Consider the following 47,229-nt stretch of genomic DNA (forward strand, 5'->3'; position numbering starts at 1 on the left):
GACTGACACGCCATTCCCTATCAGCTCCAAGGCACGTATTCGTATGTTTTGACTATAAGCGATCGCCATAGCTAGTAGACCTGATGAGAAGTTGTACATTCTTTATTCTAACTTGTAACTAGACCAGCGCGAAGCGCTATAATATATTTTCTTTAATGTTAATGTATTATGTCATTATTTTTACCCTAAATGTTGGAAGACTTGAGTGAATTTTCGTAGGGTCACACTCTTTTTTTATAGAGTGTTCTGTGTCTAATCCAACAAATGGCAGATCATCTCAGAAAATGTCGGTAAAATCATTGCCCTAGGTCATCCTCTTTTTGCTTCACCACTTATGCCAAACCTCTAGGGTTTGCTGACAATCTGCCTTCAATCGCATCCAGCAGGTTGATCACGTTAAGCTGTGCATATCCCACAATTGGGTCAGATGTTTCTTCTAGTATAGAAAGAATCGCTTTGAGTTGATCTTCTAGACTATCTGAACCTTTTAGTAAATACAATCGATCTCTGACGCGGGTAAGAATTAGGCGAATTTGCAGCGTCTTCAGTTCATCCGATACCTGTTCTTTGACTAAAGCATGGCTCCTAAGTAGACCCAGTTTACTTAAGGATTTTGTTTGGCAAACGGTTAAAATTTGCTGGCAAACCTGCTCGATAAATTGATTGGTGGCATATTTCAACAGAGCCGGCTGAATGGTGAAAATCACTTCATTGGCTTCGGTATTGGGTTCTTTTTCCAAAAGCGATCGGCGTTTGAGTGATTCCAAAGCGGCAAGGAGTTTTGATAAGGATGTTACCGAAAACTTCATCGCCTCTTTTAATTCTGAGATAGAAAGGGGCTGATTTTCCAGCGCTAACCAATAAATAATTTCCTGTTCTAACGGAGATAAACGCTGGAATTGCTGATTAAAAACATTCGGCAGAATATCGCCTATAATTAATGTGCTTTGCTCTAAAAATTCAGAGATATTTCCGTCAAATATTTCTTGGATTGTTGTCCCCATAATTTTCAGGGCTAACGGATTGCCTCGATAAAGCTGAATCAGGGCATCGGCGCTTGACTTTAAGGATGAAAATCCTTTGGTTTCTAAGATTCGTTTAGCATCCTCGGCACTTAAGCCTTTGAGTTTCAGTTCTCGAACGGGAAGTTTTTCACCAGCTAATGAGGCTATTTCTATGGGTTTTTCCCGACTAATTAGCAGCAAACAACTTTGATGACGTTCTTCAGCCATGCGCCGAATCAGTTCCCCATAGTCTTGATACCCTTCTCGATAATGTCCGGCTAACTTGCCACTACTCATGATAGTTTCCACATCATCAAGGAGTAACAAACAGCGATGGCGTTGCCCGAAGTCCATCAGTCGCGAAATTTGACCGTTGACTGTCTCGGGTAACTCTCCTTCCTTACCCTCCGATAAAAAGTCGATCACCTCAGCCAGAAGATCACTAAGGGGTGAAGCATGACGTAGCGATCGCCAGATAACATATTCAAAGGAAGATTGAATCTTCTCGGCTAACTTCGCCGCTAGGGATGTTTTACCAATTCCCCCCATTCCTAAGAGTGCCACGATGCGACAGCGTTCTTTCAAAACCCATTGGTCTAGCTGTTCTAGTTCCGCCGTGCGACCGTAAAAGATGGAGATGTCAATCGTTTCTCCCCAATCTTGACGACTATGGGAGGGTGTAGTATTTGCTTGAGCGACAATTTCTTCCCAGTTGAGTCCTAAAACGTGGCAGTATGCTTTAAAGGCATGAGCGCTAATGGGTTGTCTTCCGGCTAAAAACCGCTTCCATGTACCTTGGGAGAGTCCATTTGCATAAGGTCCCCCAGAATGCCACGGTTTATCCGGTTCTAGTATTCGACTAGCCTCAAGCAAGCAGGTGTCGTCATCATCAAGACTCCAACTCCACCCCTTTTCATTTCTGGCTTGCTTGATTTGAGCGAGTCCCCATTGAGAGGCTTTAAGAGTCGGCACTTTTTTACCCTACTTTTGCCATTTGTCAAGATCAATTTTAGCTTATTTGGCGATAGGTTTCCTACGCCCTACTCGCAGGTAGACGTGGGATAAATCGCGCCTTGTGAAGAAACTCGTTTCTATTCTACCCTGATCGGGTTATCCTACTATGATTGAACAAAAATCTTGGCATTCCCCACCGGTCTACACGGTGGGGATGGATAAGAACCCCTCGTCATGCAAGTGAGGGAGTGTCAATAACAAGGGTAAGGAATTCCATTTTTCCTCGCCTCTCTGGTCTTTCCTATACCCGAAGCCTCCCCACCCCCGCACCGGGAGCCTCTTCTCTAGTAGCAATTTTAGGTCTGGGTCTAAACTGGATGATTGTGCCAGCACTTGAGCGAGTTAGACGGTTGCTCCAAATTTAATGTGAATTTTTGTAACAAAACCGGATATTTGGACGCGGATGGTTTCTTTGGCATCTTCGCGGGTTGGCAGGTGTAGGCAAAATTTCCCCCTAGTGCGGCGGGCATGGAAATACTTGAGCAGCTTCGTAGATACGATGAAGCAGAGGGAGCAGGGGGAGCAGGGGGAGCAGAGGGAGCAGAGGGAGCAGAGGGAGCAGAGGGAGCAGGGGGAGCAGAGGGAGCAGAGGGAGCAGAGGGAGATGTTAGCTGTTGGCGTTATTTTTGCCTTCTTGCACTAGGACAAAATAATGAAATACCAACCTCGATGGGCTTTCAGCCAAACTTTGACGAAATAAGGCTTTCGTCAAATTGTATCACTTTTGTCTCAAAAAACTTTCGGTCAAAAAATCCCTCCCCTCAATTGACTGGACTTTGGACAACAATCGCGCCAAAATTAATATCGACTATTTCCTCAGCTCCTGACGCAGACACCTGAATTAAGGACAAGTGGGTATCAACTGTTCCTTTTAAATACATATCTCCTGATGATTCACCGCCAATATCAATTGAACCGAAAATTTTTTGATTTATCGTATTAAGATTAAATTGGAAATAATCCCCCATTAATACACCATTGCTAATATTATCGTAGTCAATTATATTCTGATTTGATGGATCATAAAAAGAAACCGTGAACTTATCTAACCCTTTAGTTTCACTCCCTCCTTTTTCTGATATTATATCGGCAGCCTTTTTTTCATCATAATGGAATGTTCCAGTCGCCGAATATCCCTGATTTCCCTGCCAGCTAAAATTAACAGTAATTGCTTGAGCCGGAACGATGCTAGTCAGTGTGAAGCTTAAGGCTAAACTCGTAACTACAACAAGTTGGGCAAAAATACGTTTCATGCTCATGTATTTGAACGAAAACACAATCCCATGGTAATGAACAGTTCAGAACAAATTCAAGCCGCCGCAAAAGCACTCCGTCCAATTTTTGAAGACATTGACATAACGGTCAAGCAAAATCTGAAAAAAGTCCTGAATGCCTTTTGCCATTATCGGGTTGGTGTGCATCACTTTACTGGGGTGAGTGGTTATGGTCATGATGACTTAGGTCGCCAAACCTTAGACCAAGTATTTGCTAAAGTCATGGGTGCTGAGGCGGCGGCGGTGCGAGTCCAATTCGTTTCCGGAACTCATGCGATCGCCTGTTGCTTGTTTGGGGTATTGCGTCCCGGTGACGAGATGGTATCGGTGGTGGGTGCGCCTTACGATACCTTAGAAGAAGTGATTGGTGTCCGGGGTCAAGGTCAGGGATCGTTACAGGAGTTTGGGGTTGATTATCGTCAGTTAGACTTAACCGCAGCAGGAACAATTGATTGGCAAGCTTTAAAAGAATCCATCGGACAACGCACACGCTTAGTCTTAATTCAGCGGTCTTGTGGTTATTCCTGGCGTCCCAGTCTCTCAATAGCGGATATCGAAAAAATTGTCCAGTACGTTAAACAGCAAAATCCGGATACGATTTGTTTTGTCGATAACTGTTACGGCGAGTTTATTGAAGATAAAGAACCCCCAGCCGTTGGTGCGGATTTAGTGGCGGGATCTTTGATTAAAAATCCCGGTGGCACCATTGTCACGGCGGGGGGATATGTTGCCGGAAAAGCCGAGTTGGTTGAAGCCGCAACCTGTCGATTAACCGCACCCGGAATTGGCAGTTCTGGCGGGGCGACATTTGACCAGAATCGGTTATTATTTCAAGGACTTTTTCTCGCACCGCAAATGGTGGGAGAGGCGATGAAAGGAAATCATTTAACCGCTTATATCTTTGATCAGTTAGGCTATCCCGTAAATCCTAAACCCATGACACCTCGCCGGGATGTAATTCAGGCAATTCAGTTAGGTTCACCGGAAAAATTAATCACCTTTTGTCGGGTAATTCAGCAATATTCTCCGATTGGTTCCTATCTCGATCCCGTACCCGCCCAAATGCCGGGATATGAGAGTCAGTTAGTCATGGCTGGAGGAACGTTTATTGATGGGAGTACCTCGGAGTTTTCCGCTGATGGACCGTTGCGAGAACCTTATATCGTATTTTGCCAAGGGGGAACCCATTGGACTCATGTCGCGATCGCACTAGAAGCGGCGATAGAAGCAATATAGGGTGGGGGAAATTCGTCAACTTACAGCCCTCACCCCCAGCCCCTCTCCCTCTTCTTGGGAGAGGGGAGTAAGAGGGAATTCGGGAAAGTAATGATTTGGCACACCTTATTTTATGAATTACAATTCCATCCAGAAATTGTAGGGGCGCATGGCGTGCGCCCAATCCGATCGGTCAATTAGACAAAGGTAAACGCCCTGCCAAAAGTGCTTTCGTGGCAGATTCTCCAGCTAGGCGCAACTGTCGCGTCAACTGCCAATTTAACCCACCCAAGATAATCACTTGAATTAGAAAGGCTTACAAAACCAGTCCAACTGATGCAAACCCTATATTAGTGATAGCTTCCCTAAAAACATTGTTTTGAAAGCCTTGCCCCACAAAGTTTCCAAGAATAATCAGGTTTGCTTATCACCCTAGGTAAGGGAAAGCCGAATAATGTTTGTAGTTTTAACCCAAAGTGGTTGGTGAGACTTCAGCGCACTTTCGCTGAATTAGGCAAAGCATTATGATTGGCAAATAGCGGTTTTGATGCCGATTCACCGACACGTTTTAACTGACGAGTTAATTGCACAATTAATCCTGCGATTATCGCCCATTGACCCAATACACTAAACAAGACGGTGAAGGCGGATGTTTGTGCTAAAATGATCCAAGGTGCACCAAATACTGACGCAAGCCATAATCCTGGCAATTGTACTCCTGAAGTTAATTCCGTTTGTATGATGGATAAAATAAATAAAGGGACAAAAATCGCCAGACTCAAGGTACTTCCCGCCCAAATCAACGGTTTTTTGCGTCGGATTATCAACATCAATTGAATGAGAAGGGCGTAGAAACCGATTAAATTAGCACAAAGTAACAATCCCGCGATCGCTTTCACTTTGTCATCAACACCGATGGGAAACAGCAGTAACCAAGGGAACCAGACAATTGCTGTAATCCCTAAATTCACCGCGATCGCGACGGATGAAGGACTCTTTTCACCCCAAAGCCAATCCTGCCATGATACTGGCACATTGTTAACAGTTGCATGTTGACGTTGGGATTGCCCATACCTTGCCCAATCCAGCAAAGCTTGTCGTTGCGGCGAAATCGCAAAAATAACTCCTAACAAGAAAAATAGGCTAAACAGAGAAATCCCAAACAAGTAACCAAATAGCTGTTCTTGGCGGGCTACAGACTGATGGGGAAGTGACCACAATAATCCCAATAGCCAAATCTGAACGCCTCCCACTAACCAGTAACTCTGTTGTTTACTTAACAGCGTACCGTTGGGATTGCGGAACATACGATTAGTCGCTTGCCAAACCCAGTATACGCTAACGCTAATTGTGATTAGCGTCCACAACGTTAGCGGCAAAGGTTCATGACCCAGATTCCAAATAAACCAAGACCAATCCCCTAAATCTTTATAGACCAAATTTTGCCAATCAAAAGACCAATCTAATAAACCAGTGAACGTACTGCCCAACCAAACTCCAACTAAACTAGCCGCCAACCCTTGATAAGAGGCTTGAGTTAAACAAGAATTCAGCAATCCTAAATTATAGAACAACCGACAAGTGACCATCATTAGAGCATAAAAACTGATCGTCCAGGCTAAGGGTACACCTGCAGCAATTCCTGCACCCCAATGTAGAGGGACAGCCAAACTTAATCCTAGGTAAACTAATATTGGTACACCCAGCATTTTTCCCCATAAAATACTCTGGCTGGATTGGGGTGTGAGGCGAATAAAATTGAGCGTACCCCGCCGCTGTTCTTTCATCCAATCGGAAATCAGCAAGTAGACGCCGATAGAAAATAAAGACAAGGGTAGAATCCAATTGAGTGTTCTAAAAATCATCAGCCAGTCAAATTCCCAGACGAATTCGACACAGCGATTATTAACATGACTCGTACAGTTTTGGCTAGAAAACGATAACAAAATTAATGTTTGAATGATTAAAGACGTTGCCACAACTATTAATCCGTTGCGGCGCTGCAAACGTCCTCTGAGTTCTCGCATCAACTGAGGATTCCAGTCCCCCAGTCGGTTGATCGGTGTGGAAAACATGGGAAATATCTCCAAATTAAATGTTCGTAGTTGCGCTGTCTTCGCCCTAAAAACTTGAGTCCTCACAACCAACACTGAAATTATACTCTCAAGTTGAACGGGTTTCCTATCAGATCCCCGCCTTTTTCAAGAGTTGGGGATCTAAATTCAAGTGTTATCTAACGACGAATTGAGGGATGTCCCGCTAATAAAGCTTGAGTGGCTGACTCACCAGCTTTGCGTAATTGCCGTGTTAGCTGAGACGTTAATAGTCCCCAGATTAGGCATTCGGTAAGGAGTGCAAAACCGACAGTTGAGATAGCCGCATGTTCAATTCCTGCCCAAGGAAAGGAGGAAAATAGCCATAGAATAGGATTGTCGGAAGGTTCAATTCCCAATACAGCTAGCATAATCAGTGGCAAGCTAAGAACAGCCACAATAGAACCCGTTGCCCACAGCGCCCGCTTGGGTATTTTCATCATTAACATTAGCTGTGCGAGGGTGGCACAAATTAGAGTCATGCAGATGAAGAAAGCAACAGCTAACAAAGCTTTGAGTGTGTCGAATTCTGGCTCATTCCACAGTGCAATCCAAACGAAAAAAGGAGTTGTTGCAATCACTAAATTAATGCAAATGGCGACAATAGCTGGACTTTTTTCTCCCCGAATTAAATCTTGAATAATTCCCCACTGTTTGCGATTTGTCCCTTGTTGCTGACGATAACGCGCCCAATCCTGTAACACTTGGCGATGAGAGGAAAGTGCGGCAATTAAACCCAGGAATAGCACAGCATTAAAGTAGGCAATGACAAAGATGTGTTCACTAATTAAAGAGCCATTCGGCTTGTCTTGCACGGCAAATCCTAACAGCAATACTTGAACACAAGCAACTAGCCAATAACTTTGTCGTTTATTCAGGATAGTCGCGTTGGAATTTTGAAAACGTCGCTTCAGAGCTTGCCAAATCCAACCAGTCCATAAAGCGTAATTCACCAGGGCAAACCCGACGAGACTAAATCCGGCTAAACCCACAGGACTATGGAACCATTGCAATGTTTGTATTTGGTTTTCTGAGAAGGGAAAGGCTCGATGATGAAATTCGGTTTGATTATAAAGATAGGGCAAAGCTAAAGCCGGAGAAAACAAATTTATCCAGTCAACTGGACTGTTAGAGATCCGATTGTTTTGGGCTATCAGTAAGAAGGTAAAAACTGTGCCACCTCCTAACCATGATTGGAAGCCGTTTAACCAAGAACTCATTAACCCAAACAGCAGTGCTGCACTGTAGAAGCAGGCACAACCTGCTCCCAAAACAGCATAGAAGCTGAAAATCTCTCCCAGGGGAATTTGGGCAGATACGCCTAACCCCAGATGCAAGGGAATTATCAGAATGGCGGCGAAATAGAGTAAGATAGGAACGCCTAAGAGTTTTCCTAATAAAATACTCTGGGCAGACTGGGGACTGACTCGAATAAAGTTAAGTGTGCCGCGACGTTCTTCTCCAGCTAAGTCAGCGATTAGCATATACGTCCCCACGATTAGCAGGATGAATATGACAATTACACTCAGCCATGCAAACATTTGTCCATGTTGATATTGCCACCACAGGGGAATATCGATGGCATCTTTTGGACATTTGTAACTTGTCTGTATATGGGTGATTTTTGCCTGAACGTCCGCTATACTGCCTTTGAGTTGATTAATTTTTTCCAAATCAAAGGATTCTGCACTGCTATAGCGAAAGAATTGGTCTTGAAGTAGACGATATTGTTTCTGTAGTTGAGGCAGTTTGTCCTGATCTGCGAGGTAACTATCTCGTAGTTTACAGAATATCTCGGTGCTGTTAATGTAGGGGTAATCATCAGGAGCACTCAAGCGAGTAAATTGATTCAATCCATAGAGGAACATCCCTAGATAGCCAAGTACCGATGCGCCAAGTGCGATCGCGACATTCCGCCCCTTCAGCCTTCCTTTCAGTTCCCGCAAGAGCTGCGGGTTCCACTCACCCAGTCTGTCTATTCCTTTGAGTAGCATGAGAACAGTCTCCTAAATTTGTTATTTGTCCTTAGTCATTTGTTATTCGTGAAAAAATCTTGGTCGGGGCGGGTTTAGTGACATCGGGATGATGTCAAAAACGATAATCGTAAAACCCGCCCCTACAGTCTTGAAAACGTTTTAAGATACTTGCTGATGTCCTAGCTTTAAGAATATAGTTTCTAAGTCCTCTTGTGTACAGTGGAACTCAGTTAGAGGAATTCCCGCTTCAACTAGCGATCGCAACAACATCGCACTCTCTTCTGGATTCCCGGAAAAATCAACCTGTACCTGGTTTTTTCCCGGAATCCGTTCGATCTCTTGAACTAAGGGATAATTTTTCAGTTCAGCCGCCAATACGTCCATATCTCCTAAACTGGAGAGAATAATCTTTTGACGGCTAAAGCGGCGATAAAGTTCAGCTAAAGGCGCACTTTCCACCAGATAGCCGAGTTCCATAATCCCTACCGAGGTACAGAGTTCGGCTAAATCACTCAAGACGTGGGACGAAATCAGAATCGTCATCCCCGCTTCTTGCAAGGTTTTGATAATTTCCCGAAACTGCATCCGGGCGATGGGATCTAATCCGGAAACGGGTTCATCAAGTAACAGTAGAATCGGTTCGTGAATAATTGTTCTCGCCAAACTTAGGCGCTGTTTCATCCCCCGCGATAGGGTAGCAATTAAGCTTTTGCGCTTACTGGTAAGCTGTACCAGTTCCAACACCTCCCGCAGGCGTTGGGTACGCCGGGGTTCTCGCAAGCGATAGAGTCGGGAAAAATAGTCAAGATAGTCCCAAACCGTTAAATCCTCGTAGACAGGGAAATCATCGGGGAGATAACCAATACGCTGCTTGAGTTTGGGGTTGCTTTGATCCCGCAAAAAGCGATCGCCATTAATATAAATTTCACCCGTCGTCGGTTCCTCTGCGGCGGCTAACATACGGATTAACGTGGTTTTTCCAGCGCCATTGGGACCAATCAATCCATAGACTTCACCCGCCGCGACTTGTAAATCGATATCGTTTACGGCGATATGTCGGTCAAATTGCTTGGTCAGTCCATGGGTGGAAATAGCTAGATCTTGGGCTAAGAGTGTCGGGGATGGGAGAAATGTTCCTGCTTCCATAGTTTGTGCTGATGGGATCTAATGTCCGCCAGTTTAACCTCTCTGAAGCAGAGATATCTCTCATCCGGTGACACTTATGCACTTTGGATTGGGGAAGAGGTGATTGGGGAACAGGAAATGTGTCCCATTTGGACAAACTTTATCTGTAAAACCCGCCCCTACAATTGACCCTTCACCAGCTTCGAGGGTATGCTTATGACTTTATCAACTGATATCGCGCCCAATATAAATAATATCTTGTTCGTCTTCTAGTTCGCCCTCAATTCTAGAACAGGAAAACGCCACCAAAATCTTTTCTCCTGTCTTAGTCTGACAAACAACCTCACTCGGATTCGTGCTATTTGGACAAGAGCCATTTTTGTGTAAAACTAAATTATTCAACTGCAGCTCGTCAATAATTAGGGATAAAGGTTTACCAATTAATTCCAAATCGCTATAACCAAATAAGGCATTAGCTGCTTTATTCACAATTTTTATGATCGTTAATTCATTGGTGACGAATAGAGCATCTCCCATATATTGAACAATTTTATCAAGGTATTGACTTGATGCTGCCCAAGCATCTAGTAGTAGGCTTGTTTCATTCGATCGTTGAACTAATGTTTGTTCTAAAGTCATTCTTTCGGTGGTATTCTCACATAAAATAATTAACTTATTTCCGGTATTACAGTTTTCACTATCATTGATAATATACATATCAAAATAGAGAAGGTTGCCTCGTCCAGTAAACCGTCCAATTCCTTTTAAATCAAAGTTTAACTGTTGCCCTTGAAGGATATTGATTAAAATCTCTTCCATCCCGACAATTTCAGGAAAACTCAGACGGACATCCTTACCTCGACTCACATCCTGAGGACGATCAGCAAACTGAGCGATTTTATCGGATAGTTCTACTATATTGAATGATTCATCCACGGCTAAGTATTCTATATGCCGAGAAAGTAATAATTTTTGAAAAAGAGGATGCATTTAACTTTATACTGCCTCGTTGGACTAATATATTAAGATTTATTTTAGCCTTAAACAATCATTGATATCAAGTATAAGTTTTTATAAGGTATATAATTTGATAATAAAAATCATTGTCAAATAATCATGATGTATCGACTTCCCCTACTATCAATGAATTATTTATTCTTATATTTATGTGACAAAAAATAAATATCCACTTACCTCATTTAATGTATTTTGTTGTGACACAGTCAGCTATTGTGTAATACACCCGATTGAATCCACCTCATCCAACCATTCGCTGAGCCAGCTTTAAAAAAATATCATCAACATTTACCCCCATTTTAGCCGATGTGGGATAGACAGCAACTATTCTATTCGGATAATTCAAGTGGCACTTTTCCAGGAAGTTTTGCTGTTGTTCTTCAGTAATAAGATCCGCTTTATTTAAGGCGACGATGCCAAATCCTTTGGGATTTACAGATAAAAATGCCTGTAAGTGATCAGAAACATGATCGATTGTAACTTGGCGACTGACATCAGCCACAATTACCGCACTGCTTGCTCCTTGCAGGTACATCGGTGTCACCGTTTTAAATTTAGTATTTCCCTCCAAATCCCAAATTAGCATTTGTACCTGGAGCGCGTTTTTGGGCATTGCGGCTGGCACGTCAACGGTTTTTCGGGAAATCTTTACACCAACGGTTGACAGATACTTATCGCTAAACTGCCGTTCCACAAAGCGACGAATCAAGCTGGTTTTACCCACACTAAAATCGCCTAGCATACATATTTTTTTAGAGATCAGGGAAGTCATCCTATTTTCTTAACTCCAATCGATAAAGAATCTAGTATATATGACTACCAATATTTGAGCGATATAAAATATTTCTTGAGTCATTAGTTATTTGTGTTTCTTGTCACAGACTAGTTGACCAATGACTTATTTGATGTCCATTATTCCCTGTTAAGTGTTTCCTTTCGTCTATTAAATACTGCCATACACAGGAACTGCTGCACCGCGAACATCTTGCGCTGCTTCTGAAGCTAAGAAACAGATCCCCTGAGCCAGAGATGAGGGTTTCACCCACTGATGGGTGTTCTATTTCCCCATCCCTGACAATTAGTCAGCGTGTCAATCACCCTAGTGCAGCGCCCTTGGAAATACTTGAGCAGCTGTGTCTATGCTTCTAAAGCAGGGGCAGCAGGGGCAGCAGGGGGAGATAGTAGCTGTTGGCGTTATTTCTGCCTTCTTGCACTAGGAAGTACAATATTGGCGGTGATATTCGTACCTTTGCTTTCATCTGCGATCGCTTGAGTCAGGACAACGACTCCAGCTTTGGCAGCACAGTGGGATGCCAATTGTCCCACAGGTTACACAGCACCCCGCGATCCCACTGTGACAATTCGCCCATAATCCTGTTGCAGCATTTTTGCCAAACTATGCTTGCACAGCAACAAGGTTGTATTGAGGAATATTGACAAACTTTTGGTTATTCCGCTTGTCCATGTCCTGAATTTAAACGAGTGGGTATCTTCATTTCCCAAATTACCGCGATTTGAGCAGCGATGAAGCTGCCCAACATTCCATTCAAGCAAGAATTCAGCTTTACCTTATCGGGTAGAAGCGTCAGATGTGTGGTACAAGTGGCTCAAGCCCATTCCCTAAGGGGACGTCCAAAAACAAATGACCAATGACCAACGACGACGAACCCATAACCAGATTTGACGGAGTAAATTTTTTACGATTCCTAAGACTGTTTTTCCAGTTCTGATTTCATGCGCTCTAAGGTCATTTGCATTTGATCAAACATTTGCTGAGGCGTGATGCCGAACTGACCGAGTTGGGTATTAAGTTGCTCAACTGTCATCTGAGCCATAAAATCCTCAGATAACTCGAAGCGCTTCATAAAAATTCGATAGCGCTCCATCATCGCTTCCATCTGATCAATGAAAATTTTCTTCCCTTCTCGGTCAAACTTGCCGTAGCTGCCTCCCAATTGGACAAGGGATTGATAATCTTCAAACAGTTGTTTAGCTTCTTGTTGGACTATCTCTGAATCAAAAAACCCCATAGCTCTTACCCGATCAACCGAGTGGGTTGTACTGCCGTTTCCAGTCATATTCTAGTGCAGTGTTGCACTTAAAGGAAACTTCGGTTATCCGTATTTAGGTGAGCAGGGGGAGCCGGGGTGTAGGGGCGGGTTTTACAGATAACATTGATCACTTGACTAAACCCGCCCTTGGGAGAGCATCTCAATATCATAGAAATAGGGTCATCCTCTTGCTGGATTAGTAACGGTGTCCTTTCGTCTGTTGTTAAAACCACTATGTTAAGCAAGCCGAAAAGTCGAAAAGTCGCTTCCTTACTAGCGTTTAGTGGGGTAGTGATACCTATTGCGGGACTCCATAAATTTTATCTGGGGCAACCTTGGTGGGGAATTTTTTATTTGTTGCTATTTTGGACACCAATCCCCAAAGTTGCGAGTGCCATTGAAGGAGTGTGGTATTTGTTGCAAAACTCGGAGCAATTTGACCAAAACTTTAATGGGGAGTTGATCTCAACCGGGGTGTCAGCGCCAAGTCAAACCCCAGAGGTTGATCCGGCGCAAGTGGGTGCGATCGCGGATGCGCTGCGACAACTCGACAAGTTGCGTCAGGAGGGGTTGATGTCAGAATATGAGTTTGAGCAAAAGCGTCGCCAATTACTGGATCGTATCGCGTGAAGTACCCCAACTTGCTTCGCTCTTATTTGGGGCTTCCAACTAGCAAGCAAGGACGGTCTTATTCGTCTTGGCTTACGCCACGCTTACGCGAACGGAGTTTCCCGTTTCATCCGCCGATGCCTCCAAGAGTCACCTCTTATTGGTCTTACTCAGCGTCAACAGGCAGCCGCCCGCCTTCCGCAGGCAGAATATTTACTGGGTCCGCTTGGTTTTCGCGGTTTATGGTTAGAGTTCTAACCGGATAATGCCTATTGGCATCTTGCACTATTCTTTTGGAGGACGATGAAAGCGAACGGTGGTCGAGTTCGTTAACGTGCAAGGACTACATCTCTATCACACCTAACTCTACTATCATCAGCCCATGCCTTAGAAGGTAGACCTAAGCAAGCTACTATCAATGTACCACAAAAGGTTTATTGCATCAGGATAATTTGGAAATTTCGTTCCTCAATTTCCTGCTTACGCTGAGAAAGGGGATTTACGCATACCGTGTTAAAAAGAAGATGGCACTGTTTGACTGGCTTTTATCGACGCAACGATTAAACCTAACTTGGCGCTCAATCCAAGGGCGGATTCAGAGCGATCCTTACTATCGGCTGCAATCGGCGCAAGACATTGAGGTGGCAGCGGCATTGGGAATTAAAATTGATGTCAATCAAGCGACAGTAGATGATTGGCTGAGATTACCGGGGATATCCATCCATCAAGCGCGATCGCTGGTTGAATTGGCAAGGAGTGGTGTACAGTTTTGCTGTTTGGAGGATATTGCGGCGGCGTTAAGTATCCCTGTCGGGCGGTTGCAGCCGTTACAACCGATTCTCAGCTTTTGTTACTATGATGCCGAAAGTCCAGCAACACCTGTGCCGATTCATGCTAATACAGCATCCGTGGAACAACTTAGCCGAATTCCCGGAGTTGATTTGTTTTTAGCCAGAGCGATCGTGCAAAATCGGCAAGAGATGGGCAACTATCGGAATTTAGCCGACTTGCAGCGACGCCTTGCCCTTCCCCCGGAACTGATATCTGAGATAATGTACTATCTGCGGTTTTGATCGGAAAAAACAAATGCCCTGGTTCGTCAAGATAGAAGAAGGCATCGTCGATAAACCGACGTTTGACCAATATGTTCCGGCGCATAAAGCCTATGTTCAAGACTTGATTTACAAAGGACACAAAGCCAAAACAGGTTACTGGGCTGAGCGAGGGGGCGGAATGCTCCTGTTTGAGGCGAGTTCAACAAAAGAGGCACAGGCGATCGCCTGTGCGAGATCCGTTGGTGGCAAATCACTGTGTTAGATACCAGCTTCACGAATGGCGGATTATTGCTGAATAAAAAATATCTCCGTGAACTGATCAATGTGGTTTAAAGATGTTATGCTAGTAACTGACTCGGATTCATGCAATCCCAACGCTCAAACCTTGTCAGAACCGGAAGGTAGCAGCAATACGAGATGCTTGGGATAGGCGTGAACTCCGGGTCTTCTCGTACCTGGCTCTACGGTGACGCATTATTTTTTATCGGTAATCTCCGGTTAACTTAAGTCCCAAGACTGCTCGCAGTGAGTTCTAATTTAATTTTTTATCGCCATAGTTCCACGCCTTACGTCTCTACTGGCTCCCCCTACTCCCCTATCCCTTGCCCTATTGAGTTGAATCCTGAGACCTAGGTGTAAACAAGGCAGAGCGCTAATCTCGCTATACTGCCAAATGATACCCTTATTTATTGGTTTAAGTTTCCTGGAGGCAGATCTATGACATCGTATGCAACCTCTTCTGCCAAAGCCGAGATGAGTGAACTTCGGCGTCTGAAAACCTTACTCCCCCCAGAATTGCAAAGCTGGGTCATGGTGGAAGGAACGACGGAGGTGAATCCTCCTTTGTTACGCACCGAAGAAATCGGTAGCGATGAAGTGGAGGTTCAAATTGATTTAGTGAAATGGGAACAGTTTGCCCTTGACCAGCGCAATCTCCTATTTTGGCACGAAGTTGCCCGAATTCAGAATGATACCATCCCCAAAGAAGGTTGGGAAATGGCAGCCCTAGCCATTGGTTTGGGAGGGGCTGTTGGGGAACTTTGGGTACAAGATGGATTGCTGCTCCTGTTGGCACTAGCCCTCTGTGGTGTTTCTGGGTGGAGACTCTATCAGAAAAACAACGGCGAGAAAACCCTCAAGGCAGAAATTGAGGCAGACGAAAAAGCGATCGCCCTAGCTACTCGCTTTGGTTACACTCTTCCCAACGCCTACAAGAGTCTAGGCAGTGCCTTAAAAACATTAGTTGAAGTTACACCCAGTCGTCGTCAACGTCGCCGCTACGAAACTCGCCTAGCCGCCCTGAAAAAAAGTGCTGCTAAAGCCAAAGCCGAAGCGAAAAGCCAACGAGAACCCAAACTCTAAAGCTGACCGATCATCTTATGGGTTTGGGGGACAACGCGCACGATCCCGATATGGCGCTTCATCAACGCTTGCCATTCTAAAACCTGAGTAGGCATTGGCGGAATCATTGGTCCATGATGGGGTGTAGCTAGGGGCGTTACCGGTTGTAGAAACACAGGGATACTGGGGTTACAAGCTGCAACCAATTCGGCGGCTAACTCCAGTTCGGCTGCGTTCGTGGCTTGAGCAATAATCAGCTTTACAAAAACTTCGACGTCTGCATCACCACAAAGCTGTAGAAACTGACGATGGGCTTGCCAACACTCTTCCCCACTTACACTCGGCAGCTTCATATCCATGCCGATACAATCTAAATAGGGTAAGATCTGGGCTAGTTGCTCCGGGCGATGTCCACCGGTTTCCAAGTATATGGGTAAGCCAGTTCGGTGTCGCACCACGGGCAAGAACTCTCTTAAAAAGGGAGCCTGCAACAAGGGTTCGCCACCTGTTAAGCTAATGCTTTCATGGAGTCCTGGATAATTTTGCCGCTCAACCCATGCCAGTAACTGCTCGCCGGTTACAGGGTTAGGATGAGCTTCAAAATCCCGATATCCAGGGGTTTGCTCCACGTAAGACAAACCGGGAGCTGTCCAGGTATTCTGACTATCGCAAAAATGGCAGCGCAAATCACACATTGCCAAACGGATGAATAATTGGCGGGTACCAACATTTAGTCCTTCACCTTGAATGGCAGAGAACAGTTCAATGAGCCGTGCGGTGAGTCCAGTCTTAGCTGACATTTTTTAACATTAATCGGTAAGTTCAAGTGAGTTTTTGGTTAAGTTGGCAATTGTACGACACAATATTGGTCATAAACACAGGTGAATACCAACAATACAGGTCGTTATGAGTGACTCAATGTCCGAAGCGGATTTTAAAGTAATACTATTGCATGAAACTCCCGTTATGCAACTTCCGGCTCGCCTGAGTGTGCTTGAAGCTGTGGCTTTCAAAGAAACCTGCCAGCGCATTTTGCACAACTACCCCCTCCCGCCAAAAATTATTTTAGACTTTCGTCAAACGACCTTTATCGATAGCTGTGGAATTGGGGCGTTGGTGAACAATTACAAAAATGCGACCAGTAAGGATGTCGAACTGGTACTTACCAATGTTGGCACTCCGGTTATAGCCATTTTGAAAATGGTAGGACTCGATCAAATTCTAACAGTGGAGCTGCTGCCTGAACCAACTAAGTTAACAGCATTACCACCCACTCACCCTTCAACCCACTCTTGGATCAAACGCGGACTCGATATTGTCGGAGCAATCGTTGGCTTAGGCATTACCGCGCTAGCTTTTATTCCCATTGCTATTGCCATCAAACTTGATACGCCAGGTCCTATCTTATTCAGTCAGATCCGTAAGGGGTGGATGGGCAAAGAATTTAGGATTTGGAAGTTCCGCTCTATGTATATCGGTAGTCAAGATATCAGTAAGGGCAAGATTAGAGTTAAACCTTTGGATGAAAATGCCCCTGATCCCAGAGTGACACAAGTGGGTCGGTTTTTACGGAAAACTAGTCTTGACGAACTGCCTCAATTTGTCAATGTCTTGAAAGGGGAAATGAGTTTGGTCGGGACTCGACCCCCTACACCGGATGAAGTAGACTACTATGATGTACCAGAATGGCAGCGTTTAGATGTCAAACCTGGTATGACGGGGGAGTGGCAGGTCAATGGGCGAAATCAAATCCACGATTTTAAGGACATCATTGACTTAGATTTACGCTACCAGCATAACTGGAGCTTGATGTATGATATCAAATTAATTATCAAAACAATTTTAGTTGTGTTTTCTAAAAATAGTGGCGCGGCTTAGAGGGGCAATCGATTGATGCACAAGGACAAACCCCTTCAACAATCGCATCTCAAGGTAGCCACAGACATCAATGCTGTTGCTGAAATTCTCACTTGGTTTGATAGGTTAGTTTCCCGCCAATTTCCTCACCAATTTTGTGGGGATTGTCAAGTGGCACTAGACGAAGCCTTTGCCAACGCGGTTCACCACGCTCATCGCCACTTACCCCAAACCACCCCGATTGAACTGGAACTGAAGATATTTGCTGACCGCTTGGAGATGCGGATTTGGGATCACGGAGAACCGTTCGATTTGCTCTCTAAGCTGGAGGCTTTACATCACAAAGGCTGTAACCTTTTAGAGGAAACAGGCAGAGGATTAATTTTGATGGAGCGATTCACGGATGAACTATCTTACCAACGCCTACCTGACCAGCGCAATTGTTTGTATATGGGAAAACGACTCGTACCAGTGAGCCAACAGCCGTGATCGGGACTATGGAGCGTGAAAGCACAAAATGTTCAAGCTAACCCAAAAGTTGGGTTACTCTTTGAGAAGGCTGACGCTGCTTACTTCGCTATCGCTGCGCGTCACGCCTACGTACCTCAACCCAACCGACAAACTTGAGATGCACCCCCATGATCCGCCTCCATGAATCTGTCAAATCTGTGAATTTCTTTAGTCTACAGGCTGATTGCACTTATTTGTACCATGCGGCATTCTGATAAAGGCAACTACAATAGGTAGATTCTACAATAATGGTGTTTCTGATGCCGTTAAGCCGTGGAACCTGCCCTGAGTACCAGGTTGAATATCCCCACTGATAGGCATTCGGCTAGTTTGGCGAAAAAATTAGTCCCAACTGGGTTCTTTCCCACTTGCTTTCCTAAAAGAAATTTATGAGAATTCTGATTTATTCCTACAACTATTTTCCTGAACCTATCGGCATTGCCCCACTGATGACCGAACTTGCTGAGGGGTTAGTGAAACGAGGACATCAGGTTCGGGTAGTTACAGGTATGCCTTGGTATCCTCAAAAAGAAGTCTATGAAGAATACCGAGGAAAATTATACTGCACAGAGGTGATCAAAGGCGTAGCTATTCAACGCAGCTATGTCTGGATTCACCCCGAACCCGGTTTAATTGACCGATTGTTATTGGAAGTTAGCTTTGTGGCGACGAGTTTTGTCCATGCTCTAAAGGGACGGCGACCCGATATAATTTTCCTGACGGCACCACCCCTGCCGGTTGCTGTACCAGCAGCACTTTTAGGATGGCTACACCGTGTTCCAGTGGTTCTCAATCTTCAGGATATTTTACCAGATGCTGCTGTACACTTAGAAATTCTTACCAATCCCAAGTTGATTCGCATCTTTTCTATTTTGGAAAAATTTGCCTACCGGACAGCGACAAAAATCAGTGTTATTGCTGATGGGTTTATTAAAAACTTGCGGCATAAGGGAGTCAATGAAAGCAAAATTGAGCTGATTCCGAATTGGGTGAATGTTGATTTCATCAAACCTTTACCTAAAGAACCGAATGCATTTCGTCAAGAGCATGGACTCAATGGGAAGTTTGTGGTCATGTATTCCGGCAATATAGCGCTCAGTCAAGGCATAGAAACTGTTATTCAGGCTTCTGTTCGCCTGCGTCATATTCCCGATATTGCCATTGTAATTGTGGGAGAAGAGAAAGCTCTAGAGAGATTGCAGCAAGAAGAAGCGAGGGCGCTGGTAGAATGGCAAGTTGAGATCCAGGAGAAAGCGCGATCGCAGGGGAAAGCACAAGCCAAAGCCTTGCAACAACTACAGCTTTACAAACAAACCTGTAAAGCAACCAATGTACTCCTGCTACCGTTTCAACCTCGCGAACAACTCCCGGAAATGCTAGCCGCAGCCGATGTGGGTTTGGTACTGCAAAAGCAAAACGTTATTGACTTTAATATGCCCTCAAAAATTCCTGTATTGATGGCAAGCGGTCGCGCCATCTTAGCTTCGGTTCCAGCCGGGGGAACAGCCGCCAGTGCCATCCACAGGAGTGGCGGTGGCATTATCGTCGAACCCGAAAATCCCAAAACTTTAGCCGCCCAAATTTTGGATCTGTATCTCCATCCGGAAAAAGTCAAAGCTTTGGGTGACAAAGGCAGAAAGTATGCCGAAGAAAATTATGCCTTTGACCGAGCGCTTGAGCGCTATGAACAACTATTTGCTTCCCTTCAGAAGCCTTAAGTTGACATTCCTACACTATAAAATAGGGTCAATGCCTATAGATAGAGCCAATCTTAACCTTGAGGAGTTTTGTGAGCAAATGCGGGATCAGGTTTTAACCTGGCTAGAGGATAATGTTCCCACAACCCGGATGCAGCATATTCTGAGGGTTGAGCAGATGTCTGTGGAATTAGCTCGGCATTATCATTTAAATTTGGAGCAAGCCGCTCAAGCCGGATTGATGCATGACCTGGCTAAGTACTTTAAGCCAGAGCGACTCTTGCTAATGGCGAGGGAGGGAGGTATCGATATAGATCCTATTTGTGCCGCGACTCCTCATCTGTTACATGCTGATGTCAGTGCTATCGTGGCTAAAGAGTACTTCGGTGTCCAAGAAGACGCTGTACTCGAAGCGATCGCGCTGCACACTTTAGGAAACCCAAGGATGAGTGACATTAGCTGCGTTGTGTTTTTAGCCGATAGTCTCGAACCCGGTCGTGGTCATACACCGGAGTTGGAGAATTTGCGAAAAATTGCTCGAGTCGATCTGCACAAAGCTGTTTGGCTAACATCTGAGTACTGTGTTAAACACCTGCTCAATACCAGTCGCCTGATTCATCCCCGCATGATCTTAACTCGGAACTGGGCGGTGCAACGCTTTAGCCAAAAACCACAATTGACTCAGTAGGTCGATGGCAATAAACCGGATAATGTTACGTTTTATAAAAAATCCTCAAATTCTAACAAATGACAAATGACAAAGGACAAATGACAAAGGACAATTTTCAACGATCATCTACTTTATTTGTCAATGAAAATCAAGACCAAAAAACTAACCCGGATCTGGCATTAACTATTGCTCAAGCGGCAGACGATCGTAAAGGCGATAACATTGTCATCCTCCGCGTGGCAGATATTTCCTATATTGCTGATTATTTTGTGATTGTAACTGGCTTTTCGCGAGTCCAGGTGAGGGCAATTTCTCAGTGGATTGAAGATCAAGTGGAAACGACTTGGCAACGGCGTCCTCTACGAACCGAAGGACAAGCCGATGGCAGCTGGCTGCTTCAGGATTACGGTGAGGTGATCGTTCACATTATGCTGCCTCAGGAACGGGAGTTCTATAATCTAGAAGCATTTTGGGGTCACGCCGAACATGTTGAATTTAACTCGCAACAATCGTAACCTGAACAAAAACTATGAGGGAATCGTCCGTTTCTTTCTGTCCAGTACCGACAGAACAACAACCGATTCATGAGTATCAACAGTTAAAAGATTCTTGGTTTTTTCGTTGGGCGAAGCTAGAACTGGGGGATTATGCACTCAAGCTGGCTTGGGTTTGGGGCTGGAGCTGGTTGATCGCAGGTCCAGTTGCTGCTGCTAGCTTTGCGCCGCACCAGCATCTGGTACAGTTTATTTTGGCAGGTGGCGCAGGTGCTGGCTTGTTTGTGATATTGGTGTTACTGCGACTGTACTTAGGTTGGTCTTACGTGCGCGATCGCTTATCTGAAGAAACCATCGGCTATGAAGAGTCTGGCTGGTATGATGGTCAAACCTGGACGAAGCCGCCAGAAATCTTAAGTCGCGATCGCCTGATCGTCTCCTATCAAGTTCAGCCCATTTTGCAACGCCTGCAACGAACATTGGGTATTATCGCTCTCCTTGTCGTCAGTGGCAGCTTGCTATGGAATCTTTCTTGATATTTATGATTATTCTATTTTCCGCCCATGATATAGTCTCTAAGCATGACAAGGGTAAAACGTAATCAAGCACCAGCGATCGAAGTCCGTTTACTACGGGAAGGCATAGCCGAATCCACCCACCACGCTCAAGCCGTTCTCTGTGATGAGCGCGGGCGTGTGCTATCGGTAGCGGGCAATTCAGAAACATCAACCTTTATTCGTTCGGCACTCAAACCGTTTCAGGCTCTGGCAGTTACCACAACGGGAACCCTGGAACGATATAATCTCAACGACCGAGACTTGGCAATTATCTGTAGTTCCCACCAAGGCAATTTGGAACAGATACGTCAAGTTTTTAAGATTCTTTGGCGCTGCGATGTTGACCCGTCAGCGTTGCAATGTCCGATTCCACCAGGTAAGCAAAGTGCCTTAGAATACAACTGCTCTGGTAAACATGCCGGTCTGCTTGCCGTCTGTCGCCAACGCAATTGGTCGGTTGATAGTTATTTACAATACAATCACCCAGTTCAACGACTCGTTTTGAGCAAAGTCGCGGAATTGATGCGGATGCCACCGGAAGAGTTGATTTTGGCACACGATGACTGTGGGGCACTGACTTATTTTTTGCAACTCGGTCAAATCGCTACCCTCTATGCTCAACTCGCTTCCGGTGACAATTTGGCGATGGAGCGCATTGTTCGGGCGATGACCCATCATCCTAACTTAGTGGCAGGAGAAGGGGTATTTGATACAGAATTAATGCGATTGACTCAAGGGGAAGTGGTGAGTAAAGCCGGATCAGAAGGAGTTCAATGTATAGGTCGTGTGGGTGAAGGACTGGGTATGGCGATTAAAGTCATTGATGGAGCCAAACGCGCCAAATATGCGGTAGCGATTCAACTGTTGAAGCAAATGGGTTGGATTAGCCCCTCCGTGGCGGAAAGTTTGGCAGAAACCTTTATGCATTTCGGTCAGTTCAAGCGTCTAGAGGTGATTGGTGAACTCTCGATGAGTCTTTGAAATGGGTCATTGGTCATTGGTTATTTGTCATTTGTCCTTGGTTTGCACTTTTACACCTCCGCTTTTTTGCTCGGAGTTGCCACATTTAGGAAATAGGTGTTATGCTAGGTAAAGCGACGCGGGATAGAGCAGTCTGGTAGCTCGTCGGGCTCATAACCCGAAGGTCGGTGGTTCAAATCCGCCTCCCGCCACCAAATCAATATATACAAGCCCTGTAAACTCAACAGTCTACAGGGCTTGTATATTTTTGTGGTGGTTTCTAGCTCCTAAGTTCACCGTTAGATCAGGGCGCACGTCGATGCTATCCTACAGTTTTTCAGGCGATCGCACAACGAATTCTGCCCCAAATTCAGCATGAACCCTCCCAACCCCAACCCATCGCCCAAGTCGAAATTGTCGTCGATAACCGCGATGGCAAACTCTATCCTGGGGCGACAGGTTATGCCAAAATCTACTCAGAACGGATTCCCCTGTACCAACGTTTAGGGCGAGAATTAATGGGGTTAGTTCCCCTAGAGCGATTCCTTTGGGGAGCGTCAAAACCCTGAATCTAATGGCGAAATCATATTATATTGAATGAGCAATCACCTGCCTATCACTCACAATCCCTTGAACCGTTGCATGATAAGCAGGCATGAGATCCAGTACCAGGTTATAAAAGGAGCGAATCGGGGGGATTTGCAGTCGATCTTGTGTCGTTACTAACACCACTTGTCGGCTCAACGTTTGTTTCGGGGGTGATCCATTTTCAGCAGGAGTAGCCGCAATCGGGCGCACCGCTAGAGTGGGATCGCCTTGGGCTTCTACCAGGGCAGATCGGGGGAGCAGTGAAATTAATCTTCCCTGACGCACAACTCCCCGAAAAGCATCCAGGGAATTTAATTCTAAGCTAGCGTTGAGGGTGCCGCCTTGCCGGGAGAACAGATCTTGTACCAATCGCTGCATCCCATAGCCATCTTTAAATACCACATGGGGATAGCAAGTCAGAGCATCCCAAGGTACTAGGGCATACTTGGTTAACGGATGATCGGCTGCCATTAAGACTTCGATAGGTTCATCATACAATTGCTCCGTCACCATCTCGGAGCTGGTGGTTAAATAGCGATTATTCATCACAATTGCTAAATCGACTAAGCCATCTTTGAGAACTTTCAGGGCGCGATCGCTCCCTAATGCCGTCACCCGAAGTTGCACGTTGGGATAATCCTGACAAAAACGTTGTAACACGGGCGGCAAGTAATGGGCGCAGACGGAGTGAATCGCGGCGACACAGAGTTCGGGTTGTTTTCCGTCTAACAAGTCAGTTAATTCTTGGGTAGCGGTTTTCCATTCATTGCAGATTTTACGGGCGCGAAGCAAAAAGCGATCGCCTCCTAGGGTTAATGTCGCCCGAGCAGTTCGATGGAGCAAGGGCAGCCCGAGTTCTGCTTCCAACGATTGAATTTGGCGGCTGATCGTCGATTGGGTAACGCCGCATTCACGAGCGGCTTGTTGAAAGCTGCCTGTCTCAGCAACGGCTAAAAAAGCTTGTAACTGCTCTAAACGCATGATGGCGTAGCGGAGATATATTAACGTGAGATCAGCTTAATCGATATCTCACCTCAACTTAGTAATACTTGATACGGCAGCTTCATCTCTGAACCGTAGTTGAGGTGGGCATTGCCCACCCTACTAGCTTGGCAAGGTTAAAACGGTGGTCAAGTATTTTCAAGGAAGCCTTATGATAGTAGCGATTCAGAAAAATTTTACCCACAACTTTAAGCTTGCCAGCCTACTACTGTTCACACGCTATCAGTGACGCTGCTGAAATTAAACGCCTTAACTCGTAACCCTGGCGTCACCCGACCACCAAAACGCTGTACTGTACTCAGAGCATCAACATCCCTTAACATGTCCGGCAGACTTTGGTTAAATCGCAGGTTTTTAATCGGATAAGCAATTTTCCCCTCTTCAATCCAAAATGTACCATCACGGGTCATGCCCGTAACCTCTAAGGTACGCGGATTAACATAGCGCACATACCAAGCGCGATTAACTAGAATTCCCCGTTCAGTTTGAGCAATCAAATCGCTCAGGCTTTGGTCAGATCCAGACATAACGATGGGAAACAATGATCCTGTCGGTTCTTTCCCCTGCTGTTGCGCCCAATAGCGACTATAGGATAAGGTTTGAGGCACTCCATCCTGAATAATCTCCAGGTAGTGATTGCTCAACCCATCACCAAAAAAGGTTCCTTTCTGCAACAATGGATGAGCGGGATGGCGTTGCACTTGTACCAAGGGATTAAATAGGGGTTCACCAATGCGGTTCCCCCCAGGTTGACCCCTGTCATCGGTGCGAGACATAAACGATCGCCCTTCATCGGCGGATCGCGCATCTAAATTGAAGATTACCCAGGGGAGTAAATCCGCAAAAGCCGCATTGTCAAAGATGACAGGGTAAACACCCGGTGGAATTTCATGGGGATTACGTGCGGCAAAAGCACGGTCAATCAAGGGTTCTATCAGGGAATCCAGGGGTAAGTGATCGATCGCAAACGCTGTGCGCTGACTCCAACTCGATCCATCCTCAATTCGAGCCGTAAAGCTAAACTCCGCCTCCGTTGTGCGATCGCACGCGCGTAATCCCAGGGAGTTCCCCACGGCTTGAGCAAAGGCTTGAGTACTCAGCCTTCCAGAGCCTTCCACTCCCGCTTTCGCACTTTTAGCACAGATTTGCTGTACCATTTCTCCCCGTACTAAGGGGGATAAGGTGGCTGTGGCTTCGTCAAAAGCAGGAACACGCGACTCATAGACTTGGGGTTCGAGTAAGGGAACCCACTCTGGATCTTCTGGCGCAATCCGAGCTAATTCTTCTGAGCGCTGGATCGTATCTTTAATCGCATCGGGTAAAAATTCTGTGGTGGAAGCCGAGGCGCTGCGTTTACCGAAATAACTGGTAACCGTGAGGGTAAAATTATGGCGGCTGATATTCTGGCTAATTTGATTTTCCGAGAAGCGGCTGAGAGCGGATTCACTGGAACTAACGCTGACGAATACCCCGTCGGCTTGGGATTGCTGAATCACCGAATCCACTAGGGATAAGGCTTGCTCTTCACTGACTAATGTCGGGGCTGTAGCTAGGCTCACGGCGGTTTACTCTAGGGGTAGGGTGGGCATAGAGACATAATTTTTGATCAAATCTTTAAATTATCATAATTTGCCTAGAGGCGTAGGGTGGGTCAAACGTAACGTTCTGTTCCCGGTTCCCTACTCTCAACCGTTCACTTTAATTTGTCTGACGACTTCGCCAACTATGACCAACCCGCCCGATCCGTCTCCGTCTAATCCAGCGATCCAGTCAACCAACAGTAATCCTGAGTTAATCCCATCCCAGGATACTGATGAGGTGTCTGCTGTGTCTCAGACTCAATTCCCTGATCGACAAAATACTAACCCTAAGGCATTGGCTGATCCATCCATTGTCACCCTCAGCGCGATCGCGGTTTTGATTGTTGGCTTAGTTTTGGATAACAACTGGGTGATTCTCGCCGGGGTAATCGTGACGTTACTTCTCTCTGTATCGGTGATTTGGTCACCTTTACAGCAATGGTTCCAGAAGTCTCTCTCTTCCGAGCAGCGATCGCAACTGACTGCTCTTTTTGGTGTGATCGCCACAATGGTTGGGATTGCGGCTTTAACTGGCTTTACTAAGGCGTTTGATTCGGTGGGTTCTTTAGCGGAATGGATTGGTGCTTTAGGGCAAATTATGATTGCTATTCTCGCCGTATATATCGCTTGGCGACAGTATGTTATTTCTAAAGATCTCACTATTCAGCAAAATACAATTACCCAACAGCAAACCATTGATGCCTACTTCCAGGGTATTTGTGACCTCGCTTTAGACGATGAAGGATTGCTAGAAGATTGGCCCCAAGAACGGGCGTTTTGTGAGGGACGAACCGCCGCCATTCTCAATAGTATAGACGCTGGCGGAAAAGCGAAAGTCTTGCGGTTTTTGTCTCAATCCAAATTACTGACACCTTTAAAACGCGATCGCCACTTGGGACGTCCTATCCTAGATGGTTATGGAGGGTATCAAGAAGAGCGGGCTTATGGCGTGCGGGTTATTGCTCTAAATGTTATGTTAGCCGGGGCTGATTTGGCAGGTACGGATCTGCGTTGGACAGAATTAAGTGAAGCCAATATGGTTCAAGCCAATCTGAGCCATTGTGACCTAGCCGGAGCGAATTTGTCTCGCACGATTCTCTATAAAGCGAATTTATCCGGTTCTGATCTCCAGGGAGTGCGCCTGTTCTATGGATCACTAGAAACCGCCCGTCCCCGCAGTCGTACTGAACCGCCTGATTATCGCACTGGCGTGCATACGGGTGCTGTGGTTGAGGGAGCGAATTTTACTGGGGTGCAACGGTTAGGGGAACAACAACGCCACTACTGCTGTTCCTGGTGCGGGGAACAGTCTCGTCGGACGATTCCGGGAGGGTGCGATGGGATTGCGAATAAATTAGGGCGTTGAGATTCTCCCTGGAGTTTAGACGACAACCCATTAATTCAGCATTGCTTTAAAAAACATGGATCAATGAGAAACAATCGAGTAAAATATATCATGAAACTTAGATTAATCGCCTTGGCAATGCTCGGCGCTTTACCGCTGTTTTTATCTCTATCGTTTTCCGCAGAAGCCAACGAACCGAACCAACCGTGTCAAGCTTATTTAGATACCAGCCATGGAATTGACGCCGAGGAAAATAACTGTCCGATAACCGTGGGGGACTTTTCAATTCGGGGAACCTTTTCTAACTCAAATTGGCGGGTTTCTTTTTGGGCATGGGAACCCGCTTATTATATTCTCTACGTTGAAAAACAGCAGGATGGTACTACGATTAACCTAACAGGTTTCGAGGTTACGGGCACGACAAGCCGCCCCCAATACCGATTCACCAATCCAGATCGGGATGTTACTTATCTTGTAACTTTCCGATATTCAGATCCTGACACGATACGATTGGAAATTTATCAAAAAAATCGGTTAATCGCCAATGAATTGCTCCCACGCGAATCGGGAGAACTCATCGGAGGACCTTGATGGAAATTGAGCGATCGCGATTGTTGTTTCACTTTACGAGATCCGCTGATCTCCACTTGCACAAGTTCTGACTTGAATTCCTGCGGAATTTTCCTACAAAAAGTTTGCGGTGGTTACATTTTCATCCATCGCCTGCTGCTAGAACATTTTGCCAGGGATGAAACGTGAGAGTTGAATCCAGTTAAAACGATTCCTGAGTCAGGTTTGACATTTTCTATGGTACATCCGAACTAGATTAAGTTTGGTTGAGAAAAGTATTCTATTGTCAGGAATTGGGGGTGCTTGTGTTGAGTGTAGGTTAAGGTAAAAAAATTGATTGGCGATCGCTTGTATGAAGGGCTTCGTAAGATTACTCTGGACTAGCTTCTGTTTCACCCCTCTCTGGATTCCTGCGGCTATAGCACAAACGGAGATTCCATTACTCCCAAAACCCGATGCTGTTCCTGAATATCACCCCTCCGTGGGAAGTTCTCTTCAAGCGCAAACGGCAGATTCTCCCCCACCTGTAACCCAAGATTTAACAACGCTACAAATTAAACCTCGTTGGGGAATTGGTTACAGTACTTCCGGTGCGGGATACGATGGTTTTACCCGCTTGGATAGCTTTCTCCCTCTTTGGCAAACTCCCGGTAGTACGCTGACGTTTTTAGAGGGGCAATTGCAGTTAGATAATAGTGCAAATCTCGGTGGTAATCTGTTATTGGGACACCGCTTTTATCATCAGTCCCTGAATCGGATTTTTGGCGGTTATTTAGGTTTTGACAGTCGGAATACAGGAAATAATACATTCCATCAGTTAGGCGTGGGGTTAGAAACCTTGGGAGCGGTTTGGGATGTGCGCCTCAATGGTTATTTTCCCCTGGGTGATAGTCGTGATTTAGTGGATGAAACTGTATTTGATACTGGATTTCAACTGACAGAGCGTTTCTTTGAGGATCATTTTTTAGTAGTTCAGGGACAACGACAACGGGGACAAGTGCGCCAATTTGAAGCAGCAATGACAGGGTTTGATCTGGAGGTGGGTGCAAGATTGGCAAAATGGGGTCAAGGGGGAGGATTACGAGGGTATGGTGGACTTTATTATTATGACGCAACCGGAAGTGATTCGAGTCTGGGTTGGCGGATGCGATTGGAAGTTCAACCCACGGATACTCTAAATTTTGGTGTGGCGGTACAAGATGATCAGATATTTGGGACAAATGTAATAGTTAGTGTGGGGGCGATTTTCGGGAAAACTCGTTCCCAAGCAGATGCTGGTATTTTATCCCGTTTGGGGGATGGCGTAGGGCGTAATTCGAGTATCACGGTTGATAGTCAAACGGAATCAGATTTTTCCAGCGAAGAAATTATTACCACCGCAACGAATCCCCAAACCGGTGAACCTTATGTGTTTCAGCATGTTAATTTAGGCGCGAATGGGGGAAATGGTACGGTTGAAACGCCTTTTGATACCCTAGATTCAGCGCTGGCGGCGACGCGATCGCAGGGGAATGATATTGTTTATGTACAAGAGGGGACGAATCCGGGTATTCCTGCATTTACAATTCCTGATCAGGTACAAGTTCTATCCACAGGACCCATTCAGCAACTGGATACGGTGGAATTTGGTAGCGTACAACTTCCATTATCCGGTGCTGGTGTTCTTCCTCAGGTAACGGATACGGTAATGTTGGGAAATAATACGGTGTTATCGGGATTTGCAATAACTGGGGTAACCAATCCAGGAATTGTGGCGAGGAATATTTCAAATGGGGAAGTTCGAGACAGTATAATTAATAGTTCTAGTCAAGCTGGGGTTTTACTGGAAAATACTGGAGGTTCTATTTCATTTACCAATAGTACGATCGCGGGAAATGGGGTTCCTAGCTTAATTGTCACATCGGTGAATGATGTAGCGATCGCGAACAGTACTCTCACCAGTACCAATTCCGCGACTCAAGGGATTTCTCTGGATACAGTTAGCGGAATTTTCGATATCAGTGATAGCACAATCACAATTGCAAATCCCAGCAGTAATGGTATCCTCGCCACGAATATCCAGGGAAGCGCTAGGATTTCAGCAAATACAGGAAGTCAAATTACTACAGAGGGGAATCAAGCCGGAATTTCCCTAACTGAAAGTACAGGTGCGATTAATTTATCCGGTGTCACCGTTGAGAGTATAGGCGGTAGGGTTGTCGAGGTAAGTAATATTAATAATGGCGCGATCGCGAATACCACTCTCACCAGTACTAATTCGGCTACTCAAGGGATTTCTCTGGACACAGTTAGCGGAATTTTCGATATCAGTGATAGTACAATTACAATTACCAATCCCACTGATAATGGTATCGCCGCCACGAATATCCAGGGAACCGCTACAATTTCAGCCAATCAAGGAAGTCAAATTACTACAACAACGACAAACGCGGGAATCTTATTAGCTGAAAGTCCGGGAACAATCAATTTAACAGGATTAGAGGTAAATAGTACTAATGGCGCCGCCTTAGTGGGAACTACCCTTAATAATGCCACAATTTCAGATAGCACCCTTACCAGTATCAATTCATCAACAAACGGTATCTCTCTTAACGGGATTAGTGGTACAGTTGATATTAGCAATAGTACGATCACGATTACTGATCCAGTCGATAACATTAACGGCATATCCGTTGGCAATATCACAGGAACAGTGAATATAGCCGCCAATGCTGGAAGCCAGATTACTCAAGCAAATCGGGGGATTGAACTCTTAGAGTCTACAGGCGCGATCGCGATTTCTGGATTTGAAATTCGGAATACTGATGATAGTGGCATTTCTGGAATCAACCTTGGTAATGTTACCCTGGCAAATAACCGCATTGAAGGGGCAACTAATGAAGGAATTTACCTAGCAGATACAGATGGAGAAGTAACGATATCTCAGAACACCATCATCAATATAATTGGTGTTGAAGATCCTGATCCTACTAATCCTCTTGATTTCCCTACGGGTCAGGGGATTCTACTCAACAATGTCACCGGAAGTGTTGAAGTTAGCCTGAATACAATTTCTGGTACAATAGGTTTTAAGCCTGAATTTCCAATTCCTTCCAGTGGACAAGGTATTGTGATCAACAATGATACAGGTTCTGTGAATATAACTATTTTCAATAATCAAATTTTTAATAATTATGAAGATGCAATTTTGTTTGGTTTTGGGCTATCCTTCCCTGGCAATCCCATCGTAAATTTAACAATTGAGGGAAATACAATAGAAAATAATGGCGGCAGCAATCCAACTCGAGGTGACGGCATTGGCATTGGTCTTGAAGGTAGTGCAATCTTAGAAAATCTGACAATTTCGGGAAATACAATTAGGAATAATGGTGATGAAGGAATCGACATTCGCCTTGGCTCATTGAATCTTCCATTGTTTGTAAATTCCACGGCACAAATCCAAGAAGCAATCATTCAAAATAATACCATTGAAAATAATGCCCAACAAGGTATTAACTTAGAATTATCTGATAACACAGCAGTTTTTACCAATATTTTATCAAATATTCTCATGAATTTTTCTACTGATGTCATAGTCAAAAGAAATGACAATAGTGAGATTTGCTTATATCTCAGCGAAAATAGTAATAATTACACCTTTACTTTAAATGGAATAACACCGAATAATTCTCCTTGTTTTTAAGTTATTTTTACTAAGGGTGTTTGACTGGACAGGATATCACACGCCTCCACGACTTCTGGACAGTCACTCTCGACAATAATTAGGGTCTGCTGAATAAGTATTGTGGTGGGGGTAGGAAGCAGGGGAAGCAGGAGGAGCAGGGGGAGCAGGGGGAGCAGGGGGAGCAATGGTACATTTTTCCTGATAGCGGTGCAAGGGTAAATCAAATTCTAGAAACGTTTTTCTGTAAGGGATTTGGTACTTGTAGAGACGTTGCATGCAACGTCTCTACAACCTGCAGGAAAAGAGGTTTATCCTATCAATAGGAAAAGGTTAATAACCAATTAATAGCGACTCATCCATCTGGTTAAACCGTGGCTAATTCCGGTTCGGGACACTTGCTATTGCGAATTCCGGTAATCGCCTTGGCATAATCATCCTGTCCAAACACACCAGAACCAGAAACGATCGCGTTAGCGCCAGCTTCCAAAACTTGCCAGGTATTGTCGGCTTTGAGTCCGCCATCAACTTCAATCCAAGGATCAAATCCGCGTTCATCACAGATCTGACGCAACTTGCGAATTTTGGGAAGTACACCCGGAATGAAGCTTTGACCACCAAAACCAGGGTTGACACTCATAATCAACACCAAGTCGCAGACATCTAACACATAGTCAATCAACTCTAACGGCGTAGAGGGATTGAGAACCACACCCGCTTGTTTACCCAATTCTTTAATCTGAGTCAGGGTGCGGTGCAAATGGGGGGAAGCGTTATGTTCTGCATGAACCGAAATAATATCCGCCCCAGCTTTAGCAAAGTCCTCGACATACTTTTCCGGTTCCACAATCATCAAGTGGACATCCAGAGGCTTTTTGGTAACTGGGCGAAGCGCTTTAACAATCAGAGGACCGATGGTAATATTGGGGACAAACCGACCGTCCATCACATCAACGTGAATCCAGTCAGCACCAGCAGCATCCACTGCTTGTACTTGTTCCCCCAGTCGGCTAAAATCGGCGGATAAAATGGAGGGGGCAACGACGATGGGTTTTTTGGATTGCGTTTGGGTCATAACTGGTGATACTCTCCTAAGTCCTCTGTTAGGTTTCATCTTAACAAAGTCTTTAGCAATCCCCTAACAAACAGTGACCTAATTGACTGAGTAGAAAGATCTAGCCCCTAAGCCGTCGTCATCAATAGCATCAACCTGAAGATGATTCAACTCAACACTAGGCAAGGGCGCGTTCTGCACAAACGTTATCATTAGTAGCAAGAAGTGGCTAAACCCACCCCGACAAAACTATATTTCAAGTTAGGAGAACCTGCCTTGGCTATGCGGTCGCTGATCAAAAAACTGGGATGGATGATTGGAGGTGTGGGACTCTCTACCCTGACCACCCCAATCTTAGCGTCACCGATTTCGATTGGAGAAGCCGGAATTGATGCGTTGCGACTCCATGCTCCCCCCTACAACTTGAGAGGTCATAAAATAGCCATCGGTCAAGTGGAAATCGGTAGACCGGGCTTATTTGGCGTTGATAAAGCTGTATCTTGGAATCCCGCGATCGCACTTGAGCGGGTTTTTTATCGCGATCTACCCGCGAAAGCAGATACAGATGTGGATACCCATGCAGCAATGGTGGCGGGTGTCATGGTCAGTAATGATAAAACCTTACCCGGAGTTGCACCGGGTGCTAAACTCTACGCCTCGGCTGTCGGTTCCCCCATCCGCAGTGGACAGCCAGAAGAATGCCTTTCAGCCCAGCACGTTGCTCAGCAAAATAGTGGTGATGTTCGGGCAATTAACTTCAGTTTTGGTGAATCGCTGCAACGAGATGCCAGAGGTTCACAAGCGACGCTCGATGGCAATGCCCTGTTAACAAAATGTATTGATTGGTCGGCTCGGACTCATGATGTTCTCTACGTCATTGCAGGCAACCAAGGCAAAGGTGGCATTCCCATTCCCACCGATCACTATAACGGGATCACCACAGCCTACACCACCCAACGACAAGGACAATTTACGAAGGTAGACTTTGCCAACTTAAGTGATCTGCCAGAAGGCATTGGTCGGCGTTTAATTCAACGGGAAATTAATCAGGGAACTCGCCGTGCCATTAATTTAGTCGCGCCAGGGAGTAATATATCAGTCTACGACCTGGATGGAAAAATTGTCGAAGTGAGTGGGACAAGTTTCGCCGCGCCTCATATTACCGCCTCAGTCGCCCTAATTCAAGAATTCGGCGATCGCCAACTCCACGCCAATCAACCCCAATGGACGACCGATTCAAGACGCCATGAAGTGATGAAAGCGGTGTTACTCAACTCCGCCGATAAAATTCAAGACAAGGGGGATGGGTTGCATCTAGGAATGAACCGCACCCTGTTGAGCAAAGAGAATGACACTTGGTTAGAATCGGATGCTTATCTTGATGCCAAAATTCCCCTAGATATACAAATGGGAACCGGACACCTGAATGTTTTCCGCGCCTATGAGCAATTTAGTCCGGGTCAGTGGAGTTCAACGGGGGCTGTACCGCCCGTGGGTTGGGATTATAGTTCAGTTAAGACTAAAACGTTTCAAGATTATGTCTTAGAAAAACCTTTAAAGGCAGAGAGTTATGTGGCATTGACGCTAACGTGGGATCGCTTAGTTGAGTTAAAAGATGAGAATGGAAATGAGGTGTATGACGTTGGCGAAAGTTTTCGCGATCGCGGCTTGAATAATCTCGACCTTTACCTCATGCCGATTGATGAAAACGATACCCGTAAAAGCGCCTGTGCTTCTGTAAGTGAAGTGGATAGTGTGGAACATATATTCTGCCCTGTTCCGGCTTCAGGTCGCTATAAAATTCGGGTTCAGTATCGTCAAAAGGAAAATGAAGAATCCCAACCCTACGGCTTAGCCTGGTGGACAGTACCCGAAAGATAGAATCTTTGCTCCAACACTATGCCTAGTCAGGCATGGCGTCTGTGTAGGGGCGGGTTTCACGACTATCTTTTACTACCTCGCTCAGATGTGAATAAACCCGCCCCGATCAAGGTTTATTGAGAAATAAACCCAGTATGACCACCATTTTTACGCCAGAAAAAACTGTGGAACCATCACTTTAGCTGATGTGTACGCTGCCTTGGTATATTATCACGATCATCGAGAAGAAATTAGACAGCAAATTCGAGAGGATAAAGCGTTTGCCCAAAAATTACAGGCAAAAACATCTTCTTTAGTTCAGCAGAAATTAAGGAATCGAAATGGCGGACGAACATAATTCGGTTCCACTTGGATAAAAATATCAGCCATGCGATCGCTTTGTGACATTAGGGGCGAGAATATAGAGCAGCCCAAGCCAGTTGAGCGGATTCCCATTGTTAATACCAAATCCGGGTTAGCTACCCCCGTTATAACCCAGTCCGCGCAGGCGGACTTAGTTTGTGTAGCAGCGATTTCAATCACCTCCTCTTGCTGATTCGTTACCAAAACAGCAACCTGTGGAACACCTCTAACCCAAATCAGTCATCCTTAAATAGAACATGGGTTATCGAGGTATACTAATGAATCAAAAGACACTCCGTTGCACAGGGATTATCGCCGCAGGTATCGTTTTAGCCGGATTACTAGCCGGGTTAATCAGCCAAAAAATCAATGCCCAAAACTCCCCAAACCCTCAAAAGCCAGAGTTAACCGCACAGCAACCTAATCCGTCTGTGGATACCAAAATCGTTGAAGCTAATACCAAATTTGGCTTTAAATTATTTTCTGAGATTCTTCAGCAAGATAGCAATAAGAACGTTTTTATCTCCCCAAACAGCGTCGCGATCGCGCTAGCCATGACGTACAATGGTGCGAACGGCGAAACCCAAGCGGCTATGGCAAAAGCGCTAGAACTTCAAGGAATGAGTTTAGCAGAAATTAACCAGGCAAATGAAGCATTAAAAACTACTTTAGAAAACGCCGATTCTGACATTCAGCTATCCATCGCTAACTCGCTTTGGGCAAGACAAGGTATCTCATTTAAACCCGACTTCCTGCAACGCAATCAGGAATTCTATGATGCTCAAGTAACCGATCTAGATTTTGCTAACCCTGAAGCCAAACGTATCATCAATAACTGGGTCAAGGAAAATACTAACGACAAAATACCGCAAATTATTGGCGAAATCAAACCCGATGATATTCTATTTTTGATCAATGCTATCTATTTTAAAGGCAATTGGACGGAGCAATTTGATAAAGGAAAAACGGTAGAGCGTTCCTTTTATTTAGCCGATGGAACTCAGAAACAACACCCGATGATGTCTCAATCGGGAGAGTATCAATATTATGAAGATGACAGCGTACAAGCCATCGGTTTACCTTACGGTGAAGGACGGCTGAGTTTCTATGTCTTCCTCCCCCGTGAAAATGTGAGTCTAGATACCTTTGAGCAGCAACTCACTCCAGAAAATTGGCAACAATGGATGAATCAGTTCGGTAAACGGGATGGCTCAATTGTACTACCTCGCTTTAAATTGGAGTACGAAATTCAACTCAACGAAGCCTTAAAAGCCCTGGGGATGGACGTTGCTTTTGATCGTCAGGCTGATTTTTCTAATATGACGGAAGAAGATGTTTTAATTAATGAAGTCAAGCATAAAACCTTTGTGGAAGTGAATGAAGAAGGTACAGAAGCAGCAGCAGCGACTTCTATTGGCATGGTTCTCACCTCTGCGACTATTCCCCAAACCCCCTTTCAGATGGTGGTTGACCGTCCCTTTTTCTGTGCGATTCGCGATAATCAAACGGGAACGATTTTATTCATGGGTTCCATTCGAGAACCCAAGTAGAAACCAGAAATATCAATGTAGCTTGCTGGCTTAAAGCTCGTTCCATTCAGGTTAGAGTTGTTGTTTTTGGATAAATTAGTAGAAAATAGGGAAATACTCGAAAATGTAATCAGGAAGGGGAAATAATAATGGGAACGGCAACTCTTGTCCCGAACCAGTTCTCACTGGACGACTTTATGGTCAATCCTCCTGAGAAAATGGAGTGGGTGAATGGTCAACTGGTGGAAAAAAACGGTATGACACTCAAACATGGTGAAATTCAACTGAAGCTAGGTCGTTACTGGGACGATTATAAGGAGTCCAGTGGACAAGGTGGAAAAGTTTATACTGACGTGCCTTGTCGCACCAATAAGCAGGGACGTTCTCCGGATGTGGCATATCTGACCCCGGAACTGGTGGCGCAGTTTGGTAATGTGGCTACGTTGCCTCAGAGTTTTCCCTTGTGTGCTGAGATTGTTTCACCAACGGATATAGCCGAAACGGTGTTGCTAAAAGCACAGGAGTATTTAGAGTCGGGGGGTGAAGAAGTTTGGCTGGTGTTTCCGGAGAGCCGCTGGGTGATGGTGATGACGGAAAATCAGGGGTTGATGTTTACATCGGGTCAAGTTGTGAGTACACAGAAAGTCTTACGGGGTTTTACCCTGTCCGTGGATGAATTGTTGGCGTAAACGGCATCCTTTCCCATCCCCTCATGTTTCTCTATACACTATAGAAGTAGGCATTTTGCCAGCGTCACTCGTATCCTAGAAAAGGGTTCTTGCGTACTTGAAGGAGCATCAGTTATTATGCCTGACTTCGGAAATCTGGTTCAAAAAGCGTTTTATCTGGGTGTTGGTTTAGCCTCGTATGCGAGTGAGAGAGCCGGGGGAACAATCGGGGAACTGCGAACTCAAGCTCAAAAGCTGGCAGATGAACTGGTGGCTCGTGGTGAAATGACCACTGAAGAAGCTCGCAAGATGGTTGATGATATGGTGCAACAAGCTCAACAGCAGCAGCAATCGGCTCAACCTCCGCAACCCGACAAGACGGGAACTGAACCCCGCCGGATTGAAATTATTTCTGACGACGAGGAGCAAACCGCTAGCGAAGAGCAGAATATTGACGCTATGCGCCAACAGGTTCAGGCGATGCAAGAGGAACTGCGTCGGCTCAAGCGGGAATAATAGAGCCATGTAGAGACGTGCCATGGCACGTCTGGAAACAGGGAGAGAATCAGTCCCTACATTTAAATAAGTGAAAACGTGCAAATTTAACGTAATCGCGGAAGTCCTCACCCTCAACAATAGTAGGGTGAGGATGGACAGCGGAAAATTGAGGCACGAAATTTCCAAATTACATGATTTAAACTCTATTTTTTAGTGTTATAATAACAGTAACCCTCCTAGGTCTACATGGTAATGCATGGGCTAAAGATGGTTGGGCTAGGTGTGATAGAGATGTAGTCCTTGCGCGTTAATGAACTCGACCACCGTTCGTGAAAGCGTCCAGAAAAGAATAGCGCAAGATGTCTAATGGCATTATCCGGTTAGAACTCTAACCATAAACCGCGAAAACCAAGCGGACTAACAAAATATCACTGTCTGCGGGAGGCGGACGGCTGCCTGTTGATGCTGAGTAAGACCATCACCGGATTTAGTTCCGGACTTTCTCGTTGCTGAAAGTACCCAACGTGGCATCGGCGGATGAAACGGGAAATCCCGTTCGCGTAAGCGTGGCGTAAGCCAAGACGAATAAAACCGTCCTTGTTTTTAGAAGTTGGAAGCTCCAACTTCTAAAAACAAGTTGGGGTACTTCACTACACGACAGCTTAATCTAACTTGTGTGGGTGGTGGTGTCGGCAAAAACTATTCGACTCAACCCCTCACGATTAGCTATTGTTGTACTATCCTAAACAAACACCTCCCTTAGCCATGACCTGACCTCTAGCTAAGCGAGGATTTGCCCAACTAGGAGAAGTTTTTACTATCCGTTCCCCTATGGATGAGTGGTCTAAAAGTTTTTTGGAATCCCTGGAATCATTGGTAGATATAGTCGATGAGGTTGTCGTGGAAATTGCGGATATCATCGAAGACTTTGCTGAAGAATGGCAAAATACCATTGGTGCAGAAATAGATAAATGCTTAGAGGATATCTTTGAACCAATTCTTGAGATCTATTTGGAGTATGACGAGATAGATATTACTAATGAGCCTGACATGGGCTTTACCTATCCCGTAGATCCCACACCCGAACGACATCCTGCTTGTATCGGTTGTAGTCATTACCACGGTCAAGTCTACGGGGGAAATTTATTAGTCTGTGGAATGCATCCCTATGGTTGGGATGGTGAAAATTGCCCAGACTGGGAATCGAATCCTTCAATCTATGATGACTTTAACCCGTTTTAGCTTATCGGCGAGAAGCCTCACAAGCTGCACTTTTGTCATGGGTAAATAACAAATAACACATAACAAATAATCCTCTTCGCTGCTTATGACTTATCCCCCAACTCAGAACTCTGCTGTCTCAGATGCACCGACGATGAAATATGGCGAACGTGCCATTACTGAGGGACAGCTAATCACGTTCCCTAATCCTCGGATTGGGCGTCGTTACAAAATTGATATCACGTTGCCAGAATTTACCTGTAAATGCCCCTTTTCAGGTTATCCCGACTTTGCCACCATCCATATCCGCTACGTTCCCAATGAGCGGGTGGTAGAACTCAAAGCGATTAAACTGTATATCAATAGTTTCCGCGATCGCTATATTTCTCACGAAGAATCTGTCAATCAAATTTTGGATGATTTTGTAGAAGCCTGTGACCCCTTAGAAGTCACGATCAAAGGCGATTTTGCCCCACGGGGGAATGTACACACCGTCATCGAAGTCCAACACCAGAAAGAGGAGAAGCAGAAGAAGCCGAAAAAGCAAAAGAAGCATGAGAAGAATTAGATCCTTGACGTCTTGAAGAAGATAAAAGTATCAATTACGATTTTCCGGATTTGTTGGTTCTCCTGATAACTCTGGTGAGGCTGAAGGGGGTGGAACCAACTCTGGAGTCAACGGCGAAGCAGGTGGAGAGGGTGAGGCGGGTGAGACATTGGATGGAGATACAGAAGATTCAGAGGGCGTGCGGAATGCCCACCAAATCGCTAGGGCTAGGATACGCGATCGCACTTACGGCGGCTCCTATCTTGATCCAGGTGTATCGAGTATGGGGTGTAAGAGATGTCACTATTTGAGTCTCTTACTACCCAAACTAAACCTACCGACTCAACCGATGAAACTATCTACAAATCCATTTAACGAGATATAGGAATTCCGACGCCGTTTTTCAATTCTAGGGTTTGTGCTGGCAATGCTGGCGACTCAAAATGCAAGGGATTTACCCTCTCAGATGTCAGAGTTGACGCTAAAAATTGGGCGGTAACTTGAGCAACATCCTGTTGAACACAATAGATGAGTCGTTCGCGTAGATCAGGCATAACCGCTAATGCTCTTGTCCAATCTGGAATCTGAGCGCCTACTGGATCATTAAAATACTGCTCACCTGCGTGTAAAATAACCTGTTCAAAACATTCGATCGCGATTTCCTCTTGGTGGCGATCATAGAGTAAATCGTTGAAGCGAGCATCGAGAAAATACTTATGGGTGAAGCTTTGAGCTTCCTGGCGGAATTTGACGCGCAGCGCATGGATATGATCCATGGTAATCACCACTTGTTCAGTTTCGGTTAAGGTTCGCAGGATGGAACAGAAAATATCGCGACACATTTTTTGCAACCCCGAATTCACATCTTGACCCAAGGGTTGATGTTTATGGTCAAAAATACCTAAATCGATTTGGGCAATCTGTTTGGGTGCCGTAGTGCGATAAACTTCGGCGAGGAAGCCAATTTCTAAGCCCCAATTTGCCGGAATGCGCGTGTGTAGGGCTAAATCGCTAGTCAGGGCAAATTCACCGGCTAGAGGGTAGCGATAAGCACTCAGGTAGCGTAAGTAGTTCTTTTCGCCGAACACCTCCCTTAAAACATTGAGTAACGGCGCAACGAACAAACGCACCACTCGTCCATTAAAACTTTGGGGATAATTGCCTAAACGGGTATAGTAGGCTTTATTAAAGGCAATGCCGAATTCCTTATCCAGCAGGGGATAAAGCAGTTTGAGTGGATAGGAGCGGTCATAGGTAATAATATCAGCATCATGGAGTGCGATCGCATCAGCACTCAGAGACGCTACGCCTAACCCTAACCAAACCGCTAACCCCTTTCCCTTAAACTTCAGTAAATCCAGCCCCCTATCCCGCACATCGGCTAGAAGCTGAGTGACTCGTGGACTATTTTCCCAAAGAATTAGGGTAGTTTGCGGTAGGGTTTGAAAAAATTGTAAGGTTTTAGCATAATCAGTCACTGTTGGCGCATTCACACAAACGATAACAGTCTTGACGAAAGCGCAAGCGGCGAGATGATCACGAATTTTAGCTAACGCGGGTCTTTCGAGTTCCTCGTAGAGCGCTGGAATTAAGACAGCCGTGGGAGATTCATCACTTAAGCGGGTTAATCTGGTTAAGAGAGCATCCAGATTACAGCCAAAGTCGTGAATCGTTGTGATCAATTCTTGCTTATAGTCCATCAGACTAGGGACACCTCTGCACAACCGTCTGATTATTCAATTAATTTGAGAATTATGCTGTGATAATCTATACAAACTGGGAACAGGCTCGTAGTAGGCACGAAGCGTGCCATCAACCTACTCCTTTCGAGCTCTAAAAATACCTACACTCTTGAAGCAGGGGAAGCCGGGGGAGCAGAGGGAGCCGGGGAGAGGAAAATAGGTAATCTTCTACCGGGGAGGGAGTAGTTATTTCCCGATGATCTGTTTTGGAACGTTATGTCAACTATTTCGAGTTACGCATCAAGTGGTAACAAACTTGACTAAACCCGCCCTTGGGGGAGAAAAAATTAAATTAGAGCTAAGAGCGAGCAGTCTTGGAACCCACCCTCACCATTTTGGCATATAGAGTCAAGGGTAAAATTTCATCCCGGCGATAGATATAATTTTGCCTGTAAAATAGATAATATTTTTGCATTATCAAAGGGAATACTTTAGAGCAAAATATTCTTATGTCTCAAACACGGAATGCAGGTAACGAAAGTAGTTGGATTGAAAAATTAGCTATATTTGGGTACATAGCCAAAGGGATTGTATATGCCATTGTTGGCTTATTAGCGTTACAAGTAGCATTGGGCAACGGCGGGAAAACCACAGATACCAAAGGTGCTTTAAGCACAATTGCTGCCCAGCCATTCGGTCAGTTTATGTTAGCGGTAGTCGCCTTGGGTTTAATTGGATATGTAGTGTGGCGTTTCGTCCAAGCGATTCAAGACCCTGACCAGAGAGGCAAAAGTAATGATGCTGACGATATTGTCAGGCGTATTGGTTACGGAATTAGTGGTTTGATTTATGCAAGTTTAGCCTTCACTGCGATTCAAATCGTTGTGAAGGCGAATCAGAGTGCTAGCGGTGGAACTACAAAGCAAACTTGGACAGCCCGCCTGCTTGCCCAACCCTTTGGTCAGTGGTTAGTAGGTATAATTGGGGCAATTATTATTGGTTACGGCTTTTACCAATTCTATAAAGCTTACAAAGCTAAATTCCGCAAAAAAATGAAGTTGCATGAGATGAGTAATACTGAGGAAACATGGGCAACTCGTGCGGGAAGATTGGGTTTAGCGGCGCGGGGTGTAGTCTTTGTGATGATTGGTTTCTTTGCAATTCAGGCAGGTCTTCAGTATGATTCTAGTGAAGTCAGAGGACTCGATGGAGCGTTAGAAACACTGACTCGACAACCTTATGGAGCTTGGTTATTGGGAATTGTTGCCATTGGTTTAATTGCCTACGGAATTCACATGTTTGCCCAGGCACAATATCGGCGCATTCGAGTGTAAACTCACTACTATTTGGGATGGTCGAACCCATCGATCAAAACCTTTTTAGCTGAGTAAATTGCTGTCTGTTGTCTGTTATTGTTGTTTTTTTTATAGAACGAGTATCATGTACTTGATTGTCTTAGGCGCAGGACCGGAGGGGGCTAGCTTAATTGACTTAGCCCTCAAAGATGGTCATGAGGTCGCCCTGATTGAAGAAGATGTAGAACGAGCCAGAAAGGTTCTCAAAAGCCACGATATTAATGTATTTCAAGGGGATATTGCCAAGGCTGATCTCCTGGAGGAAGCCAGCGCGGATCGGGCTGATGCCCTGATCGCCGCCACGAGTGATGACTCCGCTAATCTCATGGCGATGTTTCTGGGCAAAGAGTACGAAATTAAGACACTGATTAGTATGGTCAATCATTCAAATCATCAGTCTCTTTTTGAACGTTTGGGAGTACATGTTCTCACTAATCCAGAAATGATTATTGCCAATTCTCTCTATCGGATGATGGAAGATTCTGACAATGACTAAAAAGTAACTCAAAACTCGGTCGGGGCGGGTTCATTCCTATCCGGGTGATGCAATAAACGATAATAGTGAAACCCGCCCCTACACAAAACTCAAACCTATTGGTTATCGTGAATCAACGTATTAAAACAATCCTGCGTAACGTAGGTTTATTTCTTCATGTCCCAGGAATTATGGCATTAGTGTCTCTACCTATCGCCATTTTGTTGGGTGAATATTATGCAATACTGCCCTTCTTCTGGACAGCATTAGCGTCATTAGCGGCGGGACAAGGGCTTTATCGTCTGTTTCGTCATGCAGAAGCCTCACGCCTACCTCATGCATTGGTGGCTGTTGCCCTCAGCTGGGGATTAATTCCCTTTTTTGGTGCTATCCCATTGATATTAATTGCATCTCATTTAGCTAATGTTACTCTTCCTTCCATGACTATGCTGAATTTACAGGAACCCTGGAATGCCCTATTTGAAGCGTTTTCCGGGTTTACCAGTACAGGACTAAGCATGGCACTGCGCTCGAGTGATTTGCCACGTAGTATCCAGTGGTGGCGTTCCTTTATGGAATGGATTGGCGGCGTGGGTGTGATTGTGTTGATGGTTTCAGTCTTAGAACCCAGTACTGATGCTTATCAACTTTACTATGCTGAAGGACGCCAGAAGCGAATTGGTTTAACTGTCCAAGAGACGGTACGTCACATTTGGTGGATTTATCTCCTATACACGGTGGTAAGTGTCGTCTGGTTGCGCTTAGTCGGAATGCCGTGGTGGGATGCGCTGAATCATGGCATGACTGGCATTTCAACGGGGGGGTTTGCCATAACTGATAATAGTATTGGTTCCTATAGTCCCCAAATCCAGTTAGCTGTTATCCCGATCATGATAGCAGGGGCGATTAGTTTTCCCATTCACTATCAACTGATTCGCCAGCGAAAGCTATCAGCATTCTGGCAAGATACTCAACATCGGGCGCTGTGGATACTGCTAGCTTTGGGTATCGTGGTGATGGTACTCGAAGACTATTGGTTTAGAGGTCAAATTTTTTGGATTGATAGTATATTCCAGTGGGCTTCAGCCTTGGGAACCTGTGGTTTTAGTACGACAAACTTACGATTGTGGAGTCCCACAACTAAACTCTTATTAACGTTCGCTATGATTTGCGGTGGGGCTTCCGGTTCTACAGTCGGTGGGTTAAAATTGACTCGAATTGTATCGTTGTTTAAGGGGATTGTGTGGCGCTTTCAACGCATTACCCTAAAACCCCATCAGATGATGCGTTATGTACTAGATGGCGAAGTCATTAAGGAAAATGAAGCGAATCGTCGGATTGAGTCGGCGGCTGTTCTGGCAATACTCTGGGTGAGTTCAATTGCGATTGGTGTTGTAGTTTTAGTCCATATCGTCACACCTCAGTATAGTTTAAGTGACATTATCTTTGAAGCCGCATCAGCCCTCGGAAGTGTCGGCTTATCTACTGGAATTACCCATCCTAATTTGCCTTGGCTAGGTAAGTTGACGTTGATTGTCTTGATGTGGATGGGACGTTTGGAGATTATTCCCGTACTGCTTTTGCTGTCTTGGCCCCTAGGTGGCTTAGGCAAGATGATTGGCAGAAAAATTCATCGGATGTAACAAAAATTACACAAGTTCCCTCTCCATGGTAGTAGGGGCAATTCATGAATTGCCCCTACTAGTAGCGTCTGCTTTGTCGGTAAATTTAGGCAAACAAATTAGTCAATTTTTTTCTTGATTTCCTCTTTGAGATTCTCTACCGAATGTCGCACTTGAGCTTCTGCTTGTTTCGCTTTACCTTCCGCTTTATCTTCTGGATCGCCCGTAATCTCTCCCATGGCTTCCTGGGCTTTCCCTTCAATATTTTTGGCTGTGGCTTTCATCCGATCTTCAGTACTCATAGTGATATAATTATGAAGTTCTACATCCTCAAGCATATCAAATCAGCTAGACTTGTACCTCTAGCTTGAGAAGTATTTCTTGAGGAATACGTATTTTTATAGATGGCATTGTTAATCAGGAGCTAATACAATATAATATGCTTAACTCCCTCGATCAATCAATTGAGCTTATTTTTCATTAAAGCACAGTAAAGCTCAAATAAAAGCCTGCATAATTTTTTTTAGGCAGTAATTACTCACTATGACTCGTTCCGCGTGCCTAATTTTTAATCCTGTTGCTGGTCAAAGAGACCCCGACGAAGATTTAAATAAAATCGTTAATATTTTGAAGCCAGAAATTGAACTCGATGTTCAATTCACCACGCCCGAAAAGGATGCGGAGCAACTGACGAAAACTGCCGTTGAGCAAGGTGTTCAGATGATCATCGCTTCTGGAGGTGACGGGACTCTCTCAGCTGCAGGTGGCGCAGTGGTAGAAACAGGTATCCCCTTGGGTATTATTCCCCGAGGGACGGCTAACGCCATTGCTGCAGCGTTGGGAATTCCTGACACGATTAAAGCAGCTTGTAAAATTATTTTAGAGGGAAAAACCAAGAAAATTGATGTAGCCCGATGTAATGGGAAGCCGATGGTACTGCTAGCCGGAATTGGTTTTGAAGCTAAAACAGTTGAAGATGCAGATCGAGAGCTAAAAAATAATTTTGGTATGCTAGCTTATGTCTTATCAGGACTACAAAAGCTCGGTGAGTTGGAACCTTTTGAGGCAAAGATTGAGACAGACGAGAATACCGTTACCATTACAGCAGGAGCAGTAACGATAGCCAATGCAGCACCGCCGACATCAATTTTAGCTCAAGGACCGGCTGGTATTGTTTATGACGATGGACTTCTTGATTTAACCGTCGTCACACCCAAAAATCAAGTCAATGCAATTAGCGCCTCTTATGAACTCTTGCTATCGGCTATTTTTGGGGAAAGTGCCAAACATGAGGCTATTAAGTATATCAGAACTCGCTACGTTAAAGTGACCGCGAAACCTCCCCAAAAAATTGCCCTGGATGGAGAAATTATTGGCGAAACTCCAATTGATGTGGAATGTATTCCTGGAGGTTTAACGATTTTTATGCCGACGCAGGAAGACTAATATTTGAGGGTATTCCTGATTGGCTAATAGAGGGGGATCATGTCAGGGAAAGCACATAATGTTCAAGAATAGCGATGGCGTTGGGTTACTCTACCCTTCGGGAACTCCAAAGGAGTACGAGAAGGCTGACGCTCCTTGCGTCGCTATCGCTGCGCGTCACACCTACGTACCTCAAACCAACCTACTCTCGTTGACATGCACCCAATAGAGGTGGCGAAAGACTACCATTCAAACAAGCTAAACTATTGGTTCAAAAAAAGATCGATATAAATAAAACAGACGTGCCATGGCACGTCTCTACAGGATGACGGTATTAGGCGTATCTTTCTTCATGTTTGACAATGACCCAAACCGCATGAATGGAACCCGGAAGCCAAGCTAACAGGGTCAACAAAATGTTAATAAAAAAGGCTGAACTAATTCCTGTGGTCAGAAAAACCCCCACCGGTGGAAGAAGGATTCCTAAAACTATTCGGAGTAATTTCATAATGATTACTAAAGTAAGTACGTTGGTTACTCTGTAAATAGTAACGGCTATAGTCGGTTATTAGCCTCCATCTGGAGAATGATTTTGTCGTAAAATGAAAATGCAAATACCATAAATTAAGTGCAGCATTGAAAGCCGGAAGCATTCTTATACTAGCTTTTGTGGGACTTGTACCTGGGAGCATGTCAGGGACAGCACAGAACTCTCAAGTAGGTTGGGTAGAGCGTAAGCGTTACCCAACGGGCTCTCCCTGGAGTTGGGTTTCGTTCCAAGGGTTCAACCTACTCTCGTTGACATGCTCCCCTTGTACCTCGCAAGGACCTAACCCACCTCAATTTATCAAGAAAGCCAATGTGACAGGCTGTAAAATCTATCTCTATAGAGATGACGAGCAGACATATAAAGATAGATAGTAACAGTAGTATTATTTAACGCTTACCAGCGAGGACAAATTTATGAAGGCATTCTTTTTTACCTTGTTAGCCACAGGCTTGAGCTTATTGGTTGTTGACTTAGTTGTTCCAGGGGTTGACCTAGCCACATTTCCGGCTGCTTTATTAGGTGCAGCATCCATTGGATTGGTGAATTCATTTATTAAGCCAATTCTGTCTGTACTATCTCTCCCCTTGAATATTGTGACACTCGGATTATTTTCTGTGGTGGTCAATGGATTATGTTTTTGGTTAGCCGCCGTGGCTGTACCTGGATTCACCGTTGGTGGTTTACCCGCGTTTATTCTTGGTCCGATTGTCCTATCTTTGGTTAATACCTTCTTGAGTAACTACTTTGCTCAACGAGAACCTGAACTTGAGGTGTAGTCAGGACAATGCTGTATTGAAGAGTCGCCACAGTACCACTTTTAGAGGATGGTCAACAACTCACCGCTAAGTTCTAGCGAACTATAGCGGGAGCTTGTGAAAACAGGCTCTAGTAACAGGCTCTAGTTGACCAGACTAAGTTCTACGAGAACTACGTTATTCAGCTCATGACACCCTAGTATACGTGCCAGTACCATCCTCTGTCGTACAGTTTTAAACAGGTGTAGAGAGTTAAGCCAGTGAGCTGTACCTAACAAGGTTGGATAACATTGTCGAGGCAAACTTTACCAGTAATGAGAGTCTCAAAGTAATGCGAGTTTTCGTTCTAGACAAAAACCT

42 protein-coding genes, 1 tRNA gene, 1 other RNA gene and 4 pseudogenes are annotated in these 47,229 nt (G+C 45.0%); 29 read left to right on the forward strand and 19 right to left on the reverse strand.

Translation table 11 applies throughout. The features are described 5' to 3' along the window. Positions 1 to 332 precede the first annotated feature (332 nt). Together RID09_RS12610 and RID09_RS12615 are read right to left on the reverse strand one after the other, a co-directional pair. Positions 333 to 1,976 (reverse strand): NB-ARC domain-containing protein, encoded by a 1,644-nt coding sequence (locus tag RID09_RS12610; RefSeq protein WP_446336288.1) that lies wholly within the window; start codon positions 1,974 to 1,976, stop codon positions 333 to 335. 803 nt (positions 1,977 to 2,779) lie between these two features. Further along, on the reverse strand, positions 2,780 to 3,271 hold the full coding sequence (locus RID09_RS12615; protein WP_446336289.1) for a hypothetical protein: 492 nt from the start codon (positions 3,269 to 3,271) through the stop codon (positions 2,780 to 2,782). Between the two features lie 30 nt (positions 3,272 to 3,301). On the opposite strand from RID09_RS12615, the gene RID09_RS12620 reads away from it, so the two are divergent. Further along, complete coding sequence (locus RID09_RS12620; RefSeq protein WP_446336290.1) at positions 3,302 to 4,528, forward strand: methionine gamma-lyase family protein; 1,227 nt, start codon at positions 3,302 to 3,304, stop codon at positions 4,526 to 4,528. Positions 4,529 to 4,998: 470 nt separating this feature from the next. On the opposite strand, the gene RID09_RS12625 is transcribed toward RID09_RS12620, so the two are convergent. The 8 genes and pseudogenes from RID09_RS12625 to RID09_RS12660 form a co-directional block, all read right to left on the reverse strand. Continuing rightward, entirely contained in the window at positions 4,999 to 6,582 is a 1,584-nt protein-coding gene (locus RID09_RS12625) for a hypothetical protein (RefSeq protein ID WP_446336291.1), read from the reverse strand. Between the two features lie 158 nt (positions 6,583 to 6,740). Then, complete coding sequence (locus tag RID09_RS12630; protein WP_446336292.1) at positions 6,741 to 8,594, reverse strand: ABC transporter permease; 1,854 nt, start codon at positions 8,592 to 8,594, stop codon at positions 6,741 to 6,743. Between the two features lie 141 nt (positions 8,595 to 8,735). After that, the gene (locus tag RID09_RS12635; protein ID WP_446336293.1) at positions 8,736 to 9,722 is read right to left on the reverse strand and encodes an ABC transporter ATP-binding protein; all 987 of its coding nucleotides are present in this window, start codon (positions 9,720 to 9,722) and stop codon (positions 8,736 to 8,738) included. A 204-nt stretch (positions 9,723 to 9,926) separates the two neighbouring features. After that, complete coding sequence (locus RID09_RS12640; RefSeq protein ID WP_446336294.1) at positions 9,927 to 10,637, reverse strand: PAS domain S-box protein; 711 nt, start codon at positions 10,635 to 10,637, stop codon at positions 9,927 to 9,929. A gap of 322 nt (positions 10,638 to 10,959) precedes the next feature. Beyond that, on the reverse strand, positions 10,960 to 11,490 hold the full coding sequence (locus RID09_RS12645) for a Rab family GTPase (RefSeq protein WP_446336295.1): 531 nt from the start codon (positions 11,488 to 11,490) through the stop codon (positions 10,960 to 10,962). A 171-nt stretch (positions 11,491 to 11,661) separates the two neighbouring features. Then, positions 11,662 to 11,816 (reverse strand): annotated as a pseudogene (locus RID09_RS12650) (3-oxoacyl-[acyl-carrier-protein] reductase); the annotation flags it as partial. A gap of 114 nt (positions 11,817 to 11,930) precedes the next feature. Next, positions 11,931 to 12,149 (reverse strand): annotated as a pseudogene (locus RID09_RS12655) (SDR family NAD(P)-dependent oxidoreductase); the annotation flags it as partial. A gap of 275 nt (positions 12,150 to 12,424) precedes the next feature. Further along, on the reverse strand, positions 12,425 to 12,748 hold the full coding sequence (locus RID09_RS12660) for a DUF1825 family protein (protein WP_446336326.1): 324 nt from the start codon (positions 12,746 to 12,748) through the stop codon (positions 12,425 to 12,427). A gap of 255 nt (positions 12,749 to 13,003) precedes the next feature. Here RID09_RS12660 and RID09_RS12665 point away from each other — a divergent pair, with 255 nt between their 5' ends. The 5 genes and pseudogenes from RID09_RS12665 to RID09_RS12685 all read left to right on the forward strand — a co-directional run bounded on the left by RID09_RS12665 (position 13,004) and on the right by RID09_RS12685 (position 15,795). After that, positions 13,004 to 13,399 carry an NINE protein gene (locus RID09_RS12665; protein WP_446336296.1) on the forward strand — a complete coding sequence of 132 codons (396 nt, stop codon included), beginning with the start codon at positions 13,004 to 13,006 and terminating at the stop codon, positions 13,397 to 13,399. A gap of 503 nt (positions 13,400 to 13,902) precedes the next feature. Beyond that, the gene (locus tag RID09_RS12670; protein WP_446336297.1) at positions 13,903 to 14,451 is read left to right on the forward strand and encodes a helix-hairpin-helix domain-containing protein; all 549 of its coding nucleotides are present in this window, start codon (positions 13,903 to 13,905) and stop codon (positions 14,449 to 14,451) included. 13 nt (positions 14,452 to 14,464) lie between these two features. Then, positions 14,465 to 14,732: pseudogene (locus tag RID09_RS12675) on the forward strand (YciI family protein). Between the two features lie 53 nt (positions 14,733 to 14,785). After that, positions 14,786 to 14,882: signal recognition particle sRNA small type (gene ffs / locus RID09_RS12680), an RNA gene on the forward strand. A gap of 268 nt (positions 14,883 to 15,150) precedes the next feature. Continuing rightward, positions 15,151 to 15,795 (forward strand): DUF3318 domain-containing protein, encoded by a 645-nt coding sequence (locus RID09_RS12685; RefSeq protein WP_446336298.1) that lies wholly within the window; start codon positions 15,151 to 15,153, stop codon positions 15,793 to 15,795. Here the strand turns inward: RID09_RS12685 and RID09_RS12690 are convergent. Next, a complete protein-coding gene (locus RID09_RS12690) occupies positions 15,792 to 16,574 on the reverse strand; it encodes a 7-carboxy-7-deazaguanine synthase QueE (protein WP_446336299.1) in 783 nt (260 codons plus the stop codon). The two genes, RID09_RS12685 and RID09_RS12690, sit on opposite strands and share 4 nt — an antisense overlap. Before the next feature lie 106 nt (positions 16,575 to 16,680). Between RID09_RS12690 and RID09_RS12695 the strand changes: the two genes are divergently transcribed. The 8 genes from RID09_RS12695 to RID09_RS12730 all read left to right on the forward strand — a co-directional run bounded on the left by RID09_RS12695 (position 16,681) and on the right by RID09_RS12730 (position 22,734). Further along, positions 16,681 to 17,652 (forward strand): sugar transferase, encoded by a 972-nt coding sequence (locus RID09_RS12695; RefSeq protein WP_446336300.1) that lies wholly within the window; start codon positions 16,681 to 16,683, stop codon positions 17,650 to 17,652. 15 nt (positions 17,653 to 17,667) lie between these two features. Further along, positions 17,668 to 18,120, forward strand: coding sequence for an ATP-binding protein (locus RID09_RS12700; protein WP_446336301.1), 453 nt, complete (start codon positions 17,668 to 17,670; stop codon positions 18,118 to 18,120). A gap of 410 nt (positions 18,121 to 18,530) precedes the next feature. After that, entirely contained in the window at positions 18,531 to 19,859 is a 1,329-nt protein-coding gene (locus RID09_RS12705; RefSeq protein WP_446336302.1) for a glycosyltransferase family 4 protein, read from the forward strand. Positions 19,860 to 19,938: 79 nt separating this feature from the next. After that, positions 19,939 to 20,526: a bis(5'-nucleosyl)-tetraphosphatase (symmetrical) YqeK gene (yqeK, locus tag RID09_RS12710; protein WP_446336327.1), complete on the forward strand. Its 588-nt coding sequence runs from the start codon at positions 19,939 to 19,941 to the stop codon at positions 20,524 to 20,526. Positions 20,527 to 20,606: 80 nt separating this feature from the next. Next, positions 20,607 to 21,023 (forward strand): ribosome silencing factor, encoded by a 417-nt coding sequence (rsfS, locus tag RID09_RS12715; protein WP_446336303.1) that lies wholly within the window; start codon positions 20,607 to 20,609, stop codon positions 21,021 to 21,023. Positions 21,024 to 21,037: 14 nt separating this feature from the next. Next, positions 21,038 to 21,538 (forward strand): CGLD27 family protein, encoded by a 501-nt coding sequence (locus RID09_RS12720; protein WP_446336304.1) that lies wholly within the window; start codon positions 21,038 to 21,040, stop codon positions 21,536 to 21,538. 45 nt (positions 21,539 to 21,583) lie between these two features. After that, positions 21,584 to 22,540, forward strand: a complete 957-nt coding sequence (locus RID09_RS12725) for an asparaginase (protein ID WP_446336305.1) — start codon at positions 21,584 to 21,586, stop codon at positions 22,538 to 22,540. A 117-nt stretch (positions 22,541 to 22,657) separates the two neighbouring features. Then, positions 22,658 to 22,734: transfer RNA gene (locus tag RID09_RS12730), tRNA-Met, on the forward strand. A 112-nt stretch (positions 22,735 to 22,846) separates the two neighbouring features. Here the strand turns inward: RID09_RS12730 and RID09_RS12735 are convergent. From RID09_RS12735 to RID09_RS12745, 3 genes are all read right to left on the reverse strand, one after another. Further along, positions 22,847 to 23,080, reverse strand: a complete 234-nt coding sequence (locus RID09_RS12735) for a hypothetical protein (protein WP_446336306.1) — start codon at positions 23,078 to 23,080, stop codon at positions 22,847 to 22,849. Between the two features lie 27 nt (positions 23,081 to 23,107). Further along, positions 23,108 to 24,088 carry a LysR family transcriptional regulator gene (locus RID09_RS12740; RefSeq protein ID WP_446336307.1) on the reverse strand — a complete coding sequence of 327 codons (981 nt, stop codon included), beginning with the start codon at positions 24,086 to 24,088 and terminating at the stop codon, positions 23,108 to 23,110. Positions 24,089 to 24,321: 233 nt separating this feature from the next. After that, the gene (locus RID09_RS12745) at positions 24,322 to 25,668 is read right to left on the reverse strand and encodes a TldD/PmbA family protein (protein WP_446336308.1); all 1,347 of its coding nucleotides are present in this window, start codon (positions 25,666 to 25,668) and stop codon (positions 24,322 to 24,324) included. A 166-nt stretch (positions 25,669 to 25,834) separates the two neighbouring features. On the opposite strand from RID09_RS12745, the gene RID09_RS12750 reads away from it, so the two are divergent. From RID09_RS12750 to RID09_RS12760, 3 genes are all read left to right on the forward strand, one after another. Continuing rightward, on the forward strand, positions 25,835 to 27,055 hold the full coding sequence (locus tag RID09_RS12750; RefSeq protein ID WP_446336309.1) for a pentapeptide repeat-containing protein: 1,221 nt from the start codon (positions 25,835 to 25,837) through the stop codon (positions 27,053 to 27,055). A 90-nt stretch (positions 27,056 to 27,145) separates the two neighbouring features. Further along, positions 27,146 to 27,625 carry a hypothetical protein gene (locus tag RID09_RS12755; protein ID WP_446336310.1) on the forward strand — a complete coding sequence of 160 codons (480 nt, stop codon included), beginning with the start codon at positions 27,146 to 27,148 and terminating at the stop codon, positions 27,623 to 27,625. A 331-nt stretch (positions 27,626 to 27,956) separates the two neighbouring features. Beyond that, complete coding sequence (locus RID09_RS12760; protein ID WP_446336311.1) at positions 27,957 to 31,286, forward strand: right-handed parallel beta-helix repeat-containing protein; 3,330 nt, start codon at positions 27,957 to 27,959, stop codon at positions 31,284 to 31,286. A 346-nt stretch (positions 31,287 to 31,632) separates the two neighbouring features. Here the strand turns inward: RID09_RS12760 and rpe are convergent, their stop codons facing one another. Continuing rightward, positions 31,633 to 32,340 (reverse strand): ribulose-phosphate 3-epimerase, encoded by a 708-nt coding sequence (gene rpe, locus RID09_RS12765; RefSeq protein WP_446336312.1) that lies wholly within the window; start codon positions 32,338 to 32,340, stop codon positions 31,633 to 31,635. 261 nt (positions 32,341 to 32,601) lie between these two features. On the opposite strand from rpe, the gene RID09_RS12770 reads away from it, so the two are divergent. The 7 genes and pseudogenes from RID09_RS12770 (at position 32,602) to queF (ending at position 39,026) form a co-directional block, all read left to right on the forward strand. Beyond that, a complete protein-coding gene (locus RID09_RS12770) occupies positions 32,602 to 34,200 on the forward strand; it encodes a S8 family serine peptidase (protein ID WP_446336328.1) in 1,599 nt (532 codons plus the stop codon). 169 nt (positions 34,201 to 34,369) lie between these two features. Further along, positions 34,370 to 34,537, forward strand: a pseudogene (locus RID09_RS12775) (DUF433 domain-containing protein); the annotation flags it as partial. 283 nt (positions 34,538 to 34,820) lie between these two features. After that, the gene (locus RID09_RS12780; RefSeq protein ID WP_446336313.1) at positions 34,821 to 36,092 is read left to right on the forward strand and encodes a serpin family protein; all 1,272 of its coding nucleotides are present in this window, start codon (positions 34,821 to 34,823) and stop codon (positions 36,090 to 36,092) included. 128 nt (positions 36,093 to 36,220) lie between these two features. Beyond that, positions 36,221 to 36,760 carry a Uma2 family endonuclease gene (locus RID09_RS12785; RefSeq protein WP_446336314.1) on the forward strand — a complete coding sequence of 180 codons (540 nt, stop codon included), beginning with the start codon at positions 36,221 to 36,223 and terminating at the stop codon, positions 36,758 to 36,760. Between the two features lie 117 nt (positions 36,761 to 36,877). Further along, positions 36,878 to 37,255, forward strand: coding sequence for a phasin family protein (locus RID09_RS12790; RefSeq protein ID WP_446336315.1), 378 nt, complete (start codon positions 36,878 to 36,880; stop codon positions 37,253 to 37,255). 813 nt (positions 37,256 to 38,068) lie between these two features. Next, positions 38,069 to 38,479: a hypothetical protein gene (locus RID09_RS12795; protein WP_446336316.1), complete on the forward strand. Its 411-nt coding sequence runs from the start codon at positions 38,069 to 38,071 to the stop codon at positions 38,477 to 38,479. Positions 38,480 to 38,564: 85 nt separating this feature from the next. After that, complete coding sequence (queF, locus tag RID09_RS12800; protein WP_446336317.1) at positions 38,565 to 39,026, forward strand: preQ(1) synthase; 462 nt, start codon at positions 38,565 to 38,567, stop codon at positions 39,024 to 39,026. Positions 39,027 to 39,056: 30 nt separating this feature from the next. Here the strand turns inward: queF and RID09_RS12805 are convergent, their stop codons facing one another. Next, on the reverse strand, positions 39,057 to 39,251 hold the full coding sequence (locus tag RID09_RS12805; protein ID WP_446336318.1) for a hypothetical protein: 195 nt from the start codon (positions 39,249 to 39,251) through the stop codon (positions 39,057 to 39,059). A gap of 125 nt (positions 39,252 to 39,376) precedes the next feature. Continuing rightward, on the reverse strand, positions 39,377 to 40,705 hold the full coding sequence (locus RID09_RS12810; RefSeq protein WP_446336319.1) for a glucosyl-3-phosphoglycerate synthase: 1,329 nt from the start codon (positions 40,703 to 40,705) through the stop codon (positions 39,377 to 39,379). Positions 40,706 to 41,196: 491 nt separating this feature from the next. Here RID09_RS12810 and RID09_RS12815 point away from each other — a divergent pair, with 491 nt between their 5' ends. From RID09_RS12815 to RID09_RS12825, 3 genes are all read left to right on the forward strand, one after another. After that, positions 41,197 to 42,021 carry a DUF1206 domain-containing protein gene (locus RID09_RS12815; RefSeq protein WP_446336320.1) on the forward strand — a complete coding sequence of 275 codons (825 nt, stop codon included), beginning with the start codon at positions 41,197 to 41,199 and terminating at the stop codon, positions 42,019 to 42,021. Positions 42,022 to 42,127: 106 nt separating this feature from the next. Continuing rightward, positions 42,128 to 42,538, forward strand: coding sequence for a potassium channel family protein (locus RID09_RS12820; protein WP_446336321.1), 411 nt, complete (start codon positions 42,128 to 42,130; stop codon positions 42,536 to 42,538). Between the two features lie 170 nt (positions 42,539 to 42,708). Next, positions 42,709 to 44,160, forward strand: coding sequence for a TrkH family potassium uptake protein (locus RID09_RS12825; protein ID WP_446336329.1), 1,452 nt, complete (start codon positions 42,709 to 42,711; stop codon positions 44,158 to 44,160). 98 nt (positions 44,161 to 44,258) lie between these two features. On the opposite strand, the gene RID09_RS12830 is transcribed toward RID09_RS12825, so the two are convergent. Next, entirely contained in the window at positions 44,259 to 44,441 is a 183-nt protein-coding gene (locus tag RID09_RS12830) for a CsbD family protein (RefSeq protein WP_446336322.1), read from the reverse strand. 241 nt (positions 44,442 to 44,682) lie between these two features. Here RID09_RS12830 and RID09_RS12835 point away from each other — a divergent pair, with 241 nt between their 5' ends. After that, on the forward strand, positions 44,683 to 45,585 hold the full coding sequence (locus tag RID09_RS12835) for a YegS/Rv2252/BmrU family lipid kinase (protein WP_446336323.1): 903 nt from the start codon (positions 44,683 to 44,685) through the stop codon (positions 45,583 to 45,585). Positions 45,586 to 45,898: 313 nt separating this feature from the next. Here the strand turns inward: RID09_RS12835 and RID09_RS12840 are convergent, their stop codons facing one another. After that, entirely contained in the window at positions 45,899 to 46,072 is a 174-nt protein-coding gene (locus RID09_RS12840) for a YqaE/Pmp3 family membrane protein (protein WP_446336324.1), read from the reverse strand. 455 nt (positions 46,073 to 46,527) lie between these two features. Between RID09_RS12840 and RID09_RS12845 the strand changes: the two genes are divergently transcribed. Further along, positions 46,528 to 46,890 (forward strand): phage holin family protein, encoded by a 363-nt coding sequence (locus tag RID09_RS12845; RefSeq protein ID WP_446336325.1) that lies wholly within the window; start codon positions 46,528 to 46,530, stop codon positions 46,888 to 46,890. The last annotated feature ends 339 nt before the right edge of the window (positions 46,891 to 47,229 follow it).

Source organism: Coleofasciculus sp. G1-WW12-02 (assembly GCF_040219735.1).
Classification (GTDB): domain Bacteria; phylum Cyanobacteriota; class Cyanobacteriia; order Cyanobacteriales; family Coleofasciculaceae; genus Coleofasciculus.

Bases quoted from the DNA above. Each gene is read 5' to 3' on its own strand.
- RID09_RS12615 (WP_446336289.1), bottom strand. From the start codon at position 3,271: ATGAAACGTATTTTTGCCCAACTTGTTGTAGTTACGAGTTTAGCCTTA.
- RID09_RS12620 (WP_446336290.1), top strand. From the start codon at position 3,302: ATGGTAATGAACAGTTCAGAACAAATTCAAGCCGCCGCAAAAGCACTC.
- RID09_RS12625 (WP_446336291.1), bottom strand. From the start codon at position 6,582: ATGTTTTCCACACCGATCAACCGACTGGGGGACTGGAATCCTCAGTTG.
- RID09_RS12630 (WP_446336292.1), bottom strand. From the start codon at position 8,594: ATGCTACTCAAAGGAATAGACAGACTGGGTGAGTGGAACCCGCAGCTC.
- RID09_RS12635 (WP_446336293.1), bottom strand. From the start codon at position 9,722: ATGGAAGCAGGAACATTTCTCCCATCCCCGACACTCTTAGCCCAAGAT.
- RID09_RS12645 (WP_446336295.1), bottom strand. From the start codon at position 11,490: ATGACTTCCCTGATCTCTAAAAAAATATGTATGCTAGGCGATTTTAGT.
- RID09_RS12660 (WP_446336326.1), bottom strand. From the start codon at position 12,748: ATGGGGTTTTTTGATTCAGAGATAGTCCAACAAGAAGCTAAACAACTG.
- RID09_RS12665 (WP_446336296.1), top strand. From the start codon at position 13,004: ATGTTAAGCAAGCCGAAAAGTCGAAAAGTCGCTTCCTTACTAGCGTTT.
- RID09_RS12670 (WP_446336297.1), top strand. From the start codon at position 13,903: ATGGCACTGTTTGACTGGCTTTTATCGACGCAACGATTAAACCTAACT.
- RID09_RS12685 (WP_446336298.1), top strand. From the start codon at position 15,151: ATGACATCGTATGCAACCTCTTCTGCCAAAGCCGAGATGAGTGAACTT.
- RID09_RS12690 (WP_446336299.1), bottom strand. From the start codon at position 16,574: ATGTCAGCTAAGACTGGACTCACCGCACGGCTCATTGAACTGTTCTCT.
- RID09_RS12695 (WP_446336300.1), top strand. From the start codon at position 16,681: ATGAGTGACTCAATGTCCGAAGCGGATTTTAAAGTAATACTATTGCAT.
- RID09_RS12700 (WP_446336301.1), top strand. From the start codon at position 17,668: ATGCACAAGGACAAACCCCTTCAACAATCGCATCTCAAGGTAGCCACA.
- RID09_RS12705 (WP_446336302.1), top strand. From the start codon at position 18,531: ATGAGAATTCTGATTTATTCCTACAACTATTTTCCTGAACCTATCGGC.
- yqeK (WP_446336327.1), top strand. From the start codon at position 19,939: ATGCGGGATCAGGTTTTAACCTGGCTAGAGGATAATGTTCCCACAACC.
- rsfS (WP_446336303.1), top strand. From the start codon at position 20,607: ATGACAAAGGACAATTTTCAACGATCATCTACTTTATTTGTCAATGAA.
- RID09_RS12720 (WP_446336304.1), top strand. From the start codon at position 21,038: ATGAGGGAATCGTCCGTTTCTTTCTGTCCAGTACCGACAGAACAACAA.
- RID09_RS12725 (WP_446336305.1), top strand. From the start codon at position 21,584: ATGACAAGGGTAAAACGTAATCAAGCACCAGCGATCGAAGTCCGTTTA.
- RID09_RS12740 (WP_446336307.1), bottom strand. From the start codon at position 24,088: ATGCGTTTAGAGCAGTTACAAGCTTTTTTAGCCGTTGCTGAGACAGGC.
- RID09_RS12750 (WP_446336309.1), top strand. From the start codon at position 25,835: ATGACCAACCCGCCCGATCCGTCTCCGTCTAATCCAGCGATCCAGTCA.
- RID09_RS12755 (WP_446336310.1), top strand. From the start codon at position 27,146: ATGAAACTTAGATTAATCGCCTTGGCAATGCTCGGCGCTTTACCGCTG.
- RID09_RS12760 (WP_446336311.1), top strand. From the start codon at position 27,957: ATGAAGGGCTTCGTAAGATTACTCTGGACTAGCTTCTGTTTCACCCCT.
- rpe (WP_446336312.1), bottom strand. From the start codon at position 32,340: ATGACCCAAACGCAATCCAAAAAACCCATCGTCGTTGCCCCCTCCATT.
- RID09_RS12770 (WP_446336328.1), top strand. From the start codon at position 32,602: ATGCGGTCGCTGATCAAAAAACTGGGATGGATGATTGGAGGTGTGGGA.
- RID09_RS12780 (WP_446336313.1), top strand. From the start codon at position 34,821: ATGAATCAAAAGACACTCCGTTGCACAGGGATTATCGCCGCAGGTATC.
- RID09_RS12785 (WP_446336314.1), top strand. From the start codon at position 36,221: ATGGGAACGGCAACTCTTGTCCCGAACCAGTTCTCACTGGACGACTTT.
- RID09_RS12790 (WP_446336315.1), top strand. From the start codon at position 36,878: ATGCCTGACTTCGGAAATCTGGTTCAAAAAGCGTTTTATCTGGGTGTT.
- RID09_RS12795 (WP_446336316.1), top strand. From the start codon at position 38,069: ATGGATGAGTGGTCTAAAAGTTTTTTGGAATCCCTGGAATCATTGGTA.
- queF (WP_446336317.1), top strand. From the start codon at position 38,565: ATGACTTATCCCCCAACTCAGAACTCTGCTGTCTCAGATGCACCGACG.
- RID09_RS12810 (WP_446336319.1), bottom strand. From the start codon at position 40,705: ATGGACTATAAGCAAGAATTGATCACAACGATTCACGACTTTGGCTGT.
- RID09_RS12815 (WP_446336320.1), top strand. From the start codon at position 41,197: ATGTCTCAAACACGGAATGCAGGTAACGAAAGTAGTTGGATTGAAAAA.
- RID09_RS12820 (WP_446336321.1), top strand. From the start codon at position 42,128: ATGTACTTGATTGTCTTAGGCGCAGGACCGGAGGGGGCTAGCTTAATT.
- RID09_RS12825 (WP_446336329.1), top strand. From the start codon at position 42,709: ATGGCATTAGTGTCTCTACCTATCGCCATTTTGTTGGGTGAATATTAT.
- RID09_RS12830 (WP_446336322.1), bottom strand. From the start codon at position 44,441: ATGAGTACTGAAGATCGGATGAAAGCCACAGCCAAAAATATTGAAGGG.
- RID09_RS12835 (WP_446336323.1), top strand. From the start codon at position 44,683: ATGACTCGTTCCGCGTGCCTAATTTTTAATCCTGTTGCTGGTCAAAGA.
- RID09_RS12840 (WP_446336324.1), bottom strand. From the start codon at position 46,072: ATGAAATTACTCCGAATAGTTTTAGGAATCCTTCTTCCACCGGTGGGG.
- RID09_RS12845 (WP_446336325.1), top strand. From the start codon at position 46,528: ATGAAGGCATTCTTTTTTACCTTGTTAGCCACAGGCTTGAGCTTATTG.